Genomic DNA, 57,671 nt, shown 5'->3' with positions numbered 1-57,671 from the left:
TGTGACCCCCGAAACTCTCACCCTAGAAATGGCTGTCGGTTTATTGTCTCTACCCCGTGCTTTGGGAACTCACCCAGAAACCGGTGGTAAAGTCCAAGCTAGTTTGGGACGGTTTGGACCCTATGTAGTTCATGACCAGGGGAAGGAAGGGAAAGATTACCGTTCCCTAAAATCTACCGATGATGTCTTGACAATTTCCCTAAATCGTGCCTTAGAATTACTCGCAGAACCAAAAAAAGGACGTTCTACGACTAAGAGTAAGTCTAAAGAAGCTTTACGGGAGTTGGGGACACATCCAGAAGATGATGCACCAGTTAGTATCTATGATGGTCCCTATGGTCCTTATATTAAACATGGGAAAACTAATGCCAGTATTCCTGAAGGTGAATCAGTAGAAAATATAACGTTGTCTACGGCTGTTGAATTACTTTCAGCTAAAGCATCTACAAAATCTCCACGCAAAACCACTAAATCAACAACTACTAGAGGGAAAAAAAAAGACGCAGCAAGTTAGATTTAGCAGCAGTTAGGCGGAATAAATTCTTGATCATGACTAATGATCAATAACTATTCCCTATCACCAATTACCCCATGACTAATTAAGGATGTGATAATCTAATAAGTAAGGCAAAACACAAAATTGAAATCTCGTGGTAGTAAATACCATACTTATGGGAATTTGTCAACCATAAGCAAGGCTAAAGTGCGATCATACGCCGGTTTCTGCCACCCTGTTAAATAAAATTGAGGTAGTATCTCAGGAGCGGTCAGTTTAATGGATTATATAGAAAAGGTACTGGAAAAGCTGAAAGAATTAGCTCGGAAGTTAATTGATAGCCTGCTAGGTCCGGAGGCTGAACCGGAACCGGAACTAGTTCCGATTCCTGTCCATGAACGTTCTATGCGCCGTCGCTAAAGTCCTGTAGGTGTGAGAGTTGAATTTACCAGCTTTAAGTATTCTTGTACTGCACGGGCCAAACCTAAATTTGCTAGGACTTAGAGAACCCGGAATTTATGGTTCTTTGACTCTGGCAGAAATTAATCGTTTGTTAAATTCCAAAGCTATGGAGTTACAAACACAAATACTACCCGTGCAGTCAAATCATGAAGGGGTTTTAGTAGATGCTATTCACGGGGCATTAGGATATCATCAGGGGATTGTCATTAATGCCGGAGCTTACACTCATACTAGTGTAGCTCTACGAGATGCGATCGCTGCTGTTAATTTACCTACTGTGGAAGTACATCTGAGTAATATTTATGGTCGGGAAGATTTCCGTCATCATTCTTATATCGCACCAGTGGTAATTGGTCAAATTAGTGGCTTTGGCGCTCAAAGCTATTTGTTAGGCTTACAAGCACTGGTGTCTTATTTAAGGAAGTAAGAGGTCATGGGGAATGGGGAATAGGTAACAGGTAACAGGTAACAGGTAACAGGTAACAGGTAACAGGTAACAGGTAATAGGTAACAGGTAATAGGTAACAGGTAACAGGTAATAGGTAACAGGTAATAGGTAACAGGTAACAGGTAATAGGTAATAGGTAATAGGTAATAGGTAATAGGTAATAGGAAACAAGGGACAACGGACAACGGACTAATTGCCTGATCAAAATTATGCGTTATTCTTTGGTAAATCGGGTTAAGGGTAGTTTTTTGGGAGCTTTTTTAGGTGAGAGTTTAGCTAACCCGAACTGTTGTAATTTGGGTAAAATCGCCGTTTTGGGTACGGAAAGTTTAATTAGTTTGGGGAGGTTGGATGTAGATGATTGGTTAAAGCGTCAAGAACAAGCAGGGATTGAATTAGAAACAAATATTCACTCCTGGGGACAAATAATCTTCGCTACATTACCAGTGGTGATGTTTTTTCATGAAAATCTTATGAAAATGCGAGAAAATATCCTAGAAGTACAAAGAATATTCATATTGAACCAACAACATAGTCCACTGATCACAGATGCTAGTTTAATCATAGGATATGCGATCGCTAAATCCCTGAACGAAAAAATTGACCCTCTCAACCTGATTTCGGAAATAGTTAATTTTTTAGATCAAACATCAAGTTCTTTACCACAACAATTAATAAAAGTCAATGATTTATTAAAAAAAGGAGTGGGACTAGAAACAGCAAGAAAGGAACTGAACAGTCCAGAAACATTAATTAACAATATTGGTTTAGCTTTTTACTGTTTTCTGAGTACCCTAGAAGATTTTTCCTTGACCGTATTCCGCGCTACGAAAAATCATGATTTTGCTCATGACTATATTACGGGTGCAATGGCAGGAGCATTATCAGGGGCATATAACAGTATAGTTGGTATACCAGTAAATTGGCAAATTTCCCCTCCATTCACTAACTCCTCACCATGGGGACTTGATAATTTTTCCCAAATGTTAGAATTAGCCGATAGAATGATGGCGGTGTGGTCTGGAGCATATAACTTTGGTGGTGATTTTGGCGAATTTACAAAGAAAGGATATACTATCTTTGCTGCTCCTAAGATTATACGTAGGCGTGGAAATGATATAGGATTACTATTTGATTTTTGAACAAAATTATGATTTAACCCCATTCAGGCCTTGGTTGAGAGACAATCTCAACTTATGTATTTGTTAGTATTAGTTAGCAAAAAAGTATCGGTTAAATGTAAACTGCTATCCCTCCCTAAGTTAAGCTGTTACGCAGCTAAACTGTATAATCAGAATATGGCTAGATATTGTGGTGGGGGCATACAACGGCCAAGCTCAGTACAAGTCCTGTCCGCTATAATTATACAAATTAAATGCAGTACAGCTGATGATCTAGCTTGGGAAAGGAGGATATATCTGGGGTATTTTGCGGAAGGAAAGATGAAAACGCAGCGATTTTTGCAGTCTTTGAGACAGCAATTAAGGCAATGGCAGGGACAGTATAAAGCGCTATTTCGTAAGGGAAAGTACCACCAGAAACTGCATAAGCATTTTTTCAAGAATATACTTCTGTATTTATCAGCAAATAATCATCAAGGAAAACAGGGAAAACACAGACAGACACAAAGATTAACTGCTAAATTAGTTACTAGAGAGAGTGGCATTGATACAGTTATTTTCAGGTGGGTACATCAAAAACGCTCCTCAACAATTTTGGTATTAGCAATATTCTTACTCACAAGTGTGATAGGAAGTGATTTTTATAACCAACCAAGAATGAAAGTTGGTAGTATTGCCTTACAAACATTTATTGCTCCCTATACGGATAATATTGAAGATAAAGAAGAAACTGAACTGCAACGGAAAGCAGCTATAGATAATTCTGCGCCAGTTTTAATGATTGATAATCAGATCAATCAGCAAATTCATGCACGGTTGGAAAAGATATTAGGCATAAGTAATGAAATTCGGTCAATAGTTGGTATTTTCCCTTTTTTAAATAGTTCAATTTTATCGCCTTATGTTCAAAGTTATCTGAGGTCTTTTCCTGAATTAGAATGGCAAAAGTTAATAGGAATTTTGGATAGTAACAGACAACAAAACACAAAAAAACAAAACTCCAAGCCGCAATTATCATTGTCCAATGGCGTGAGTGACGAGGCTGCTTTCTTGCAAGCATTATCAGAACTAGAAGCTTATCAATTTATGACAACAGAAAGTAATTTTTCTGCCCTGATTACCCAAATATCGCAAGTTAGAAAAAGATATAATCAAGGAATTGAGAAAGCATCACAAATAGAAACTGGTGAGGAAGTAAAACAAGTTTATACAGCACCTGTGCTTTTAGCCTTATCTGATAATGATTGGGCAAAAACACAGACGGGAATTCGTAAAAGTGCAGAACGAATTATTACCCAAGGTATAGCCGCTGGCTTGCCCAAAAGTATTTTACATAATGCAGTTAGTTTACAGGTACAATTATCTGTGCCTAGTGAGGCTGAATCCTTGGCAAAAAAAGTATTATTGGCGGTACTGCAACCAAATCTTAAACAAGATATAGAGCAAACTAAAAAACAAGCTCAAATCCTAGCCAGAGAAATACCATCTGTAATGTTTCCTGTAAAAAAAGGCGAGATAATTGTTAGGAAAGGAGAGAAAATTACACAATTAAAATTTGAGATATTAGCACATTATCGTTTGATTGGTCATCAAGTGAATTGGCTGGGTTTAACAGTTTTAGTAGCGGTTGTCACCGTAGCTATTTGGGTTTTTGTCTGGTTAGAAAGAAAAAGTCATAACTATTTGCGACAACGCGATCGCTTATTAGTTTTATTACTTACTCTCACTGTCCCCGGAGTATTGGCTCTCGGTTTACCCTATACCACCTGGAGCGCCATTGGTTTATTACTAGGCAGTTTCTACGGACCAACTATAGGTGTAATGGTAGCAGGGTTACTGGCGTTAATACTACCAATTACAGTAGATACAAATATTCTAGTGCTGCTGGCGGGGGCTGTGGGCGGAATGTTAAGTGCTTATGTAGCTCATAGATTGCGATCGCGCGAAGAACTAGCATTATTAGGTGTTGTCACGGCATTAACCCAAGGTGGTATATATTTATTATTAAAAATCTTTACAGGTGGGGTATTTGGTTCAGGTTGGTATATCATCCAAGAAGCAGGTTTATTTGCTTTATCTGGTTGGGCTTGGAGTATTGTGGCTTTGGGTTTAAGTCCTTATTTGGAAACGCTCTTTGATGTCATTACCCCTATCCGTTTGGCAGAATTGGCTAACCCCAACCGTCCATTATTAAAGCGTCTGGCTACGGAAGCCCCAGGGACTTTCCAGCATACTTTATTAGTGGCCACCCTGGCGGAAGCTGCCGCTAAACAATTGGGCTGTAATGTCGAATTGGTGAGAGCCGGGACATTGTACCATGATATTGGGAAAATGCACGACCCCTTGGGATTTATTGAAAATCAAATTGGTAGTCCCAATAAACATGAAACAGAAATAAAAGATCCTTGGAAAAGTGCGGAAATTATTAAAAAGCACGTCACAGAAGGGTTAGTAATGGCCAAAAAACACAGTTTACCCACCGCCATTCAGGCTTTTATTCCCGAACATCAAGGAACAATGGCCATTGCTTATTTTTATCACCAAGCCCAACAAATAGCCCAGGAAAATCCCCAGATTGTAGTCAATAAAGCCGATTTTTGTTACGATGGACCCATACCCCAATCACGGGAAACAGGCATCGTCATGTTAGCAGATTCTTGTGAAGCTGCATTACGTAGTCTGAAAAATGCCACTCCAGATAAAGCACTCAATATGCTAAATAATATTTTACGGGCAAAATGGCAAGATGAACAATTAATCGCTTCGGGATTAACTAGGGAAGAAATGCCAAAAATTGCCCAAATATTTGTGGATGTTTGGCAACAATTTCATCATAAACGCATTGCTTATCCTAAGTCAAAAGCTGCTGATTCGTAATTAAGATGAAACTGTCCGGGCTTGAAGTATCTGTTAAACTAAAGATCAGAAAATAACAAAAGGAAGATTATGATGAGCGATCGTGATTATACCTTGATTATTGACAAAAGTGGTAGTATGTCCACACCAGACCAAGTGGGCGGTAGAACTAGATGGGAAATAGCCCAAGAATCTACCATTGCTTTAGCTAGAAAGTGTGAACAGTTTGATCCTGATGGGATTACAGTTTACGTTTTTTCCGGCAAATTTAAACGTTATGATGATGTGACAACAGCTAAAGTCTCCCAGATATTTCAGGAAAATGATCCAGCCGGTACAACTAACTTAGCTGGTGTATTGCAAGATGCCCTGAATAATTACTTTCAACGCAAAGCAGCAGGTAACACTAAACCCAATGGAGAAACAATTTTAGTGATTACTGACGGTGAACCAGATGATCGCAAAGCTGTATTTGAGGTTATTATACAAGCTACCCGACAAATGGAAAAAGATGAAGAATTAGGAATTTCCATGATTCAAGTCGGCTCAGATGCTCAAGCCACCAAATTTCTCAAAGCCTTAGATGATCAATTACAAGGTGTGGGAGCTAAATTTGATATTTGTGATACAATAACCTTGGATGATTTAGAAGACATGAGTTTAACTGATGTTTTAATGAATGCCATCACAGATTAATTAACAAAAATTACTAATATCTAATATCTGGAGAGTTTAGTCATGCTAGAAAACCGTGATTATACCTTGATTATTGATAAAAGCGGTAGCATGGCTACCCCAGATCAAAAAGGTGGAAGAAGTAGATGGGTCGCAGCACAAGAATCAACTTTAGCATTAGCAAGTAAATGTGAACAACTAGATCCAGATGGTATTACCATTTACTTATTTTCTGGGAAATTTAAACGTTATGAGAATGTGACATCTGCCAAAGTTTCACAAATTTTCAAAGAAAATGATCCTTCAGGAACAACAGATTTAGCTGGGGTTCTCAAACACGCTACTGATGATTATTTGCAACGCAAAGCAGCAGGTCAAACTAAACTCAATGGAGAAACAATTTTAGTAGTTACTGACGGTGAACCAGATGATCGTAAAGCTGTAATGAAGGTAATTATTGAAGCTTCTCGTTGTTTGGATAAAGATGAAGAATTGGCTATTTCCTTTATTCAAGTCGGTAATGATCCTCAAGCTACTCGCTTTTTGAAAATTTTGGATGATGAACTGCAAAGTGCAGGTGCTAAATTTGATATTTGCGACACTGTCACCATGGATGATATGGAAGATATGAGTTTATCAGAAGTTTTACTAAATGCTATCACTGATTAACAATAGATTCTCCAGGAATGACAAATATGGATTCCATTGATAAGCTATTAGCTGAAGTCAAAACTGAACATACAGAACCCAAAAACACGCCGCCACAGGCTAATTTAAACCCTGTGAAAGTGGTTTTACCTACTACGAAATCAGATGTATTAATAGATAAACTATTATCAGACGTACAAGCTGATTTTTTGGCAGCTAAAACCGAATATACACAATCTAACTCTAGAAATAGCTTACCGCAAATTCAATTAAATTCACCTCCTCCTAAGTCAGATGGATTTATAGATAACTTATTATCAGACGTACAAGCTGATTTTCTGGAAAAAGACGCAGCCGAAGCACTGCGAAAACAAGAAGAATTAATACAGGAGAAAATTCGTCAAGAAAAACTTAAAGCCAAACAAAGAGAAGCTTTAGAAAAACCCGCCCAAGAATGGTTAGCTAAATTAGATCCTTTATCATCAGAAGGATTATGGTTTGAGAGATTTGCTCAAGGTTATCCTACTAAATTAGCAGCAGCAATTGATTATTTACAAACTAATTCCTGAGTAAGTAAGCCCAATAAAACCGACTTAATCACTCTAGTTCTGATAGCTGGTCTGGTGTAGCCATACGCAATGCAGGATATGGAAATAAATTTTTAAATCCAGCCAAGCGTTCTCCTAATGATTCTGGTGCAATATTCCAAAGACTTTCATAATAGAAAAAAGCTACTCCCAGATCACGTTGTTGGACAGCGCGGACTTGAGATTGAATCTGTTGAATTGAGACTGGCTTAGTTCTTAAACCTGCCATAATTCCGATTCCAGTAGGAATTATTTGTTTAACTTCTTCTATTTCTGGACGGGAAAGCTTGGAGGTAAAACTATCTAAATTCTCCCGATAAACTTGCATGACCAACTCATCTACTATGTTTAATCTTGCCCAATTCAACCAATCTTGCAGTTGAAATTTGTAGGCATAATCATAGTAATTGGGAGAGATAGAAAAAATCATTTTTGGTTTTATCTGCTTAACTGTATTGTTCAGTCTCACCATAAATTCTGTAATCTTATTTGCTCGCCAATTTACCCATTCTGGATCTTTATAATCTTTGGGTGGACTTTTCTGAGTTTCTTTAGTATACAAGTCAACTGTATATTTATCATAGCCAAATTCATGGGGTAAACTGGTATGATCATCAAATTGAATACCATCAATATCATATTTATTAGTAAGTTCTACCAGCAAATCAATAATAAACTGTTGTACTTCTGGGTGAAATGGATTTAACCATGAAACTTCACCAGCAGCACTCACAGATGTTGTACCACCATCTTGTTTTTGTGTTAACCATCCTGGTTTATTTAATGCCAATTCAGAAGTATCAGGAGTCATAAATCCAAATTCAAACCAAGGAATTACCAGTAATTTTTGACGATGAGATTTATCAATTAAATCCGCGAGAATATCATGTCCATCTAGTCCTTTAAATACAAAAGGTTGAATTTCTAAATCCTTGGCTACTTTACTAGGATACATCACATATCCAGCATTCCAAACCACGGGATAGACAGTATTAAAATTGAGTTCTCTGAGTTGGCTTACAGCTTCTTGAACTTTAGCCCGATCTTTGAGAATATTTAAATCATTATTTGTGATCCACACACCACGAATTTCTTGACGTGGTACTTGGGCGTTAACAGGTGTCAAAGTGTTTACCCAAAAAACTGTGATTAAGGAAATTAAAAACCAAGACCGAAATAACGGTTTAAGTAATTTCTGTTGGAAATAGAGGAAAAAATTGTGGTAATTGACTTTCATTTTAATTTGAGAATATGGTAAGAAAATTAACTATATTAAAATTCCTTGATTCACAAGTAGATGTAATTCATGAATTACCCTGACATTTGTTATTTATAGGCAATTATATAGCATTTTGCAGATAAATGACCTAAGAATCTTGTTTTTGTTCTGAATCTTGATTCGCTCATTGGCCAATCACTCCAGAAAAAACATCACAAACATACCACAAATAGTCTAAAAATATATAGGGCTTGCTGAAAAAGTTGTCTGTGAGGGCAGGGAACTCTTAACTCTTAACTGGGAACAGTTTTAACTGTCTGGATATCCTCAATTTTCCAAATCCGACAAAGAAAAATGCAATTCATTTTGAGACACCATTAGCCAAAACCTGGCACTTTTTTGTGGTAAAAATCCGCGAAACCCTTTGTTAATAAATGGTTTTAGGTTTATATGGCTAACGCCACGCTACGCTATCAGCAAGCCTTATATTAGGGCATTAGGGCGGGCAAGATGCCCACCCCACAAGATTTTTATCATTAATAATTAGTAAAAATAATTAAAATAATTAGTAAAAATTATCACATTTAGATATTACTGTATGCCAATTATCCGCCTGCTTTTCGTTACACTAGTAGTGGTAATTTTTAGGTTTTGTGTTATAACCCTGTTGTGCAAATGAACTCGAATGAAAGACCACTCTATGGAACCAGATAAGCTGGCGCGAATAAAAGAGTACGGTGAATTTATCCTCCGCAAAATTGACTCCGTACCCCAACATCCTTCCCAAGATGAAGATTGGGTTCCCATTAGCCTTGATGATTGTCTGCTGCGGCTGCGAGAAGCCGCTGTGAAAACGGTAGAACTGGCAACCTCACCGGTGAAAATCGGTGTCATGGGGGAATTTAGTAGTGGTAAAAGTTTGCTGCTAGGGAGTCTCATTGGTTATGCAGACGCTTTACCTGTGAGTGAAAATCCCACCACTGGTAATGTCACCGCTATTCATATTCAAGCCCAGGATGGTTTTGCAACTACTCAAGTAGATAATTACACTGTAGAATATTTATCCCATGAAGGGGTAAATGAGTGTTTACACTTCATGCTGAAAGAAGCAAACCGTCGCGCTATATCCGCTGGTGTTACACCTTTGCAGGTAGATAAAATTAAGACTGGTAAAGATATTAGTATTTGGTGTGAGGAAGTTTGGAAAAGTTCCAATAATTTAGAGTTGCGTTATTTGCTGCGGGAGTTAGTGCTATTTTTGCGGGCTTATCAGGCTTATGGTGAGGCTTTATCCGGTCGCTTTTACCAAATTGATGGTATTACAGCCCGTGAAGGTTTACAACTGGCAGAAATGCCCCTAGCGATTCAATCTCTTAAATTTGAGGATTTACCACCAGCGCATATTCGCTTATCTAGTGCGCCGCAAAAATTAACTATTCAATTACTACGGAATAGTTTTCTCTTAATTCGTCGTGTTGATATTCAAGTGAAAATATCACGGGAAATTTGGGATCTCACAGGTGCGGAAGAATTTGTGCTGTTAGATTTTCCCGGTTTGGGTGCGGCTAATTCTGGAACTAGGGATACATTTTTATCATTGCGAGAATTGGCGCAGGTACAGACAATTTTAGTCTTACTTAATGGTAAATCACCAGGGAGCGATCGCGCCAATAAAATCTTTACCATGATGCAGCAACAACGCCCTGGACAAGACCTCAAGGATTTAATTATAGTAGGAGTGGGACGTTTTGATCAATTACCTTTAGAAGGTGAGGGAGGAGAAAGGGAACTGGATTTATTAATTGCTAATCAATCTGATGATCAACCATTACAAATAAGTACAGTTTTCCAAAAATTGAAAGTTCTAAAAACTATTATTGATGGCGCGGAAGCATTTACTTCTCAAAAAGACCGAATTGTTTTATTATCGCCATTATTAGGGTTAGCTGAATTAGCCAAACGTTCTAGTCAAGTTAAAGCTGGTTCTGCGGAATTTCTAGCGAATTTAGATTATCCAGATTATTTGGAAAAATCGAGGAAATTACAAGAAAAATGGGGTAATTTAAGCGCGGGTTTACTTGCCGGAGATAGTCGTAATCAGTTAGGAAGACAATTAGGTTATTTCGCTCAAGATGGTGGTATTAGTAAATTAAGAGAATTGATTCAAAGTCATGTTGCTAATCACGGATTAAAGCAATTATATGAAGATACCCGTCGGGCTGCTGATACGATTCGTCAACAACAAGAATATCTTCAAGAAATTCTTGCCGAAATTCACGAACAAGGTATACCTACAAACGATACTCCGGCTTTAATAGAATTAAGATCAGCCATAGAAAGTTTAGATAAAACCTACAGAAACTTTCAAAAAGATTTAGGGAAAGAACAACTCAAAGATAGAAGGGGAATTGTAGTTAGTGATGTGATTAAAGATGAACTAACTTTAAGAATTTTGAATTGGAATCAGTGGACATTATTATTTAATAAAATCCAAAATGGTACAATTACCCTAGCGGAATTTAAAGGTGCAGCCGGAAAATTATTTGATCGAGGAAATCGGGTGAATACCTCCCTCCCAACTAAGAGTGATGACTTTTATCCAGCCTTTGAGAAAACAATTAAAGAACTGGAAAACTTTGCGGGCGATCGCATTCGTCAAGCTGTGATAGACTTATTAAACTCATTAGCGCATAAAATCACCTTAGAACGGGAAAAACTACAAACCATTCTTCAGCCAGAAATGGAACAAGAAATTGAAGAAAAATTTGGATCTGAAGAAGCTGATTTATTTTATAAACTGTTATTAGGATGTGATCCTCGTCAATGGAAAGAAGCCATTATTGCTGAAATCAATAACCATGATCAAACTATCAACCCAGCCAGTATTTTTCCCCTAGCCAGACAAGATGAAAAACACAGTGTAGGACAAATATTTGATTGGTCTCCTGAGAAAAATCAAACCTCATCCAGAAGTGCTAATCATCAACTTTTTGTCTTGCGACTAAGAGATGAAATTACCGCTAGTGCTAATCTCCACTTAGTACAGTATGTCAGTGAAAGTAATCAGCACGTAAATATAGAAATCAATGGAATTTTAGACCAAATAATTCCCAGTTTGCAAAACCTTTCCAAACAAGAAGCACTACTAAGATATATTGCAGCTAGAGATTCACAAGGGGAACTAGCTATTCCCACCTGGTTAGACATTTTAGCAGATATTGCTACAATTAATGAAGCTGAATTATTTATTTATAGCAATCTCCCATAAGATCGTCGACTGCTTTTTCAAATTGTGTAAATAAATGATAAATTGATGTTAGGATTCGGGGATCTGACCTCATTAATTCTGCCTTATTTAATTTATCAGCATTCAGTGATCAACCATCAACTTAAATAAGGACCATTAAAAATGCCTGTGGAAATTCAGATTCCACCTAGTTTTAAATTAGGTGTTAGAGAAAACTCACAGTTGCATCTACCTTCGATTCAAATTGTTGCTGTTAATAGCAACATTCCGTACATTTCTCGAATTAACTGTATAGTGAGGGGGACACCAAATCAATTAGCAGCAAAAATTCAAAGAACCTATAGACAATTTCACTCAGCTACACCCAAACAAATCATTAATATCTGTCAATTAGGACAAGATATATGTCAATTAGATTCACCTTTAATAACATTAGTTGACTGTAGCTTAAAGGTAATTGTTGAATATTTCGACTCTGACAGTGCAGGAAAACCAAACTTGTCTATATCTAAACATATATCCGCCGAATGTGATCTTTGGTTTATACCCAACTTACAAAAATCACCAAATTCATTTACAGGAAATCATCAAGCCATGAACAATTCGCAGTTTGACAGCTATCTGAATAATTTAAGTCAACAACTGAGTGAAAAACTCAACGAAAAACAAAAGAAAAGATTTCCTGGTTGGTTAGCTTTAGATTTTGGTACTTCTAACTCCACAGTTACACTTTTTGATCCCATTGAAGTCCCCATTGCGGAAATTTTACCCAAAGAACAAGAACTGAGATTAAGACAACGCATGACTGAATGGTTAAATTCTCCTCCAGATTTAGCCTTAGTAGATGTTAGTGCTAGTGAGTGGGAAAAGTTCCTAGTTGATATTAGCAAAAACTTACAAATACAACCAGAACAATTAAGTGAGATTTTTGAAAGTGATCACAAAGAATTATTTTTAGAAGCCATTCGACAAATTGAATTATGTTTAGGAACAAGCGATAGATTTCGTCGGGCTGTTAGTAAAAAACTTTATGCTATATATCATGAAGTTTTTCGTGTTCCTACATTAGAATCACAAAATTTAATTCCCGTAATTTTAGATATTGACCGACGCAATACAGAAATTCCCAGTGAAATGGAAGTATCGCAATTAATCCCATTAAAACTACAGATGGGTAGAGACGCAAGAGATAACAGAAAAAAAGCAATAGCCCAGGGAACAACTGTTTCAGTCAAAGAAATTATTAGCAGATTTCATCATTCACCCAAACGCTATTTTGGACAAGATCGATCTTTCCCAATTATCCTAGAAAACGAAGAAGAGAATATTCAAGTTAATCGCCTAATTCAAGCAGCTTGGGCGCAATTAATTGAGTTAACAGAAGATTATCGTCAACGGGCTAGACGCAGGTTTTCTGAAGGCGATTTTTTAACAGCAGTTGTCACTTATCCCACCGTAGCCCCGCCAATAGTTCGCAAAGAAATTAAGCAACTGGTACAAGAATTAGGTATTGATGATGTACAAACAGCTTATGATGAAGCGGTTTCTGTCGCTATCTTTTTTCTGTGGCGAGAATTTGGCGGTAATCTGAATATTGGCATTGAATCTTTCAAAACTCGTTGTCGTCAAAATGGGAATAAATGGTCACAAAATGTTCTGGTTTTAGATATTGGTGGTGGTACAACAGACTTAGCTTTAATTGAACTTACCCTAGAAGATAAAACTCCATTTTTTGCAGATAATGAAGATAGAGGTTTAGGAGGACGTTACTATAAATTAACTCCTAAATTATTAGGTTCTTCAGGACATTTACAACTAGGTGGTGAATTAATTACATTGCGAATTTTCCGCCTATTAAAAGTCGCAATTTCTGATTTTCTTCTCACCGCAGTCACTACAGGTGACATTGAAAGTGATAAATTAGAAGACTTAATTAACTCCGAATTAAACGAACGTTTTTTAGAAGACGGAAAATTTCAAACCGGTAGTTTATTAAAATGTATAGATAAAGAAAATCCCGAAGGTGACGTTGCTTTTAAAGATGCCCTAGATACAGCCGAAAAAGTATTACCAACTCGCTGGCAACAAGCACCCCAACGTCTGCAAACCTTTTACACATTGTGGGATCATGCTGAAGCTGCTAAACTCAAATTAGGACAAAAACAACCCAAGGATGGTTCTTTATTAACCTTCACTTTAAATGAACAACAAATAGGCGAACTTCTAGCCCAAAGTTCAGTTAAATTTCAAGTCAGAAGCCCTGAATCTATTTCCTTAACTTTAGATAATCAGCAATTTGAACGGGCTATCATCTCATCTATTAAAGAAGCAATTGGTATTGCTAAAGGTTTAATAGAAAGTCGTCTCAATTCAGAACCTAATCAAAAAGTAGATTGGTTAATTCTATCTGGAAAAACTTGTAATCTTGATTTAGTTCAACAACAAATTTACGAAGAATTTAGTAAATCACCATATTTTGTTTGGAACCCAGAACGGATTACTTTTGTTTTAGAATTTACAAAACTTGCCACCTCCGCAGGTGCTTGTTATGCCGAAAAATTGCGCCGTTTTCGATTTGATCCTGAAGAATCTAAAAATCTGTTACGCAAGGGCGCAAATCAATTAGAAATTGATGTTAAAAACCTGTTTTATTATCTTCCCTGTAACTTCAAACGCAAAACCCAAAGTAACGAACCATTAGCCATTTTTAGTGCTGGACAAGAACTATATCAACTTGCACCTTTAGACACTGTTGCCAAAGTGCGGACACCTTGGCAGGGTATACAATTAACTAATATTATCCATCGTCAAGATTATGAAAACGGAACTTTTCGCCTGTGGGGAAGTTTCGATGGTAAAATATTAATGGATAAATTGGGCATGGAAGAACAGGAATTTCTCAAAAAAATCAAAATCCAATTTGAGATTGATCAAGCTTTACAATTTAGTGTTTTACTATGTCGAGGTAATCCCCATTACTTAATAGATGTACCTGGTATTAACATTAATTCAGTTATATCTCCGCCGGAAAATACTTTATTTAATGATGGTAATTTAAAATGGAATATAGCCATAGAAAACCCCCAGCATAACTTAAATGATGGTGATATTGCTGTTAATGTTTTAGAAGCAGCCACAGTTGATCAACCTCATGCTTATCATTTAGTATTTGCAGTTGATAATAATAGTAAATCAATGGAAACATTTCATTATTTACAAGATGGTGTCAAAGAACCAGGAACAGGATTAATCAGTAAACCTTTACCACCATTTCCCCAAAGTGGTCAACATACCTTTTATATTTATCAAATTGATAGTCATACAAATACCAAAAAATGGCTGCGAATTGGTACACTGCATAAACCCGATATGATCACAGATTATCCTTGTCAATATCATGTAACTCTTGATCATGCAGGAATATTAAGAATACACGCTGGTGCTGTTCCTTATTGGACATCTAATCATCAACAATGTCTCGAACAAGAAGGATGTGTTTATCGGACAGAATTGGAATTACAACCCAACGAAGTTGATAAAGAACGTGATCCATTTTGCGGTATTCATTAGCTTTAATTCCGTAGGTTGGGTTGACGCAAGGAAACCCAACATTATTAATCATTTAGTTGTTTTTTTGCTGGGTTACGCTGTGGCTTAAAAAAACCTACATTTTCTATTTTCATCCTCGTCAAATTATGCAGAATTTACATAAACTACTCAATACAGAAAACTCAGAATTAGCCAAAATATTGCGGTTTAATTTATATGGATTAGTCGCAATTTTAACCCAAGCAAATCAAGAATATCCCATTGACCCGGGAATAGGATTAAGTGAAGAACTTCTACAAGAACTTGATGAATTATTACAACATACCCGACTTATTGAAGAAGTTGAGGATCTAGGGGAATTAAAAGAATCTCCATTAATAAACGACTTAAAATTATTCAAATTAAAAGCAGCTTTTAATAACGATCCAGAATTAAATTTTTATTTAGGGACTTCTCCAATTCAGAGTCAAAATGATGGGGAAATATGGAACGAAATTCAGAGAAAATTGCTGCGAGTTCCCGAAGATCTAGCGATATTTTGGAGAGAAATTGCTTTGAAAACAGCGCAAGAATTAGGTGCAATTGTAGATCATGAAAATCTTGAAGAATTACCATTTTTCCGCGATGAAATTATTTATCCGGGGTTGAATGGTACAGTTAAAGCCAAAGGACTATGTTTATCTCAAAAGGCTTTACTAAATTCAGAAATTACCCAAAATCATCTTTCTGAAAACTTATATTCAATTGCAGGATTTTTACTTTTATATGTTAAATTTATAGAAATAGATACAGACTTACATCATGCTTTAAAAAGTGTTTTTAGCTTCGATGTAGTTTCTTTAAATTCCAAATTAGAACAACGTCATCAATATATTGACGCTTTAAAAGATCGCTTTTACCGTATCCAAAAATATAGTGAAAATATTGATATAATTGTAGAATTATGTGCCTGGATTGACATAGATGAAGCTATTAATTCTCTAGTATTTATCCCTCCTGCTGAAAGTTATTCCTGGTGGGGAAAATTACAAAAAGAATCCCGTCGTATCCTGAGAAAAGCCGCTGATAAAGCGATAAAAGCAGGTAATGAAGTGAGAATCAAACAATTATCAGGACTGTATGCTGATGTTTGTGAGTTTTCTAAAGATGACTTGCAATTAGATTGTGGTGGTACTCCGGGAGAGGTATTAACTTGTTTGCGAGTCTATGCCAAAATCAATCAACAAGAGTATCCAGGAAGGGTGATATTTCGGACTTTACGCTAGGATGACTAAACAATTAAACAAAATTTACTTCCATTTATTAATGTATAATCCAGATATTGACCTCCTCTTTGTGCCTCTGCTTGAGCCATATTCACTCTAAAATACAAAAAAAATAAAAAATAAATAAACTTTAAGCGATCGCTCCCAAGTTCCCACATCACGCTATCATCAAAGACAGTGGAAATCAACTCTCAGCATCTACCATGACGAATCCGACACCAGAACCAAATTCACCAAACACACCACTTACTGATACAAATCTGGTAGAAGACCGCAGTAAGCTGAGTAAAATGTATCAGCATTACGTAGACATGAAGGATAAATACCCTCATGCTTTGCTGTTATATAGAGTCGGTGATTTTTTTGAAACCTTTTTTCAAGACGCTGTAACCGTCTCCAGAGAATTAGAACTAGTTTTAACCAGTAAGCACGGTGGTGATGTTGGTCGCGTTGCCATGACAGGTGTACCACATCACGCTTGGGAACGCTACACAACCCAACTGGTAGAAAAAGGTTACGCTGTGGTGATTTGTGACCAGGTAGAAGACTCCGCTGATGCTATTGGTTTGGTAAAGCGAGAAGTAACGCGCATTCTCACACCTGGGACATTGTTGGAAGAGGGAATGCTAAAGGCAAGTCGTAATAACTACATAGCTGCTGTAGTAATTGCTGTCAATCATTGGGGTTTAGCCTATGCAGATATATCAACTGGGGAATTTCTCACATCTCAAGGCAGTAATTTAGAACACCTAACCCAAGAATTAATGCGGTTACAACCCGCTGAGGTGCTATTTCCCACTAATGCCCCGGATTTAGGTAGTTTACTGCGTCCAGGAGAAACTTCCCCATCCCTTCCTCAGTGTTTACCACCATCATTTTGTTACAGTTTACGTTCTCAAGTTCCCTTTTCCCAAGCAGAAGCTAGGAGTAAATTATTACAGAAATTCAAAATGCGATCGCTCGAAGGTTTGGGTTGTGAACATCTTCCCCTCGCTGTTCGCGCCGCTGGTGGTCTTATAGACTACATTGAAGATACACAAAAAGCCAATCCTGTATCTCTGCAATTATTACGCACCTATACACTCACGGATTATTTGATTGTAGACCATCAAACACGCCGTAACTTGGAAATTACTCAAACTGTCCGCGATGGCACATTTCATGGTTCTCTATTATGGGCTTTAGACAGAACTAGCACCGCTATGGGTAGCAGGGCTTTAAGGAGATGGTTGTTACAACCGCTACTGGAAATTAAAGGGATTAAATCACGCCAAGATACCATTCAGGAATTAATAGAAAATACCCCTTTACGTCAAGATATCCGGCAATTATTAAAGCAAATTTACGATTTAGAACGTTTAACAGTTAGAGCCGCTTCTGGTAGAGCAAATGCACGGGATTTAGTCGCTTTAGCTGATTCTTTCTCACGATTACCTGAATTATCTCGCTTAGTTGCCAATGCAAAATCCCCTTTCTTGAAGGCCTTGCAAAAAGTTCCTCCGGTGCTAGAAGAACTAGCAGAAAAAATACGGGCCCATATCGTAGAATCACCACCTATACATCTCAAAGAAGGTGGTTTAATTCGCGCAGGTATTAATACGCTTTTGGACGAAAGAAAGGCTACTGTAGAAAGTGATCAACAATGGATTGCAAATTTAGAAGTTGACGAAAGAGCCAGAACAGGAATACCCACATTAAAGGTAGGATTTAATAAAACTTTTGGCTATTATATCAGTATTTCCCGCAGTAAATCTGACCAAGTTCCCGATAATTACATCCGCAAACAAACGCTGACAAATGAGGAACGTTACATTACTCCCGATTTGAAAGAACGAGAAGCACGCATTCTCACAGCGCGAGATGATTTGAATCAACTGGAATATCAGATTTTTAACGCCTTACGAGATGAAGTGGGTAATCAAGCCGAAATTATTCGCAACGTTTCCCGCGCAGTGGCCGCCGCTGATGTATTATCTGGTTTGGCACAATTGGCTGCACATCAGGGTTATTGTCGCCCGGAAATGCTGACAGGTAGAGAGATTGAGGTGATTGATGGTCGTCACCCGGTGGTGGAACAGTCTTTACCTTCTGGGTTTTTTGTCCCTAATTCTACTCGGTTAGGGGATAAGGAAACGAACTACAGAGCCACGGAGGATACGGAGGGTTTGTCTTTATATCCTGATTTGGTGATTTTGACAGGTCCCAATGCAAGTGGGAAAAGTTGTTATTTGCGTCAAGTTGGGTTAATTCAATTAATGGCGCAGGTGGGGAGTTTTGTCCCGGCTCGTTCTGCTAGATTGGGAATATGCGATCGCATTTTTACCCGTGTTGGTGCGGTGGATGATTTGGCTACCGGTCAATCTACTTTTATGGTGGAAATGAATGAAACTGCTAATATCCTCAATCATGCAACTTTGAAATCTTTGGTTTTGTTAGATGAAATTGGTCGCGGCACAGCAACTTTTGACGGGTTATCAATCGCTTGGGCTGTGGCTGAATATTTGGCTGTTGATATTAAATCCCGGACGATTTTTGCTACTCATTATCATGAGTTGAATGAATTGGCTACTATTATTTCTAATGTCGCCAATTATCAAGTTACGGTTAAGGAGTTACCAGACCAAATTATCTTTTTACATCAAGTTCAACCCGGTGGCGCTGATAAGTCTTATGGTATTGAAGCCGGAAGATTAGCCGGTTTACCCCCGGTAGTGATTCAACGCGCAAAACAGGTAATGACACAAATCGAAAAACACAGTAAAATAGCGATGGGGTTGCAAAATTTAGAGTAGTTATTTGTTATCAGGTAAAAACTCTCAACAATAGCAGTTTTATAGTTTTGTAGGTTGGGTTGAGGAACGTTCACGAAGTGTGGCGAAGCCATAACCCAACACTTACAGCATATTACCCTAATGGTGAGGTAAAATTTTGGCGGGCAAGAAGCCCGCACCACAGGATTTTTATCATGAATATCTGTACCTCATCAGATCGGAAACTGCTGTAATTCTTGGGTCAAGGCTCTAGGCATCTTCTGGTTCAAATTGTGCTACAGTTACAGCATTAAACGCAAAAGATAACACCAGAGGAATCGGACATTTAAACCAAAAAGTATAAATCACTGCTAAAATTGTGGTGGATATAGCAGCACAAGCCCAGTACATTTCTTGATTAGTGAAGCCATTTTCCTCTTTAATTATTCTTAACACATTCATTGGTATTGGTTCTGGCATCACCCCCCCCGGAGGAAACGCCCAATAATTCCCACGTCTCTCCATAAATAAATCTGTCCAGCCATTTTCTAAGCACCACGCTTCAATCCATTGAATAGAGTAACGATCCATCATAAAAATACCAATTTCACCTTGTGAATATGTGTCTTAGGTCAATTTCAATAACTCGAAAATTTGCATAAAACTAAATACCAACTCACCGCTGCGGTTAATTATTCTTTAAACCTGATTCTATGCAGCTTCATCTTGATTTGGTATTAGTCAGATAACTGTTAGCAATAACATTAAATTTAAGTCCATCATTCTACATATCTATTAAACATTATGTACATATTGGCAACTTCGCTCCTACAGCTATGACCATGATTAACAGACTAACACTTGTTCGACCTGTGATAATTGAAAAGATAATAAACTTTACTTATCATCGAACTTTATGAACAATTGTAAATACTCAAGTCCTAATCGCCTAATTATCCAATCTTCACCAATTTAGAGAATATAGTAATCGCTCAAAAATTTATGACAAAATATTAAGCCCTGCCCAAAATTCACCCAATTAGCCATTACCAATTACCCAGGAGCAGATTAAACTAGATCATAGTAACTTGGACTGATAAAATATGTTTTGGCAAAAATGCTTAGGATTGATTTTGGTACTTATGATTTGGTGCTTTTCACAGCCCGCATTAGCAGACTGGACTCATCCTCTGTCTTTTAGTAATGCAGAATTGTCAAGACAAGACTTTTCTAGACAAAGTTTACAAGCAGCGGAATTTTCTAACGCTAACTTGGAAATGGCTAACTTTACGAGCGCTGACTTGCGAGGAGCAGTTTTAAGTGCTTCAGTAATGACAAAAGCAAATTTACATGGGGCAGATTTGACAAATGCCATGGTTGATGGGGTAAAATTAATAGGTGCTGATTTAACTGATGCTGTTTTAAAGGAAACTCTTTTACTCCGTACTATATTTACGGATGTTAACATCACAGGTGCGGATTTTACAGACGCAATTCTAGATAAAGCGCAAATTAAAGAGCTATGTCAAAAAGCCAGTGGTGTAAATTCCCAGACTGGTGTAGAAACTCGTGATTCCTTAGGATGTCAATGAAACTTGGTATAATCGGTGGTGGACAACTGGCTTGGATGATGGGAGATGCAGCAAATAAGCTGGGAGTAGAATTAATAGTCCAAACTCCTAGTCAAAATGATCCAGCTGTATCCATTGCCCAAGATAGCATTTTGGCCGCAGTTGATGAAGCCGCCGCCACAGAAATTTTAGCTACAAAGTGTGATATTATTACCTTTGAAAATGAGTTTGTTAACCTCACCGCTTTATCACTTTTAGAAAAAAATGGTGTTTGCTTTCGCCCTAATTTAGCAGCTTTAGCACCTTTATTAGATAAATATGAGCAACGTTGCTATTTACAAGATTTAGGTTTACCAGTTCCCCAGTTTTTTGCCTTGTCAAGGGAAAAAGAGGTAGAATCACAAGTAGAAAACTTGGGTTTTCCCCTGGTTCTCAAAACCCGCAGACATGGATATGATGGTCAAGGAACTTTTATCATTCCCGATTTTGTAACTTTATCAAAAATAATTAATCACAGCAACGCCCAGTTTTTGGTTGAAGAATTTATACCTTTTACAAAAGAACTGGCTATCATTGCAGCACGTTCTGTAAATGGGGAAATTGTCATCTATCCAACGGTAGAGACTCTCCAAAAAGAACAGGTTTGTAGATGGGTAATTGCACCTGCTACAATTACTAAAGAACAAAATTTACAAATTGAAGCGATCGCCCATAAACTATTAAATAGCCTGGAATATGTAGGAGTTTTCGGTATAGAACTATTTCTCACCGCTGAGGGGAAAATCCTAGTCAATGAAATAGCACCACGCACCCACAACTCTGGACATTTTTCCCTTGACGCTTGTGAAACCTCTCAATTTGAACAACACCTCAGAGCCGTGTGTGGTTTACAACTAACCAATACTACATTAAATTGTGCTAGTGCTGTGATGGTTAACTTACTAGGATATGAAACCAGCCATTGCGACTACCAAAAACAACGTCAACAACTAGCAGAGATTCCCCAAGCTACCGTTCACTGGTACGGTAAAACAGAAGCTCGTCCGGGACGTAAACTAGGACATATCACCGTTTTATTAGCGCGAAACAATCGCAGTGCAATCAACGACATTATACACAAAATTGAATCCATCTGGTATCCGATCCAAAAAAGCTAACTAATGCTAACAAAAGTCGGCTTTTTCTTCCTGCTTCACCCTAGTAGTGTCGGCACTATCTAATCCACAGGCTAACTTTGTCAAAATTTTCTAGAATAAACACACAAACTATTTTTCAAGGCTATAATGAGTTAGTTCCACTACGACGATTGGTGACTGCCATCAAGTTTTTTGATCTATGTCTTTAACAACAAGGGAGCTAAATACTTCTCATGGCAGTATACCGGGCTTGTACCCGGAAACTTTAAATGAGAAACCTCGGTTCCCACCTGGTTTAACCAGGTCATAAACTTAGGTAAAACGGCGTTGTGGTGAACTACAAAATTTTAGCCCCCCAGTTGAAAAAACCGGGGAGCTTTTTCATTTTTCATAATTACTCCCTACTCTCTTCCAGAAAGTAAGGATGTAAAAAAATTACCATTTTTTTAGTCTAAAAAGAACTGATCACAAAAAAAAGCCCCGTATAAATTCTTTATATTGACAACTAATAGAACCTGACTATGCCATTAGGTAGAGAATTACCACAGTTGCTGAAGCAGCGCTTGTTTTATAAAGGGCGCAAATTTAACTTTGAAGTTAATCGTTTGCGTTTACCCAACAAATCAGAAGGGGAATGGGAATGTATTCGTCATCCCGGCGGCGCTTTGGCTATACCTATGACCGCAGATGGTAAGCTTGTACTTGTGCGTCAATATCGCTTTGCAGTCCAGGGAAGATTGTTAGAGTTTCCTGCTGGTACTGTAGAACCCAATGAAAGTCCTTTAGAGACTGTGAAACGGGAAATTGAAGAAGAAACCGGCTATCATGCTCGTCAGTGGGATAAACTAGGGGAGTTTTTTCTTGCTCCTGGTTATTCCGATGAAGTCATCTATGCTTTTATCGCTAGAGATTTACAAAAGCTGGAAATACCACCAGCAAAAGATGAAGATGAAGATATCGAAACGGTATTACTCACTCCTCAAGAATTAGAAACAGCCATTTTGACAGGAGAATTTGTAGATGCTAAATCTATTGCCAGTTTTTTCTTGTTGCGTTCATTTTTAGCTTCTGAGATCACAATCCAATAGAATCGGGAATTTTGAAGTCTTAACTTAATTTTACAGCGGATTTTATCTGATAGCCCGCGTGGTGTAGTCATCCAAGGTACACTTTTAGCGGGCAAGATGCCCGCACCACAAGATTTTTATCATTAATATCTGCAAGTTATAATATTGGAAACTGCTGTAAATTTCTCAAAAATTGACTTAATATCTTGAATAACTGCCAACATAATCACGGACTCGATAATCTATATATTGAGTCAAGATTTTTTTGGTGGGTGCAAATTCTCTTAATTGGCCAATATGATTTTCATTATATTCAAACAGGGCTGTAAAATCTGCAAGTCGAGAGACTTGCTGCATATTGTGAGAGATAAATATAATTGTCAGTTCAGAACGCAAACACTCAATTAGTTCTTGAATTTTCATGGTGTTCATGGTATCAAGTCCACAACAAAGTTCATCCATGAGCATAACTTGGGGTTTGACGGCTAAAGCGCGAGCAATACAAAGACGCTGTTGTTGTCCACAACCTAGTTCTAAAGCAGATTTATGCAGCTTATTTTTGACCTCTTCCCAAATATCAGCAGCTTTTAGAGCTAACTCAACAATATCATCTAATTCTGATTTTGGTCGCCATCCTGTTAATTTTACACCATAAGCAATATTATCATAAATGCTAATAGGGAAGAGATTAGGTGTAGAGTAGATTGTACTAATTTGACGACGCAGACGATTAACATTAATTCGTCGTTCATAAATATTTTGTCCAAAAAATTCTATTCTTCCTTCCGTTTTAACTTCTCCCTCTAAGTCACTCATGCGATTAAGAGATTTTAAAAAGGTAGACTTACCACAACCACTAGGTCCAATAATGGCAATGATTTTATTTTGCGGAATATCCATGGATACATTGTCAAGAATTTTTTTCTTGTCGTAGTAAAAACTAAAGTTTTTGACACTAATGGCAGGAATTATTTTACTCATGTGCATGAAAAAAGGAATCAGTAGTCGAGAGTTACCGAGTCAGAATACTTGTAAAACTTTATATTTGATTATAACCTAAGTTGTATTCTTTATTTATCGGCTATATCATCAGTACCACGCTTAAATTAATCCAATAAAGGCAAACTTATCATGTTACAACGTTTTATTTTAATCATTACTACTGTTATTTTCTGGCATTTGTCTATTTTTGGCACCCTAGCAAAGGATAAAAAATTTGAAAATTTGGATAAATTTCCTCCCAGTCCTTTGGAAATAACTACTCCAGACCCACTATTACCAAATTTAGCAAATAAACGGGAATTAACACCAGTAGAATTACAAAAATTAAAGACGGATTTAGATGAGTTAAATCAAGAAGCACAGAAGATATTACAAGGAGAAGATAATAAGAAAGCTTTTGAGATGTGGAACCGTGAATTAAGATTAAGACGGTTTTTAGGTCCATTGGCTGAAGTGGAAGCTTTATCACGGGTAGGAGAAATTTCTGTCAATGAAAATGAACGGGAAGAGGTGCAATATATTAGTCAGCGATTGCAAGTGATTCAAAGCGATATGCTCAAACAAAAAAGCACTGATTTACAATTATGGAAATCCCTAGCTAATGCTTATCAAAAACTTCGTCTTTATAAATTAGCAATATCAGCTTATGAACAAATTCTGATTTTAGGAAAACAGCAACAAGATTCATTTGCAGAAATAGAAACTTTAAAGAATATTGGCGAATTACATTTAAGTTGGTTTGATTATAATCAAGCTGCTAATGTTTACCAAAAGTTGTTAAATTTGGCAATTAATCAAGGTAATAAAACTAATGAATTAGCATATTTACAACAGTTAGCTTATATCTACACTCAAGGAAAACAACACCAACCAGCAATAGATATATTGAATAAATTAGTGGAAATTTCCACTAATGAACAGAATTTGACTCAAATTCCAACTTTGAAATTAGCGATAGCTGCAAATTATGAATTTTTAGCTAAAGAAAACCCGAATTTCAGACAACAGGCTTTTGATAATTATCAAGAAGCTTATACTATTGCATGGAAATTAGAACAGTACGCTAGGGCTGGAGAAGCATTAAATAAATTAATTGCTCTTTACCGTTCCCAAAAACAAATCACCGCAGCTTTAGAAACTAGCAAAATTCTTATTGAAACAGAAACATTAGCTAACAATTTTTATGGTTTAATGTCGGCTTATGATCAAATTGGTAATTTGTATTTAGAACAGCGAGAATACGCAAAAGCATTAACAGCATTTGAGAAAGGATTAGAAATAGCCCAAGAGCTTAAATACCAAGAATCATACTTTACTAAACAAATTGAAAGGTTAAAAACTCAGATAAAAATCTCAAGGATATCAGGATAAATAAAAAAGTCCGCTCACGCGGACTCTGGACATTGGATAAGGTTAAGTTGTCACCAAGAGAGCCTACAAGATGTTAGACTTATTTATATTTTTACTAATTAATTTTAGATAATCAAGTGGTTTGATCTAAGAGTTAGGACATAATTACTGTATTTATGTCTGAAAAAAATGTATTTATTAATGATGATTATTATAGGTAAATAGCTCTCAAGGCTTAATTCATAATCAAAAATTGAAGAAATTGTGGACATAATGCGGACATAATGCGGACATAATTAAGAGAGTTTTGTCTGAGATTTTTTCAAGCATATTTTAGGTCTATTGGGTGCTGTAATAACAGGTTATAAACCAGTTTTTAAATGGTTGGATTCATCAAATTAAGAACAATTGTCACTTCAAATATCCGTACTTAAACTCTGGGCGTAAATCACCTCAATATTACTACCAAACTCCAACTTATCCAAGGACTCTGTAAAAAATACAAACCCCTTGTACGCTGTCACATACTTATATATTTTTGTGAAATAACCTTCATTTGTGACAATGACAAGCGGCTCTTCACCTTTGGCAAGAATATTCAAAAAAGTATCTAGTTTTATACATATACCCGTTCCTCGATAGGTGAAAATACTCCCACCAATGGCAGCAGGTTGAGCAGCCGCGTCACCACTGTAATAGCTCATTTAGTGCTAACTTTGACATAATATTATTGACTTGCTAATTTTAAACTTTTGTCTCCATGACGTGCTGTGTAGTTTGTAACGTTTGGGGTAAACTCCAATCTGGACGTAGTTTAGCCGCTTGACGTAAATAAATATGGTGAATTGGCTGAGAAACTGGTAAATTGGCGTGAATGAGAAAGCGAATACAACGCGGTAAACTTCCCTCCACGTGCATTTGTTGCACATCTAACATGACTACATTATCCCACAAAGGCCGACTGCGAGCGATCGCTGCTGGGAAAATAGCATCTAAATCCTTGGTCACGGAAAAAGTCACACTAATCATATCCTCCGGTTGCAATTTATTTCTTTGTTCTAATTCATCTAATAATTCTGTCACTGAGTCTCTAATTGCTTCGATGCTGTTTTCTGCAACAGTTGTTGCACCACGAATTGCTCGCATTTGCCATTTCACTACCAAAATCCTCCTTATTTGTCAGTTGTCAGTTGTCAATTGACCACTGACTATTAAATTGACTATGGGCGGTATAACCACATGGGTAAACCACTTGTAGACATTTCAAATTCTAACCAATCAATTCCCGCACCAATAACCGATTTAGCTTGACTGTTTCCCGATAATACACGACTCAATAATGGTTTTCGCTCCTCTAGCGTATAGCAAAGAGTTTTTTCCGGATCAAGTCCTATTAATTCCGCTGTCCAACGTCTTGCATCTTCTTCTGTCCCTAAACGGTCTACCACACCCAATTCTAAGGCCTGCTGTCCGGTGAAAATTCGACCGTCAGCAAAGCTTTTAACTTTTTCTACAGACAGTGAACGCGCCTCTGCTACCGTTTCTACAAATTGTTGATAGCTATAATCAATCAATTCTTGCAAAATAGTTTGCTCCGGTTCTGTTAGTTCCCGATCAAAAGCTAATATATCTTTATATGGTCCTGATTTAATCACTTTAAAGGAAACACCAATTTTTTCCAGTAACACCTCCAGGTTATTACCCCGCAAAATCACGCCAATACTCCCTGTAATCGTCCCTGGGTTCGCCATAATATGTTCTGCACCCATACCAATATAAACACCACCAGAGGCGGAAATGTTGCCAAAACTGGCGACAATTTTGGTTTTTTTACTCAATCTCTTCAAAGCACTATAGATTTCTTGAGAGTCCCCTACTGTACCCCCAGGACTATCAATGCGTAGGAGTAAGGCCGGAAATTTACTTTCTTCTACAGTTTTTAATGCTTCTAGTACGTGTCTACGGGTTGTACCAGCGATCGCACCGCTAACTTCAATCCGTGCAATTTGTTTCCGAAAGTTGGGCTTAAATGGCCAAATCATGAGCAATCAAATAAGTTTCTAATTTTCTGAATATCTTTAATATAGAACCAAAAAGCCTTAACCTCACGGGCTTGACTTACTCAAACAATCGAAAACCAGGAGGCAAAACTAACAATAAATATTCTTTTTACAAATATTCTTTTTACCGATACTTTTTTGCTAACTAATGCTAACAAATACATAAGTTGAGATTGTCTCTCAACCAAGGCGTATCAACCAATACACGAAGATAAATTCCTCGCGCACCATTCAAATCTCGGTTCATAGTTCTATTATCCATCCGAGATTTGATGATTTTAGATCCTTCTAGATTACTGATAATTTCGCCAGTCCAACTTACTGTTTTTGAAGTATATGCTTCATTAACATCAATTACTATTTTGTTGAACTCATTAGCTTTATGCTTAATGAATTGCTTGAATTTGTAATGACTTAAAGTCAGCATCTGTCGAACTGATTTAGACCTGATTCTTCTTTTGGCTTTTTTGGACATAATAGATGTCTCAAAAGTAGGAAGTAAAATCACATCGAAATTATTAACTAAAAATCTAGCTGTTTTTTTGTGCAACTCATCTACTAGATATTTGATTTTTCCCCGTAGTCGAGTTGCTGCATTCTTTAATCTTTTCTTCTGTTGGCTCTTTGCTTTGGATATTTTACTAATTAATTTATCCAATTTAAAACAAAGTTTTTGAATTTTCAGGTTAGCATTTTCTCCCAACCATCCAAAACAATATCATACAATCTTTGTCCTGCCGGGTTTTTAATGCTTTTGATTTTCCCTTCATCTGCATATCGCCTCAAGGTGTTTGGATGCAATCCCAGAAATTCGACCGCTTTTGGGAGTGGTATGTATGCCATCAAAGAAGTATAGCATAAGTTGGGGAAAGTTAGCAAATAATTAACTAGTTAACTAGTTAACTAGTTCTGATAAAAGTCGCCAAATAAACCACTCTGGAAAAGCTTAAGGAAATTTTTAGATTTTGTGTGTAGTTTTATTTGGTATCGTAAAGGTACGAAAAGCAAAGTTTAACGAAAATTTGCTAATTGTCAATATTATTGACATTAAAAATACCAGTTCTCGGCACAAGGCTAATAACTTTTAACAAAAATAGAAATATTTAGCCACATTTCACCAGTCATATTACTGATTTTGTGATTGTGTCATTTTTAGACTTAACTCAATGCTGTCTTGAGTTTTAAGAGTCAGTACGGAGAATTTGAGAACGATAATAAACGTAAGTATCAAACAACGCTCCGACAAAACCACAAGTTAAACTAATTATCAATAGACCGTTGAGGGAACTACCACTACCAAAAGTATCCAGAAAATGTATTACTTGTACTGAGATATCGGTAATCATCCCCTGTAGACCAGGAATGTAACTAAAAACTGATAAAACCAAAAGTATACCACCAAATAGGAATATGGGGGCAATAAAACTAAAAATGGTGGTTAAGACCAGGGAACGGAAAAAGTTCATTGTCAGACCAGGTTAGTGTGTAACTGGAGTCAGCGGCGAAAATTGGCTTTGTGTAATGGTAATAGCCGCATGAATTATGTTTCACGCAGAATCGCAAACAGCAAAGCCCCAAAGTTGGAGATTGCAAATTTTTCAATTTCGTACTCCAATTGAGCAATGCCCACAATTTTATCCGCTACTTTCTACAATACTGGCGATCGCTCTTAAATCTTCATTTCGTCAAGAATCTTAAGTTTTCATTAAATTACACGGGTAATAGTTATCCCAAGTGCATTGGCTATTTTTTGATGTTGAAAATCTGTAAAACCCTGAAATCACAAGGAAATACATCTCAGTGTGCAGTTGACTAGAAGTAAAAACGCTGTAAAAACCTGCTTAATTTTATGAGAAAAGCTGTAAACTAAGTTAATAATCTCATGACTTACGTACTACAAGTTACCTGAAACCAAAACCAAAACCAAAACCAAAACCAGTTTCAAACCCTTGTAGAGACGTTCCATGGAACATCTCTACTATGCTGCGATTAATTTAGAAAAAGAAGCGGTCAGGTTGACCGTGTTAGCCTGTGGACTAGATAGTGCCGACACTTCTAGAATGAAGCAGGAAGAAAAAACTGACTATTGTTAGCATTAGTTAGCTTTTTTGTACCGGTGCGTGATTGATGAAATCCGTAACGCACAGAATCCTTGACAAGGATGCGTTACACTATATCAGGATTTACTATTTTAGATATATATGGCTAAATCCAGTTTAGAATCATGGAGTCAGCGATTGCTGGCCGCGATTTTTTTAGGTGGACAAGTCTTGGTTCACCTCCTCCGAGGCAAAATTCACCGTCGCAATACCTTAGAACAATTAGCAATAGTTGGGCCAGACTCTTTCTTTATTGCCTTATTAACAGCTATATTTGTGGGTGCTGTATTTACAATTCAAGTAGCAAGGGAGTTTATTAATTTTGGCGCGGGAAACCTCGTTGGTGGCGTTTTAGCGGTAGCATTGACTAGGGAACTGACTCCGGTATTAACAGCAGTAATTTTAGCAGGACGAGTGGGTTCGGCTTTTGCGGCTGAGATTGGAACTATGAAAGTTACAGAACAAATAGACGCGCTGTTAATGTTAAAAACAGATCCTATTGATTATCTCGTCATTCCCCGTCTTTTGGCTTGCTTCATTATGCTGCCTATTTTAACTTTACTATCCTTGGTGACAGGAATGTCTGGAGGTTTGTTAATAGCTACCCGTATTTACAACCTTTCAGATACGGTATTCCTAGACTCAGCCCGTGACTTTCTCGATATGTGGGATATTGGCAATGCTATGATTAAAGCCTCTTGTTTTGGGGTCTTAATTGCTGTTATCGGCTGTAGTTGGGGTCTAACAACCACCGGAGGCGCTAAAGGTGTGGGACAATCAACTACAACTGCTGTTGTCACTGCTTTATTAGTTATATTTATTAGTAACTTCTTTCTCTCTTGGATTATGTTTCAGGGTTCAGCATAATTTGCAGGGAGCAGGGTTAACGTCAATAAGGAGAACAGATTTTGACCAGTTCATTCACGCCTAACGCCACTTCAACGGTAGAATTACAACCAAGTTACAATATTCCTCTTGTCTTGGTCATTGTTGCTATTCCTATGCTGTTAATACAACCCTGGATAGGGGCTATATTAACGCTATTGGGTTTGTTTTTGATGTTGCAAGCTGTAACACTCAAGTTTAAATTTACTGCTACTGATTTCGATCTGTATAGAGGAGAAAAGTTAATTCGTCGTTTTCCTTACCAAGAATGGCAAAATTGGCGGATATTTTGGCATCCTGTGCCTATTTTGTTATATTTTAAGGAAATTAATAGTATTCACTTTTTACCAATTTTATTTGACCCTAAAACCTTAAAATCTTGCTTGGAACAACGTTGTCCACGAATTGATTAATCTAATCAATTTAATTATATTTTAATTATATTAATTTTTTTTCGCGCCAAGGCGCAAAGGAGCAAAGACACAAAGGTAATACTTTTTTGACGGAATTATATGTTTCCATTTGCCAAGACTGAAAATTTAGATTATTATTTATTTTATGAACTTAGAGGAATCCCAAACTCCAGAGCCAATAGACGAGTGGTTGGAACAAATACCAGTTCAACCTCCTGGAAATGAACCACCAGAAACCCTACTGGCTGATTTAGAATTAGAAGCTCAAGTATCAACACAGGAAATTGTTTTTAATTCAGATACTATTGACTCAACAACATTAACAGCGGAAAACTTAAATTTATTAAATACACAAGCGGCGGCACAAGTAAACCAATTGCAGCAAGTTAAATCGGACTTAAAAGCAGAAATTGGTCAATTGGAAGTTACATATAAAACTCTTCAGACGCAAATAAGTGTAACTCAAACCGCACTTTCCCAGGTTGTCCAAGAATCTTTATCACAGTTGGAACAACGCAAACAAGTTTTACAGATTTCTGTAGAACAATTAGAACGTCGTCAAGAACGAATTCGCAAGGAAATGCGGACTAGTTTTGCTGGTACATCTCAAGATATAGCAATTCGGGTACAGGGTTTTAAGGACTATCTTACAGGTAGTTTACAAGATTTGGCGGCAGCAGCGGAACAAATGCAGCTTTTGCCACCTGTGAAGGAACGGGAAAAGCCGGCACCCAAGGAAGTAAAATCTATGAAGGAACAGTTAGAAGTTCCACAACTGGGACAACAGCAGTTTCAGGATAGTACGAAAAAAATCCGCCGCTTACTTGACCAATATCGCAACCAACCAGACTATTATGGACCACCTTGGCAGTTACGCCGCACTTTTGAACCAATTCACGCGGAAAAACTGTCAAATTGGCTGTTTACCCTGGGGGGACGGGGTGCTTTGCGGACAATGGGTAGCCGCTTACAAAATATTTTAATTGCTTCTTCGGCAATTTCCATATTACATGAACTATATGGCGATCGCTTACGAACTTTGATTTTAGCTAATACACCGGAACGCTTAGGCGAATGGCGAAGGGGTTTACAAGATTGTTTGGGTATTGGTCGTTCTGATTTTGGACCGGATAGAGGTGTGGTATTATTTGAAGCACCGAATGCCTTAGCTCAGAAAGCTGATAGATTAGTTAAAGCCAATGAAATGCCTTTAATTATTATTGATGATTCTGAGGAACAAATTAGTTTAGGTCTGCTACAATTTCCCTTGTGGTTGGCTTTTGCTCCTGACCCGAAAACTATGAAAAATAGGGATCTTGATGATGATTTTTAGTTAGTTATTGGTCAGTGGTCAGTGGTAAGAGGTTGTTTTAAAAGTCTAAATTCATACTAACTCTGGCGATTCTAAATCGTGGTTCACCTTGCACACAGGCAAAACCCACCTGCGTAGGTTTGAAAAGCTTGATTTTCTGTTAGTCTGCGCAGGAGGATTTTGTTTGTGTAGTAGCGTATCCATGACGGTAAGCGAAGCCATATTATATTCGCCAAAAAGTTTTCAAACATCCTGATAACTGATACCAAATTAAGATGAAGCTGTTATAGAATAAGATTTTAATAATTATTGACCGTAGATAAACGCAGATAAATATGGATGAATTAATAGATTTTATAATTCTTTGTAGCCTCTCATAAAATTGTCTGTCAACTGTCCCCGTGGCGTAGCACCTGTTCCCTGTCACCTGTTCCCTGTCACCTGTTCCCTGTCCCCGTGGCGTAGCACCTGTCAACTGTCAACTGTCAACTGTCAACTGTCAACGGACAAATTTATTTTATGTTTATGTGGTTAACTTTGTGTGGTGTAGTGGTTTTATTAGCTTACTTATTTGGTTCTTTTCCAACTGGATATTTAGCGGGTAAGCTATTAAAAGGTATTGATATTCGAGAAGTTGGTTCTGGTTCAACTGGTGCAACTAATGTTTTACGCACTTTGGGTAAAGGTCCAGGGGCATTTGTCTTATTAATTGATGCTTTGAAGGGAGTATTAGCAATAAATCTAGTTTACGCTTTATTTAATATTGCTTCTGTTCGTAATTTAATACCAATACCACCAACTATAAATATCGAAATTTGGCAACCTTACTTAGTCACTTTGGCTGGGTTAGCTGCCCTTTTAGGACATAGTAAATCAGTCTTTCTCGGCTTTACGGGTGGTAAATCTGTGGCTACTGGTGTGGGAATTTTATTAGCGATAAATTGGCAAGTAGGATTATCAACATTGGGAGTTTTTGCTCTCGTCATTGCTATTTCTAGAATTGTTTCTTTAAGTTCTATTTCTGGGGCTGTGGCTGTTTCTATTTTTATGGTAATTTTTCATCAACCTTTAGCCTACATTATTCTCGGTCTTGCTGGAGGTTTATATATAATTATCCGTCATCGCAGTAATATTGAGCGATTAATTGCGGGTACAGAACCGAAAATTGGACAGAAAGTAGAAACACAAACTCAACAAACTAGTTAGAGTCTGCTGAAAAAGTTGTCATGGTTTTGCAATCCTCAATTACCATAACATTTCCAAAAGAGACATTTTTATAGTGTTTATAGTAACCACTCCAAAATTGCCAGAACGTATTTCCGTATTTAGGGTGATCACCTCCATCACAAGGATAAACATCACAGGGATAAATGAGGTGTCCTTTATCAATAAAACAGGCTTCAGCTATAAACAAGTTGTTCTTGTTTGTGTTTTTTTGTCCCCAACTACGAAATACACTCCAACCATGATGATTAACTAGAGGACTACTGTTATGCCAAATATAGTGTCTGTAGGTTGTTCCTGCGATAATTCCCCAAGCGTTGGGATCTAGATCCATGTCTTTAGCCATTTGTCGAACAATAGCAGGATCCATGTAATTATCTTTACAGGTTTGGTCGAGGGATTGGTAAGCAGTATTTAGTATTTGCTGTATCTCTTCGTCGTTCATATCCCGAATCAAAGCCTCAATGATGTCCCTTTCGATGCCAAAAACATTGGATACTACATCAGCTAGATCATCAATTTTTGGTTCAGGTACGGTGAACAATATTCCTAAATCTAAATTTAGCTTCAGCCCGTCTTTGATTATATCCCACCAGTCACGAAAGTTTCTCACCCATTTACCGGGTCTAAATACTCCTTCAAGGCTACCTGTGGGAGAATAGGGTAAATTATATTCCCAACAACCAGGACGGCCATCATGCCAGGGATCTTTTGTACCACAGTCATGATGCACTCGCACGTGCAGATTATGTTCGTTAAAGTTATGAAAATGGAATTGCCATTCAAATTGGTCAGCCATAATTTTAGTTGTCTTTGTGATAAAAAAATCTATGACTTACGTTACGCACTACCCAAATTAACCATCATCTGTATCAACTATAAGTAGGTGAACGGAAAAAAACCGACATAAGTAACGAAAAGTCAAGTTGCCCAAAACCTCTTCCCTGCTCCCTGTTCCCAGTTAAGAGTTCCCTTGTCATAACGACAATTTTTAACGCCAACCTACTTAAATAGTCCTTATATTATTAGTCCAATTCTGCACAGTATGTGTGTATTTAACAAAGTTAAGTCAAGTTCATCAAGAATAATTCTGGAAATCATGCTATGAACTGGTTGTAGCCATTTGTGAAAAAAAAAATTAACTTGGCATAAATGTCATTAACTTCCTTAAATTCGTAATTTTTTGCAAGTGCCATGAAAATCCACCAAAATATGCTTACTTATGTACATACTAGCTTGGGTGAGAATAGAATAATTGATACTTTTACTAAAGAAGGTATTAATCATCGTCATAGGATATGGATTAGTTTTTTTGTCAATGCGTAACTCCTAAAATCTATTGTTTGCTAAGTATCTAGAAGTATATAGTTATGTACTTTCAATGAATATTCCAAAATTCCCACTTTTTCGTAGGTAAAAAAACGCTATTATTGGTGGGATAATTAGATTTATCTGCTCGATACTCACTCAAACTACATCTCACGTTAAATTACTCGGCTTTAATCCCCTAATCTATGCCTTGCTATCAGTCTTGCTATAAGTCTGGCTATAAATATTTCTTAAAATATTTCCTCATCAGTAGGACTTACGCAAGTGTCACACCAAAAATCTATTGCCGGGTACATCAGATACAGCAAGTTGAGCTTGAGTGAAGTACACTTTGTGCAGGCAAGATGCCCGCACCACAAGAGTTTTATTGTTAATATCTGTACTTCATAAGATCGGGAACTGCTGTATCAACAAATAGATCCCCGACATCTTCAATAAGTTGGGGATCTGAGGATGATTTTTACTAAAATTGAAAAACCAAGATCTCGCTTTTTGTATTAGCCAGATCTTGGGTTTTTGGTGACAATGGTTTTAAAGTCATTTGTGGCGCGTTTTGTTGTAAAACCACAGCTTGATAAGCTACGACTCCAGTATGTTCACTATCGAGACAACGAGCCGCTGTTTGAGATAAATCTAGGCTTCTGGGTGCAATGTAGGGGCCACGGTCATTAACACGCACAATTACGGATTTATTATTTTCTAAGTTTGTGACTTTTAAGTATGTATTAAAAGGTAGGGTACGATGGGCAACTGTGAAATCATCTTGATTATATATTTCACCATTTGCTGTTAAGCGACCATGAAAATAGCCGCCATACCAAGAAGCTAATCCAGAAAGTTTTGTGGTTGAAGACTCTAATCCATACATTGCCATTTGTCCTTGTATCAGCGTCAAGGGTTCGGTATGCAGGGCTATGCGGAGATTGTTAGTCCATTCCAGGGCTAATATGTCACCACTGCGACCAAGTTGAGCGGACAGTTTTCGTTCAATTGCAAATAGTAAGCGAGTACCTACCATGAGGGACGGAGTTTTATCCACTAAACCGGGTTGTATTTCTGTAGGTTCTACTTTTGGTGATTTCACTAATTGCTGTAAGCGGTTTTGTAAAGCATTAGCTGTAATGCGATCAGGGAGTCTAGCAACAAAGTTGTTATTAACCCATACTTCATAATTGGATACACTACGCTTGACAATTAATACTGGTGCATAATCGTAACTGCCATTTTGCTCTACTGGATTGTTAATGACATTAAAGAAGCTTTGGAGCGATCGCACAAGGGTAGGAGGTGAAAAATCGAGTTTGGGAACACTAAACTGGGTGAATTTAACTAGTACAGAGTTAGTAATATTTTTCCAGGGAGTTTGTGCAGCTATATTTTCTGGCACAGGGGAACAAAATTTTGTTTCTTTGGCCTTGAATGTTGTCAAATCTGGGATAGTGGCGGTATCTCGATGTGATGATAATTGTTTATTTATCCAATCAAAAGTGAAGCGAGTTTTGGATATAAAGATTTTTTGCCAAGCATTTTTATGTTGTTGAGCATTGGTAAAAAATTGATGCTGATCCTTGACTAAATTAGCTGTAAATTGTGTTGGGGATGCCAACCCCATGGGTAAAGCTGTCAACATGACGGTACCACCCGTAAAGGATGTTAACCATAGTATTCCGTTTGATATCATAGTTTAGTTATTGTGAAATTAGATGCCAAATTTATGGGTAAATATGCCCAGATTAAACTAGGACTTACGCAAGTGTCACACCAAAAATCTATTGTAGGGTGCATCAGATATCAATAATCCGTTTATTTACCAGATTTTTGCCCTTTGATACACTTTACCAATGTGCTAGTTGTGTAAGTTCTGGTATTGTTTACTCAGCAATAACAACTATATAGTTATTTATTGTTAATGAATATTCCAAAATTCCCACTTTTTTGTATGTAAAAAAAACGCCATTACTGGTGGTATAATTAAATTTATCTGCTTGATACTCACTCAAACTACATTTCACGTTAAATTACTCAGCGTTAATCCCTTAATCTATGTCTGAAGAAAATTCCCATGGCAATTCTGTGGTAGTGACTCACCAGTTTAATGACCTAGATAGGTTTGCACAAGCCATAAAACCTCTGAATATCAAAGAAGGTAATCAATTAAGCCCAGGAGGCTTTCTAGGAACTATTAATTTTGCGGACTTTGGAGATTTGAAGTTTACTCACCTGCATCAAAATCAAGTTGCTAAAGCCACTGGCATGAAATCTACTGATGATATCTCCTTTGTGTTGGCATTTCACCCCAAGTTGATACAAATAAGCTCTCATGGTTGTGCTGTTGGAAAATATGATATATTTGGTTTCGATTCCACTAGGGAAGTAGATATAGTTGTTAGCAAAGACGTTCATCTGATCATGGCCAGTGTGAATGGACTGGCTTTCCGTACCCTATGTGAACAAATGGGATACGAAATGGAACAAAAGGTTTTCCAACATAATGCTCTGAGTTTACACCCTGCATCATTGCGACCTCTCAAGGCTTACTATCAAGAAATTACTCATATATTGAGTACCCAACCATCATTATTGATGCAATCACAGATGCAATCAATAATAAGGAAAGATTTTTTACCATTACTAATTAATACTTTCGGTAGGAACGCCCAAAAAAAACAACGCATATTAAGACCATTCCGTCGTTATTCCCAGGTCAGGAAAGCGGAAGAAATTTCTAGATCCTATAAAGATAAACCTTTAACACTACAAAAACTATGTGAGGAATTAGAAACTAGCAGTAGTGCCTTATCTTGTGGGTTTCAGGAAGTTTTTGGTATCAGTCCCATGGCTTATATCAAAATTCAACGGCTGAATGGGGTACGCCGGGCTTTAATGAGTGATCATCCGAACACAATAACGGTGATGAATGTGGCTCAGGAGTGGGGATTTTGGAATGCTTCACATTTTGCTAAGGATTATAAGGATATGTTTGGTGAGTTACCATCAAAAACGTTGCGAGGTAATTTGCAATAATCAAATCGTTTCCAACCCGACTTCTCTAAAAAATCGGGGATCTGGGAGTTATAGTATTATGGGAGGTGTAAGAGATGTAAATCTATGTCTGAACAGAATCTTCATGGTAATTCGCTGGTTTTTACTCGCCAGTTTGATGATGGATATAAATTTGCACAAGCCATAAAACCGCTGAGTATCAAAGAAGGTAGTCAATTAAGCTCAGGAGGTTTTCTAGGAACTATTAATTTTGCGGATTTTGGAGATTTGAAGTTTACTCACCTGCATCAAAATCAATCTACTCAAGCTACTGGTACGAAATCTGTTGATGATATCGGCTTTTCGTTGGCATTTCAACCCAAGTTGACACAAGTAAGCGCTCACGGTTGCGTTATTCAAAACCATGATATATTTGGTTTTGACCCTACTAGGGAAGTAGATGTAGTTGTTAGCAAAGATGTTCATCTGGTCATAGCTAGTGTGAATGCGCGGGCTTTTCATGCCTTATACGAACAAATGGGATACCAACAGGGGGAAAAAGCTCTCAAACAAAATGCTATGCGTCTACACCCTGCATCATTGCGACCTCTCAAGGCTTTCTATCAAGAAATTACTCATGTATTCAATAATCAACCAGCATTATTAATGCAATCACAGATGCAATCATTAATAAGGGAGGATTTCTTGCCATTGCTAATTAATACCTTCGGTAGGAATGCCCAAAAAAAACCACGCATATTAAAACCCTTTCGTCGTTATTCTCTGGTTAAGAAAGCGGAAGAAATTTCTAAGTCCTATAAAGATAAACCTTTAACACTACAAAAACTATGTAACGAATTAGAAACTAGCAGTACTGCCTTATCTTGTGGGTTTCAGGAAGTTTTTGGTATCAGTCCCATGGCCTATATCAAAATTCAACGGCTGAATGGGGTACGCCACGCTTTAATGAATCCTAACACGAATACAAAAACAGTGATGGAGGTGGCTCAGGAGTGGGGATTTGGGAATGCTGCATATTTTGCTAAAGATTATAAGGAAATGTTTGGTGAGTCACCATTAAACACATTACAGCGATTTTGCCGGTAAATGAAGGACGGTTTTTGTTTCGCGCAATTTCTCTTATAGATACCTAAGGTTAGGCGCCAGGCAGGAAAAGCAGGAAAGTCCTTTACCTATGACGACGGTTACTTATTAATTCCTTTGGCTCAATCATTGTAATTGCGTCTTTCCATGGTAGAGTTCGTACTGCGTGACTAAATACATTAGCCTGATACACTAATTTATTTGTAATATCCAGTCCAGTTAACCAACCACTACGAGGATGATAAGCACCAGTATCAATATCTATCCAACCCTGTCCCTGGGCTAAATTACCGGGAACAACACCAGGTAAGGTAAAAGTTATAGTATGACCGGCTATAATCATTTTATCTGGGAAATATGGTTTATTCATACTGTGAAACTCTCCTCTGATCCAACACAGTTCGTTAAGTGTTTGTTCTGCTACAGTTTTGTTAGGATTAACACCTGCATGAGTTAACCAAAAATCTCCCAAATCCAGATATGTGGGTAAACTTTCAAACCAATCTAAATCCCCTTGGGGAATTTTCCCAGACCGATAACTAGCAACCGTAGCCTGTCCTCCATTATATAACCATCCTTGCATACTGGTTGACTGAGTATTTTTACCTGTCATGATCTCTAATAACATCTGCTCATGATTACCTAGTAAACAAGGGTAGTTATTTTCTTTAACAAAATCTACTACCTCCGCGCTTTGCGGACCACGATCAATTAAATCTCCTAAAAAATATATTTGATCTGCTGATGCGGGTTCTATTTGCTTTAGCAATAACATCAAACCTTGATAGTGTCCATGTACATCACCGATAATAACCCTACGCTGACTAATTTCGCTCATCTGTTTCTAGCCTAAATAAATTAAATAAATTAACTGGTTATTTTGACTACATTCTTGTTGGTCTAGTTTCCCAGAGAAAACAGTTTTAACTGTTTACTCCTCTTGCTGCAATAACCACAAACCAGTGTAAGTCATTCCCGAATCATCTGGTTGCACTAGCAAAAAATGTAAGCCCTGACTTAGCTGTTTACGTTCTTCATACAACTTCCCCCCAGCACTAGCCTCCTCATCTGCAAAAGTCGCTAAAATCCATCTATCTACTAAACTAGCTTCTAAAATCAAACCATCAGGTGTACCATTCATGTAGTTTAATGAGACAGGGTTGCTTTTGTGCAACCACCGTGCTAAACTCATGGAGTGTCTTCCACCATAGATAATTACACCAGGTATAGGAACTGTAGAAGCCAAACCTAGATTTATCGGTTTGATAAATTCTGGTATTTGGAAAATAGGAATTGGCCGTTCTATAAACTCATCTACAATATCACCAGCTAGAATGGTCGCAAAACGCCATTTTTCCCCCCAGAGATTTTCTGGTAATGGTACTGGAGGTGGTTTATCTACAATTATAGGATATTGCTTGAATGCTAACCACTGTTTTAACGCCAAAGTTCTCCGAGTAGCTTCAACCTTGATACCTAAATTATTGCCCGCAGTTTCTATTAAACTTAAAGACTGAGGACGAAATACTTGAATGATATCTGGTACATTTTCCTTAGCTGCTAATTGTAATTGTTGAGTAACCCAAGTAGAATTAGCTTGTGATTGGGGACAACTCGCTATATACTCAAAACTGCGAGTTTGATCACAAACTAATAATTCCCATAGTATCTGCCCTTCAGCATTTTTCAGCGGACTACGATAAAAATCAGCCTGCCAAATCAAACCCATTTTTTACCCCATCGAACTTAAACAAATCAAATTTAAACCTGAACTAAACTAAATTAAACTAAATTTTTGGCTAATTCTATAGCTGCTTCTACTGTAGAAATTTTCCCTTGAGCTTGAGCAACACCAATTTCCATTAATAATTCCCCTACCAATGGTGAAGCGGGAATTTTTAATTCTGTCATAATTTCTTTACCAGTGAGTAAAGGAATAGGATGTGCAACTGCGTCATTCGGGTTAAGATAACGTTTGATTAAAGGTTCATAAGTAAGAAACATACTTTCGGAAAACGTACCTTTGTCTATAATATCATTTGCCAAAGCTAATACTAACACCGCCGGAAATAAAATTCCCATTTCCCGAAAGAGAAAATACTGTTTCCGCAAAGACATATTTTCTGCTTTTATTTCTGGAAATAATCTTAATGCGGTTGTTACCGCGCGAATTTCTGCGCGACTGTAGGTAAGTTTTTGTAGTTCTATTTCAGCGGTTTCTGGGTGGGAATGAACAAGACAAGCAAGTTTAGCAATACTTAACCAAGAAGTTTTGACTGTATTACGGACATATTTAGTTAATTCTTGGCCTAGTTTCTGCCATTTTTGACTAATTAAAGCAAATGCTGTATCAATCGCATTTAATTTAATAAAACTTTTATCAGTAGCATTTTTGAATAAATTAGTTAAAACACCATCTTTCCAAGCCGTATTTAACCAAAATGTGCTTTGACCACTGGCTAATAAATAACCAATTTCTACCCGTACTCTTTCCGCTGCTACTTGACTAATACTTGTTGCTAAACTGCGAATAGTATCTTGAGTAACTGGTTCAATAGTAAAATCCAGTTGAGCAGCTTGACGATAAGCCCGCATTAACCGCAAAGGATCATTTTGCAGATTGACAGGTGATATCATGCGTAAAATACCAGATTCTATGTCTTTATAACCTGTAAGAGGATCAATAATTTCTTGTGTATGGGGATTAAAAGCGATCGCATTAATAGTAAAATCTCGCCTATATAAATCATTAATGAGACTTTCCCCCTCCTGTTGAGCAAAATCAACGGTAGCTTCGGGAAACACGACACGCGCAATTTGTCTTTCAGCGTCAAGTAACACAAAACCAGCTTGATAACGTTGAGCAATCTTTTTTGCCACCTGTACCGCATTTAATGGGATAATGAAATCCAAATCCATATATTCCCGCATTCTACCCAAAATCCCATCACGAACCGCACCACCAACCATATAAACGGGTTGTGGCAAATATTCCCAACTAAAAGGCCAATTTTCAGGAGATAGACGAGAAGCAACTAATTCGGATATTGTCATCAAAATCAACCTTATAACTAATGCTGATTATTTTGGACTGAGCTATATTAACTATATATATTAACTATAAAGGTTTTGAGAGTTGGTTCTAATATGTGTATTTGTGTGAATTGCCACTATGTAGACCGCTGTGTTACCTACAACGCCGTAGAAACCCAGCACCAACAGTTACACTTGACGGAGACACCAGATTTTGATCCTCACGAACCCACCATTAATGTTAATATTCGCACACAGGGAGAGATAATTGAAATGGAATGGGATGTTGTTGGTTGTCTTAGTTTCCAACCCGAAATAGGTAAATGGTCTAAATTGCGTCCTGGTGAATTAGTCCCGACTTAGGTATTTGGGACTTTGGACTTTGGTAAATTAAAGTATGATTTTTTCTCACGCAGAGGCGCCCAGGGTAAGATTTTGATCAAGTTTGATCAAGTTTGATCAAGGAGGAAACAATTTAAAATGTCCCTCCCTATTTATCACGCAAATACTACTATTTTAAACTTCTTTAGACTTCAACAGCTAGTTTTGCTTCTTTAGCTGTTAAGCGTTCATAAGCAGCACGCATTTTCAAGCCTGTCAATACTTGGAATAAACCAGTACCATTGTTAGAACCGGGGTATTCGCGGTGTTGCAGTAATAAATGAGTCATCTCACCTTGATACTTGGTAGAAGTTTTACTTAAATGGGTTTCGATGTAAATTACTTCATCGAGGTTGTCAAATTGACCGTCTACTTCTAGAACTGAGACGTAACGACCATAGTAAACATCAAAACCATAGTACAGTTGCATACCTGGGTAAGAACAGGTTAGTTTGCGTCCGCAAGGAGTCCACTGAATTGTTGAACCTTCGTCAAATAGGTAACTTGGTTCAAAGCCTTCTTTTCCTTCCCGTTGTAACATCCGTACCCGTAAAACTTTACGTTCTGTATCGTTTTTAATCAAGTTGGTGGGTAATACTTGTAGAACCACGTCTGCAAATTCTCTTTGTGGTTCGATAAATTTCTCAAAATCAGGTTTCCGAGAATTGATTTGTGCGAGAACATCTTCATAGCGGTGGCCTCTTTCGGCCATATCCCGTTGAATTTTCCAGGCGATTTTGACTTCATCACTGATATCAAAGTAAACACTGAAGTCCAGGAGTTCTCTAACTCTTTCATCATATAAAGGATGCAGCCCTTCCACTACGATAATATGGTTTGGCTTGACTATTTCTGGTGGGTCGATATTGCCAGTTTCGTGATTATAAATCGGTTTATTAATTGTTTGACCTTCTTTGAGAGCTTTAATTTGCTCATACATCAAGTCAAAATTGTTTGCTCTTGGGTCAAGGGCGGTTATGCCTGTTTGTTTACGCTGTTTCCGATCTAGGCAATGATAGTCATCTAAACAGATAACTGTCATAAATTCTTCACCAAATAAATCAATCAAGCGACGTAAAAACGTAGATTTACCGCACCCAGAGTCTCCTGCTACTCCAATTAGTACCACACGTTCCGGCTTACTTGTCATAAATCCTCTCTAAATACTAAATGTCAATCAATAATTTTTCTCACAACAGATTTTGAATCCAGGGGCTTACACTTATGGTACACCCTTAGGTTCTGGCTATCCAGGATAACGATGACTTTCTTTCAACGGATAACGTGTAAGCTAATGGCAGTTACTCGTCCGAATGAGCCTAGTTTTATCGCTGGTAAGTATTTAATCTTAGTGTTGCACTAGATTTTAACAGAAGGGAGTGTACTTTCACAAGATTTACCCTGAGAAAGAATCTAGTTCCCTTAGCAGTTGTCTGCTTAACATTCTGCCATAGATGATACAATTTTTTCGAGACTTAATCAGAAATCAAAAGATCTCTAGAAAAAATCTCTAGAAATTTATAATCATGAAGTATGTTAACACTGTCATGGTAGGATAGGATAAGTGGTTTTAGGGGAATATCCAGACAAAGTTATAATGTACGCCATAGGGACATTTTAACAAATGCAGGGGCTTGTCCTCATGTTCAGGGTTTTTGCAGTATCAAGATGCTGTAAAATGTTTTTTCATCAACCTAAAACTATATAGTTCGAGAAAAAAAGATTAAAGTGATTCACTATTAACATTCTCGCCCGGACTTATCCTCTAACTTAGAAGGTGAACAGGTGTGTTTTTTGCCATGCCTACTGGTCTTGGGCGAGTGTGAGCCGGCATCACAATTAATTAAAATTAATAATGATGTCGTTTTCCCAGATGGCCAGTTTTGTGATCCGAAAATCCGGTAAACTAAAGCTCGCATCAGGATGGGAATGATTTTTTGATAAACGGTTAAGTAAATATCGGAGTGGTAGAAGGAATGTACAATCAAGGTGCTGTTGAGGGTGCTGCCAATATAGAATCAGGTAGCCGCGTCTTCGTTTACGAAGTGATAGGTCTGCGTCAGAGTCAAGAAACTGATCAAACCAACTACCAAATTCGTGAAAGTGGCAGTGTATTCATCAGAGTACCTTACAACCGCATGAATCAAGAAATGCGACGGATCACTCGCTTAGGTGGTAAAATTGTTAGTATTCAACCTGTTACAGCTTTACAGCAAGTCAATCGCCAAGTTAAATTGGTAACAGATGATGTTGCAGTTAGTACGGCTGATGTAGCGGTTAGTATAACTGATGTTGCAGTTAGTACAGATTCAGAGACAGTCAATGACAAAGCTGAATTGGTAACTGCCGAAACTAAAGTTAGTACAGAAGTGAAAGCTGAGGTGAATGCTAATAACGAGGAACATGGTAAAGCCACACCTGTGATTAATCCTAGTGAGGCGAAAGGCTTTGCTAAATCATCGGCCAAGGAGAAAAAAAGCAACACCATGACTCAAGCAAAAGCAAAAAAAGATGCCCATGCTGACGTTCCTGTGAACATTTATCGTCCTAACGCTCCGTTTATTGGTAAGTGTATCTCTAATGAAACATTAGTTAAAGAGGGCGGAATCGGTATTGTTCAGCACCTCAAATTTGATATATCTACTGGTGACTTAAGATATCTAGAAGGTCAAAGTATCGGGATTATCCCTCCTGGTCTGGATAAAAACGGTAAGCCTGAAAAACTAAGACTTTACTCGATTGCTTCGACTCGTCACGGAGATAATCTAGATGACAAAACAATATCCTTGTGTGTTCGTCAGCTAGAGTACAAGCATCCCGAAACTGGTGAAACAGTTTATGGTGTTTGTTCTACCTATCTGACTAAAATCAAACCAGGTGATGATGTCAAAATCACAGGTCCTGTTGGTAAAGAAATGTTGTTGCCTGAAGATCCAGAAGCTAATATAATTATGTTAGCAACAGGTACAGGTATTGCGCCTATGCGGACTTACTTGTGGCGGATGTTTAAGGACGCAGAAAGAAAAGCTAACCCAGAATATCAATTTAAAGGATTTTCCTGGTTGTTGTTTGGTGTACCAACATCTCCCAATATTCTTTATAAAGAAGAATTGGAAGCAATGCAGGAGAAATATCCTCAAAACTTCCGTCTTACTTATGCTATCAGCCGGGAACAAAATAACCCCCAAGGTGGTAGAATGTACATCCAAGACCGTGTAGCGGAACACGCTGATGAATTGTGGCAATTGATTAAAAATCCCAAAACCCACACTTATATCTGTGGTTTGCGCGGTATGGAAGATGGCATTGATGCCGCTTTAAGCGCTGCGGCGGCCAAAGAAGGTGTAAGCTGGAGTGATTACCAAAAAGACATGAAAAAAGCTCACCGCTGGCACGTGGAAACATACTAATTTAGTCATTGGTCATTGGTCATTGGTTATTAGTCATTGGTCATTGGACAATTAAAAGAAGATAATTAGTAGGTAGGGCTTATGCTCTGCCTACAATTGTTTTATTCTATATTTCTATATAAGTTCATTGTGGGTGCAAAATCTGTGGTTGTTAAATTAGGAATACTCGGATTAGGTACAGTAGGAACGGGTACAGTACAACTGTTACAAGACAAGGTAGGCCGTCACCCACTGTTACAGGAAATTGAAATATATCGGGTGGGGGTGCGATCGCTAACTAAACCTCGTGTTGTAGAATTATCTCCAGGTGTAATCACGACGGATTTAGAGGCCATTGTTAATGATCCAGCGGTGGATATAGTTGTAGAGTTAATGGGAGGATTAGAACCAGCCAGAACATTAATTCTCGCAGCTATTAACAATGGTAAGCACGTTGTCACCGCTAATAAAGCTGTAATTTCTCGATTTGGTGCGGAAATATTTACGGCTGCGAATCAAGCTGGTGTCTATGTCATGCTAGAAGCGGCTGTTGGTGGTGGTATTCCAGTGGTTCAACCTTTAAAACAGTCTTTAAGCGTTAACCGGATTAATGCTATTATGGGTATTGTCAATGGCACAACCAATTACATCCTCACCAGGATGCAAACAGAAGGTAGTGATTTTGATGATGTCTTGGCAGATGCTCAAAGATTGGGTTATGCTGAAGCTGACCCCACTGCTGATGTTGATGGTTTGGATGCGGGAGATAAAATTGCCATTTTAGCATCTTTAGGGTTTGACGGGCGAATTAATCGAGAAGATGTCCATTGTGAAGGAATTCGCCAAGTCACAAAAACAGATATTACTTATGCTGCTAAGTTAGGATTTGTGATTAAGTTATTAGGGATAGCCCAACACTTAGATACAGATAATTCCCAACTTTCAGTTAGGGTTCATCCTACTTTAGTACCGCAAAACCATCCTTTAGCTAGTATTAATGGTGTTTATAACGCCATTCTTGTGGAAGGAGAACCCATTGGCCAGGTGATGTTATTCGGTCCTGGTGCTGGTGCTGGTGCTACCGCGAGTGCTGTATCATCAGATATATTAAGTCTGGTGGCTACTCTCAAAACTAATACCAATAAACCAAATCCTCTCCTAGCTTGTAGACATCAACATTACTCTCAAATTACGCCAATTTCTGAGTTAGTGACGCGGTTTTATACCCGCTTTTTGAGTAAAGACCAAGCGGGAGTTATTGGGAAATTAGGGACTTGTTTTGGCAATTATGGGGTAAGTTTGGAGTCAGTTGTCCAAACTGGTTTTCAGGGAGAACTAGCGGAAATTGTGGTTGTCACCCATGATGTCCGGGAAGGGGACTTTAGACAAGCTTTAGCAGAAATTCAAGCTATGGAGTCTATAGACAGTATTCCTAGTGTATTACGAGTGCTGTGAAAAAGAAAACACACACCCATATAACCCCGACTTCTTAAAGAAGTTGGGGGTTTTTAAGCAAAGCCAGAAGTATTATAATTGCTCTTACGGGTGCAAAAATGATCTAATTTTAGATTGATAGGCCAAATTATCCAAACCGTTATTTTGATTACTTGGTTGATTATTAATCTGACGCTGAAGAGAAATAACACGATCGCTTGCACCTGGATGGGTACTTAAAAATGCAGGTACTGAACTACTACCCTGGAGCTTTTTCATAAAAGAAACCATAGCTGATTGAGCATAACCGGTGCGGGTAATGTTTGCTAGTCCTCTTTTATCGGCATCAAATTCGTCTTTGCGACTTCGGGGAAGATTTAGTGCCAGTTGTACACCAATACCTACGGCTTTATTTTTATCTAAACCCGCTAGGGTAGCAACACCACTGGTAATCGCTTGTTGTCGGATTTGTTTAATTAAATGTTTACCCTCAATGTGACCCATTTCATGTGCTAATACACTAGCAACCTCGGCTTCATTATCTGCGACTTTTAATAAACCTGTATTCACATAAATAAAACCACCAGTAGTCGCAAAAGCATTAACAGCAGAGTCTTCGACTACTTGAAAAGTATAAGGGATATTTGGGCGATCGCTATTAGCCGCTAACCGTCTACCTACTTCGTTAATATAGTCATTTAATTCTGAGTTATCAGAGATTTTGACTTCTTGCTGTAATTGCTGATTCATCTGTTGACCAAGATTAACTTCCTGACGATCGGATATATTAGATAAGTTAAATATCTGTACCCCTTGAAATAAAAGCGGTAATAAATCTATAGCTTTACTTGGTAAGGGTGTACTCAAACAGACAGATAGAAAAACAATTACAGAAATTAACGGATATAAACAGCGTCGTTGCCATAAACGGTAGTTTGTCCGAAACCCTTGGTAGTTAATCATAATCTAGTCAAATGAGATTTGTACGAGAACTTAAAATCAGAGGACGGATTTTCAGATTAGTAAGTTGCATTTTCCACTTTAAGCAGGGGTTGGGGGTAAAATCCTTATTTGGGATGGATTTGTGGAAAAATTTTGGATCTGATACAGATGTAAGATGCTGTAATATCAGGTGGAAATAACTTACTACAATCATGTTAAACTATCATGTTAGACTATTTCATGACCATAACCCTTACCTGCTGTCAATTTCGATTCAGTGATCAAGATTGTGGATCATTTGCAAAAAACTTCTTAGTACAATCAATTACTTAGCTGAAAACTTAACTGAAATTTACCCAAAACTTATCCAAAACTTATCCAAAACTGGTTATGGCTATTTTAGATTCCAAAGGTCGCTTGTTTGGTAAAATCAATCTCTTAGACTTAGGCGCTGCACTAGTAATTTTGCTGGTAGTAGTAGGTATTTTTATTTTTCCTGGTACTTCCGGTTCTGTGGCTCAAGTGGGTGCGAAAACAGTACCAATTGAGGTAGATTTAGTGGTACGTGGCCTTAATGTTCGTGACCCTGAACAATTATTTAAACAAGGATTCACAAATGGTGGTAAAACTAATGTGATTATCCGCAATCAACCCTATGGTCAAATTGGGATTAAATCTATTAAAGAGTTAGATAGAATGCTTACCATTCCTCAACCAGATGGTTCTGTGAAGGAATTACCAGATCCTAGAAAGAATAATTTTAGCACGGATTTTATCTTAACTTTACAAGATAAGGCTACAGTCACTAAGGATGGACCTGTTTTAGGTAATAACAAGGTGAAAATCGGTATGACTTTTGAATTAGAAGGTTTTAACTATAATTTCAATGCGTCTGTAATTGATATTCGGTTACAAGATAAATAAAAAAGATTATAGTTAGAGGTGAAATTTCCCCGATTTCATCCTCAATAATTAGTATTAATTAGTAATAATTAGTAAAAAATTAGTAAAAAACGGCTTTGCAAAATGGCGGATTTAGCAAGGTATAAAAGCGAGAATTTGACAATTTCGACAATTTTGTAATCAAGTGGGTAAATACTGTGATACAGGCTTCGTCTTCTTGGAGACAATTCATTAATCAAATTTCGGAAATCAAGACAGGAAGCAGAGAAGGGCGCATTTTTAAACATTTCTCTGAACCGGGTTTTTTCCTGGGTTTATTAACAATAATTGTGGCTATGTTGTTATGGAATTGGCAATTATTGTTAGCGCTGATTGTTGGTATTGGTATGATGGTATTTACTTACTTAATACCGAAATTTAATTGGCAATTACACTGGTTAGAAATACGAAGGTTAATTAGTAGTCCTAACATTCGTTTAGCTTATTCTATCGCTAGTGGTGGTGTTGCGACTGTGATCACTTACATGGCTTCAGCAATTTGGGTTGATTCCCCTAGTCCTTGGTTGGCTGCTGGTGCTATTATTCAGGGTATAGGTACATTATTGACTTTAATTTTGTTGGTGTGGCAAATATTCAATTTTCAGGGAAGTCAACAGCAAGATTATTTTGATAAGTTGTTAAGCGATTTAACAGAAACAGATCCTTTAAAACGGTTAATTGCTGTAGGTAAACTCAATAAGTTTATTGCTCGTCAGCGATTTGACACAGCATTGCAAGAAGATGTTATAAAATGCTTGCAAATTTTCCTCAGTCAAGAACAAGAGGTAATAATTCGGGAAGCAGCTTTAGACTGTTTACAGAATTTAAATAGGTTACAATTGCTAAAACCAATTAATGCCAAAGTTTTTACACCCATATCAGTAAAAGCGAAAAGCAAAGTTCTTATAGATTAATTTAATGTTTTGAGTAAAAAGGCACAAAAACCTTGACCAAAAATCTGGGATACAAGCCCCGTCCTTTTAGGACGGCTTTATGTTAAAATTTGGTTATAGTCGCCATAGGGCATTGGGAGACTTTAAACGGACATGGAGGGACGATAAGACCACTTGTGGCGTGTTCCAGTGAAGTGTCAAGAATCATCGCACCTTCAGGTCGGTGAGTATGTCAATTTTCCTTTACTCAATTTCGCTGTAATTCTTCTTTTAAGACTTGCTGATATATCTTAGGTAGAGAACGACTAACAGAATTAGTTTCTATACCATATCCTAAACTTGTCCAAGTCGGGGAAAGTTTTCGGAAAACGTCATTTATTTTTTGCTGACGTAATAGTGCAGGAATATTCACACCCCAAACTCGTGAGTCATTTAACCAACGGTAAACTACCGTATCTTGATACTCTGCTTCAAAACTATAGTTAGTCCAAAATATCTTATGTTGAGGTTTTGGGTGATAGCGGGGGGCAATTTGATGCCAAGTTGTGTTAATAATTTGATAGCGACCAGCAGCAGTGGAACAGTTACCTGTATTTGGTCCAGTAACGATAGTCACACATTTTTCTGGGTGACGACTCAGATCATGGACTTGTTCACCACCATATAGAATAGAGTAGGGACGGTTACTATTGGCTTCACTGGCAGAAATAGTTCGCATTAATGCCCGGATATAAGGATCTCCACCCCGCATAACTAGAGGAGGCTGTTTTCTAGTAAATACAGGTTCGGGGGATGATTGGATATCCCCATAAATATACCATTGAAACAGGTACACAAATCCCAAAAGTGAGGCTATGGGAGCAATGAGTTTTTCTACACCTTTTAGTTCAAAGCTTTTCAGAATTTAACTCCTTTGAATTAATGATATTTGAGAAACTTTCAGTAGGCTAAGATAGCATTAGCCATATTGAAAATCATTAATATAGAAAAATAAACAAACTTCAAAATATACAAAAAACAAATTTATGGTGACAAACAACAGGAAATATCAATCTTTGGAAGTACAAGAGGCTATTTCAAGTATGAATGGAAACTTATCAGCTAATGATAATGTATTAATACAAGAGAACATAAGTCAAACTAGATTCTATGGGAGTTATCAAAATTGCATGGAAGTATATGCAAGCATGGAGCAGGTAGAGGCGTATTTTAACAATCATGCTTCATGGTTTAGCCGTTGTGCGGAACCTATGAAGGTAAACCCTTTGAGTGAAAATAGTTATGCTTTAGTTGTGGGTAAATTCGGTGCTTTTGGTTATGATGTAGAACCTAAGATTGGTTTGGAGTTATCAACCCTTCAAGATCGAAAATACCACATTCGGACTATTCCTTTACCTGATTATCAAGATCCTGGTTATGAGGTAGATTATAAATCATTAACACGGTTAATAGATGGTGTGGATGGAATTACACGGGTGGAATGGGAATTAGATTTGGTAGTTGAGTTACACTTTCCCAAATTTATTCAGCGATTACCTCATGCTTTAATTCAGTCTACAGGCGATCGCATCCTAAATCAAATTGTTCATCAAATTTCCCGTCGTCTCACACACCAGGTAAAAAAAGACTTTTATAAATCTTTAAATATTCCGTTTCCACCAAGGAAATAAAGGAAATGCAAGTAATATACCATTTCCCATCTCAGTCAGATACAGGAATCGGGAAGTTGACCGCAGTGGAATAGGAAATGGTGCATGGTGCAATGAAAATCAGTCAATTACCCATTACCCATTACCCATTACCCATTACCCATTACCCATTACCCATTACCCATGACTAATGATAATCTAAGCATTAGTTAAAATTCTCTGGATGATTTCGATACCAGAGAAAGCTTGCCAGGCAAAAAGTCCTAAAATAGCGAAATTTAACAATATATGCGTCATCCTGGCCCAATTTGCTCCTTTTTGCATAAAAGGAGACAGAGATGCAGAAAAAGCAATTAAACCTGTCATACTTAATCCAGCTAGGAGATGAGGTCCGACAAATAATTTACCATTATTAATGTAAGTAACAGCCATACCACCAATAGAACCTGCTACCATCAAAGCTAAGATGATAGAACCTATTTGGTGGTGTTTGATAGTATATCGTCCTTTAACTAGCTCTTTCTTTTCTTCACCTTGAGCATTTCTGGTACGCTGTACTTGCAACCCTAAATATGCAGCATAGAGGGAAAGCGCTAATAGTACCCACATGGTAGCTGGGTGAGCAAAATTCAGCCAAAATTTTATTGTTGGAGTCAATTCAAGAGCCATATTTTTTACTTCCCTTTATTAAATCTTCATAAAACTTAGCATATTTAGCAGATATTTATTTTCTTGACTCAGCAATTTTCCCGCCTTACTGAATTAGGATATGAAAGTGAAACATTCTAGCTAATAAGCTCTTACTCTCTGCGATTGTACGTCTAGACTGTGAAACATAATTCATATACATCTGATCAAATAGGATATAACCAATGACAGAAAATACAGGAAATAAAGATACCACATTGCTCAAGGCTGTGAAAAGTGGGGATATCAAAAATGTGTCCGCGCTGCTGGCTTATGGGGCTAATGTGGATACAACCGATAACCATGGAAATACGGTATTGATGTTAGCTGCGAATTTAGGTTATACGGAAATTGTGCGATCGCTCTTAGATGCTGGTGCTAATATTAACTTATTTAGAAAAACCTATCACTTAACAGCATTAATGCTGGCTGCTAGTGCTAATCAGATAGATGTTGTCAAGCTATTAATCTCTAGAGGAGCAAATGTTAATGCTATTAATGAAGATGGTAGTACAGCATTAATGATAGCATCACTGAAGGGTTATATTGAAATTGGACAAATCTTATTAGGTGCGGGTGCTGATGTAAAGATTACTGACAAAGATAATGACACCGCGTTAAAGCTTGCAGTCAAACACAAACATCCGGTCATGGTCAAAGCATTAACACAAAATAACAATATTGTCAATAGTCAAGATCGGGGAGGTGAGACAGTATTAATGATGTCCGCAGATTTAGGCTACTTAGAAATAGTACAAGCATTGATATCATCTGGGGCTGATGTTAATATCAAAAATGTTGATCATCAAACAGCATTATTAGCAGCTACAGCAACAGGAAATACCGATATTATAACTGCTTTATTAGATGCAGGTGCAGAAATTAATCACCAAGATCAAGAAGGGGAAACAGCGTTACATTTAGCCGTTGTGGAAGAATATATTGATGTAGTCAAAATCTTACTACAAAGAGGGGCAGATGTGCAAATTAGAAATCATTTGGGAGATACACCTTTACTAATAGCAGCATTCCAGGGGTATAGTGATATAGTAGCAGTTTTGCTGGCTGCCGGTGCAGATATGGAAAAGAAAAATTTTGGAGAAGTTGCGCTGACATTAGCAGTGTCTCAAGGACATTTCCCAACAGTAAAATTATTACTTGATTATGGTGCAGATATAAATAAATTAGCAGATGATGGTAAAACTGCTTTAGTTAAAGCCATAACTGCAAATTATCCCGAAATATTTCAGTTATTACTAGCAAAAGCAGCAAATGTAAACTTACAAAACTCTTCAGGAGCAACGGCTTTAATGTGGGCTGTAGCGGAAGGTTATAGTCAAGCTGTGGAGATGTTACTACAATTTGGGGCGGATGTCAATTTAAAAAACCAGGGTGGTTATACAGCTTTAATGATTGCAGAATTTAATAATTATCGGGGTATTAGCAAAATATTAAGAGAAGCTGGAGCGCGGGAATAATTTATTTAGAGTAATTTATTTAATTTATGTTTAATTTAGAAATGGGAAATTGAAAAAAAGAGAAACATCAAGATGAAATATTTAGAGGGTGAAAAGAAGTAAATTTACCTTTTACCTTTACCTTCTTTCTACCTTGATGTTTCCTACTGTGCTAGATATGAATAATATATATTTTTTGATTTTGATTTGTAGTATTAAAATTAGCATTTTCTAGGTAAAAAAAACTACTTTTACCACCAATACATCCATCCTAAGTCTGATTTTATCCATATTTTCAATAGTTAGGAGTAACTATAAAGAAAAAATTAAAATTATTATTTTCAATATCCCGAATCAGAGGATTTTAAAAAAGTCGCAAAGTTGACAAAAGAACCTTTATGTAGACGTTCCTGATGTAGGGATTTTCGGCTCTACATTCTTTTTTACCAGATGTCTAATACTGTACAAATATCCTCTAATTTAGGAATTTTCATCTTTCTAAATTTAACGTTATCACGCCTATAAATACTGGCATATACATGAAGTTAATGTATAAAAAAGTTCTGAGTATTAACTTTTGTGAAAATTGTGGGGCTAGGAAGAGAAAATACTTCCTATGTTACTAAACAATAGCCTTAACTGTGATAAAATAAACAAGAACTATTGCTGCTAACTACAGCAGATGAAAACTTACTACTGAAAATGCAGGTGAAGGCAAAGCAATTATTAAACCAGGTGAGAACCCTATCATCTAGAATCTTGAGTAGCGATAAACCATTTTATCGTCGTTTTTGGTTTTGGGCGGGTTTAGGTGTAGGTGGTGGAATGATTGCTTTCCATTACATAATCTTAGAAATAGATAAAAACTTACCAAATCATTCGGCACTCAAAGCAGTAGTGCGAGAGCAAACACTGACTATTAAAGCTGCTGATGGTACTGTGTTACAACAGCAAGGTGAAGCAACTAGAGAGCAGTTGCAACTAGAACAAATACCAGATCATCTCAAAAAGGCCTTTATTTCTTCAGAAGACCGAAGATTTAATCAACACAATGGAGTTGATATCCAAGGGATTATGAGAGCGGTGATTAATAATTTGCGATCGCAAGATGTGGTAGAAGGTGGTAGTACCATTACCCAACAGGTAGCCCGCATTCTCTTCCTCAAACAAGAAAAAACCTTCTGGCGTAAACTGAAAGAAATCCGGTTAGCCCAAAAAATAGAGCAGCAATTAACAAAAGATCAGATTCTCGAACGTTATCTAAATCTTGTCTATTTAGGCTCTGGTGCTTATGGTGTGGGCGATGCAGCTTGGGTATACTTTAGTAAGTCCGTAGATAAACTTACCTTATCAGAAATGGCCACTTTGGCTGGTTTAGCTCCCGCACCTAACGTCTATGCACCAGACAAAAACCTAAAAGCAGCCACAGAACGGCGAAATCTGGTGTTGCAGCGGATGGAAGAAGATGGCATAATTACACCAGTACAAAAACAAGCCGCTATTCAAGAACCATTAATAGTTAACAGCAACTTACCCAAACGGTGGCAGGTAGATTCTCCCTACTTTACTACTTATATTCAAAAGGAATTACCAAAGCACCTTTCTCCTGATATCTTGGCTAGTGGTGGTTTAGTGGTAGAAACTAGTTTAAACCCAACTTGGCAAAAAGCCGCAGAAGCAGCAGTCACAAAAATCTTGAAAAATGAAGGACGGTGGCAAAACTTTAAAGAAGCGGCTCTGGTGGCCATAGATCCTCGAAATGGGGAAATTCAGGCCATGGTGGGAGGAAAAGACTTTGGTAAAAACCAATTTAATCGCGTTACTCAGGCACAAAGACAACCAGGATCAACTTTTAAAGGATTTGTCTATGCTACAGCGATCGCAACAGGTAAAAACCCTTACGATAGCTATTTAGATGAACCTTTATCAATAGATGGTTATGAGCCAAAAAACTACCATGACAACTTCTCCGGCTGGTTAAATATGAGGGATGCTCTCACCAAATCCGTAAATACAATTGCTGTGAAAGTATTAATAGATGCGGGTTTTCAACCAACCATTAAATTGGCCCATGAGATGGGAATTAAATCAGAACTAAAACCTACCTATTCTTTAGCTCTTGGTTCTAATGAAGTCAACTTATTAGAACTAACTAATGCTTATGGTACATTTGCTACCCAAGGAAATTATATAGAAGCCCACGGGATTCGTCGCATCCTCAACCGCGAAGGGAATGTCATTTGGTCTGCTAAATATGAACCTAAGCAAGTTTTAGATGCTGATAGTAGTACCATCATGACTTGGATGTTAAAAAATGTTGTTACAGACGGAACTGGGGCTGCGGCTGAATTAAATGATAGACAAGTGGCCGGAAAAACAGGAACTTCTGATGAAGCCCGTGATTTATGGTTTATTGGTTATATTCCCCAAGTTGTCACTGGAGTATGGTTAGGAAATGATGATAATACCCCAACCTATGGTAGTAGTGGTAGTGCTGCTTATGCTTGGCATGAATTTATGGAGAAAGCAGTAGAGGGAATGTCTGTAGAAAAATTTCCCAGCTTGCCCAAACTAGAAAACCGCAAAGGTAGTATTAAAGCTGAACCTATCAAACCTAAAAAAGTTATCCGTAGAGTGATTAATGATAATGATCAAAAATCAGATCGGGATAATACTGAAAATTCTGATTCATCGAGTAGAAGTAGACGCAGACGACGCTATTACCAGTCGGAAGATACAACAGAAAACACCCCCAGACGCAGACGACGCTATTCTCAGTCGGAAGATACAACAGAAAACACCCCCAGACGCAGACGACGTTATTCTCAGTCGGAAGATACAACAGATAGTACATCCAGACGCAGACGACGTTATTCTCAGTCGGAAGATACAACAGATAGTACATCCAGACGCAGACGACGTTATTCTCAGTCGGAAGATACAACAGATAGTAGAAGTAGACGCAGACGACGCTATTCTCAGGAAGAAAATAACACATCTGCCTCCTCTCGTAGAGAAAGACGATATCGCAGCGAGGAATCACGCTCTGAAAATTTATCTTCTTCAACAGAGAATAATTCTGGAGCATCTTCACCACCACAACCTTCCTGGAGAGAAAGACTTAAACCCAATTCTTCACCAGGATTATAAATTAATATTACAGCAAGTAGCTTTGAGTGAGGTACACTTTGTGCGGGCAAGATGCCCGCACCACAAGAGTTTTATCATTAATATCTGTACTTCATAAACGGATAACTGCTGTATGTCTTTGAATAGGAAAGATTTTTCCTAGGACAGATGTAGGTGATCCGCTTAGTTTATACTTTATGAAGAAGTGTAACCTACATTAAGCGAATATCCTCATGAGTTATTTATTGCTCCAAGTTCAAGCCGAAGCGACGGGAAATCACTTTCCCTTAGCTTTTACTTTGGTGTATGTAGTCGGTTTTATCGCTGCTGTTACCATTGGTTCAATTGCCTGGTACAATTCCAAACGTCCCCCAGGTTGGGAGAGTAAAGAACGTCCTAACATTGTCCCCAAGGTCGAGAAGGAATCATAGGACTGACGCAAATCTCACCAAAAATTCTAGTTTTTTGATACAGCAAGTTCAGATTGAGTGAGGTACACCTTATGCGGGCAAGATGCCCGCACCACAAGAGTTTTATCATTAATATCTGTACTTTATAATGCTGGGAACTGCTGTAATTTTTTGTTGGTTTGTAGTCAGGGCTAAAGGTCAGGTCGGTAAGCTCTACTGCGGGCAAGATGCCCGCACTACAAGAGTTTTATCATTAATATCTGTACTTTATAATGCTGGGAACTGCTGTAATTTTTTGTTGGTTTGTAGTCAGGGCTAAAGGTCAGGTCGGTAAGCTCTACTGCGGGCAAGATGCCCGCACCACAAGAGTTTTATCATTAATATCTGTACTTTATAATGCTGGGAACTGCTGTAATTTTTTGTTGGTTTGTAGTCAGGGCTAAAGGTCAGGTCGGTAAGCTCTACTGC

General features: G+C 37.6%; 51 protein-coding genes and 1 other RNA gene (1 of these 52 running past the window's edge). 34 read left to right on the top strand and 18 right to left on the bottom strand.

The features are described from left to right. From topA to FFO06_RS12190, 8 genes are all read left to right on the top strand, one after another. Positions 1-514 carry the end of a type I DNA topoisomerase gene (topA, locus tag FFO06_RS12225; protein WP_137908285.1) on the top strand. Its footprint begins 2,102 nt before the window's first position, so 514 of the gene's 2,616 nt are visible here — the last part of the coding sequence; the start codon falls outside the window, past its left edge; its stop codon occupies positions 512-514. A 261-nt stretch (positions 515-775) separates the two neighbouring features. Further along, a complete protein-coding gene (locus FFO06_RS21540; protein WP_028089486.1) occupies positions 776-916 on the top strand; it encodes a hypothetical protein in 141 nt (46 codons plus the stop codon). 19 nt (positions 917-935) lie between these two features. Next, positions 936-1,385 (top strand): type II 3-dehydroquinate dehydratase, encoded by a 450-nt coding sequence (aroQ, locus tag FFO06_RS12220; protein ID WP_137908284.1) that lies wholly within the window; start codon positions 936-938, stop codon positions 1,383-1,385. A 230-nt stretch (positions 1,386-1,615) separates the two neighbouring features. After that, positions 1,616-2,548, top strand: coding sequence for an ADP-ribosylglycohydrolase family protein (locus FFO06_RS12210; RefSeq protein ID WP_137908282.1), 933 nt, complete (start codon positions 1,616-1,618; stop codon positions 2,546-2,548). Between the two features lie 300 nt (positions 2,549-2,848). Beyond that, positions 2,849-5,404 carry an HD family phosphohydrolase gene (locus FFO06_RS12205; protein ID WP_137908281.1) on the top strand — a complete coding sequence of 852 codons (2,556 nt, stop codon included), beginning with the start codon at positions 2,849-2,851 and terminating at the stop codon, positions 5,402-5,404. 69 nt (positions 5,405-5,473) lie between these two features. After that, complete coding sequence (locus FFO06_RS12200; protein ID WP_028083158.1) at positions 5,474-6,079, top strand: vWA domain-containing protein; 606 nt, start codon at positions 5,474-5,476, stop codon at positions 6,077-6,079. A 42-nt stretch (positions 6,080-6,121) separates the two neighbouring features. Continuing rightward, the gene (locus FFO06_RS12195) at positions 6,122-6,727 is read left to right on the top strand and encodes a vWA domain-containing protein (protein ID WP_137908280.1); all 606 of its coding nucleotides are present in this window, start codon (positions 6,122-6,124) and stop codon (positions 6,725-6,727) included. A gap of 17 nt (positions 6,728-6,744) precedes the next feature. Then, on the top strand, positions 6,745-7,275 hold the full coding sequence (locus FFO06_RS12190) for a salt stress protein, Slr1339 family (protein ID WP_370743727.1): 531 nt from the start codon (positions 6,745-6,747) through the stop codon (positions 7,273-7,275). 28 nt (positions 7,276-7,303) lie between these two features. Here the strand turns inward: FFO06_RS12190 and FFO06_RS12185 are convergent, their stop codons facing one another. Further along, positions 7,304-8,530, bottom strand: a complete 1,227-nt coding sequence (locus FFO06_RS12185) for a glycoside hydrolase family 10-like protein (protein WP_137908279.1) — start codon at positions 8,528-8,530, stop codon at positions 7,304-7,306. Between the two features lie 682 nt (positions 8,531-9,212). Between FFO06_RS12185 and FFO06_RS12180 the strand changes: the two genes are divergently transcribed. The 4 genes from FFO06_RS12180 to mutS all read left to right on the top strand — a co-directional run bounded on the left by FFO06_RS12180 (position 9,213) and on the right by mutS (position 19,365). Beyond that, positions 9,213-11,780, top strand: coding sequence for a dynamin family protein (locus FFO06_RS12180; RefSeq protein ID WP_137908289.1), 2,568 nt, complete (start codon positions 9,213-9,215; stop codon positions 11,778-11,780). Between the two features lie 141 nt (positions 11,781-11,921). Further along, the gene (locus FFO06_RS12175; RefSeq protein ID WP_137908278.1) at positions 11,922-15,329 is read left to right on the top strand and encodes an acetate and sugar kinases/Hsc70/actin family protein; all 3,408 of its coding nucleotides are present in this window, start codon (positions 11,922-11,924) and stop codon (positions 15,327-15,329) included. A 125-nt stretch (positions 15,330-15,454) separates the two neighbouring features. Further along, positions 15,455-16,573: a hypothetical protein gene (locus tag FFO06_RS12170; RefSeq protein ID WP_137908277.1), complete on the top strand. Its 1,119-nt coding sequence runs from the start codon at positions 15,455-15,457 to the stop codon at positions 16,571-16,573. Between the two features lie 203 nt (positions 16,574-16,776). Further along, positions 16,777-19,365 (top strand): DNA mismatch repair protein MutS, encoded by a 2,589-nt coding sequence (mutS, locus tag FFO06_RS12165; protein WP_137908276.1) that lies wholly within the window; start codon positions 16,777-16,779, stop codon positions 19,363-19,365. Positions 19,366-19,593: 228 nt separating this feature from the next. Here mutS and FFO06_RS12160 read toward each other — a convergent pair whose 3' ends face one another. After that, complete coding sequence (locus FFO06_RS12160) at positions 19,594-19,917, bottom strand: slr1957 family protein (RefSeq protein ID WP_028091097.1); 324 nt, start codon at positions 19,915-19,917, stop codon at positions 19,594-19,596. Between the two features lie 509 nt (positions 19,918-20,426). On the opposite strand from FFO06_RS12160, the gene FFO06_RS12155 reads away from it, so the two are divergent. The 4 genes from FFO06_RS12155 to FFO06_RS12140 all read left to right on the top strand — a co-directional run bounded on the left by FFO06_RS12155 (position 20,427) and on the right by FFO06_RS12140 (position 23,118). Next, on the top strand, positions 20,427-20,915 hold the full coding sequence (locus FFO06_RS12155) for a pentapeptide repeat-containing protein (protein WP_137908275.1): 489 nt from the start codon (positions 20,427-20,429) through the stop codon (positions 20,913-20,915). Continuing rightward, a complete protein-coding gene (locus FFO06_RS12150; protein ID WP_190372208.1) occupies positions 20,906-22,051 on the top strand; it encodes a 5-(carboxyamino)imidazole ribonucleotide synthase in 1,146 nt (381 codons plus the stop codon). Before FFO06_RS12155 ends, FFO06_RS12150 begins: the two co-directional genes overlap by 10 nt. A gap of 134 nt (positions 22,052-22,185) precedes the next feature. Continuing rightward, positions 22,186-22,370: non-coding RNA, 6S RNA (gene ssrS / locus FFO06_RS12145), on the top strand. 181 nt (positions 22,371-22,551) lie between these two features. Then, positions 22,552-23,118 carry an NUDIX hydrolase gene (locus FFO06_RS12140; RefSeq protein WP_137908273.1) on the top strand — a complete coding sequence of 189 codons (567 nt, stop codon included), beginning with the start codon at positions 22,552-22,554 and terminating at the stop codon, positions 23,116-23,118. A 177-nt stretch (positions 23,119-23,295) separates the two neighbouring features. Here FFO06_RS12140 and FFO06_RS12135 read toward each other — a convergent pair whose 3' ends face one another. Further along, positions 23,296-24,078: a phosphate ABC transporter ATP-binding protein gene (locus tag FFO06_RS12135; protein WP_137908272.1), complete on the bottom strand. Its 783-nt coding sequence runs from the start codon at positions 24,076-24,078 to the stop codon at positions 23,296-23,298. A gap of 150 nt (positions 24,079-24,228) precedes the next feature. On the opposite strand from FFO06_RS12135, the gene FFO06_RS12130 reads away from it, so the two are divergent. Beyond that, a complete protein-coding gene (locus tag FFO06_RS12130; protein ID WP_137908271.1) occupies positions 24,229-25,470 on the top strand; it encodes a tetratricopeptide repeat protein in 1,242 nt (413 codons plus the stop codon). Positions 25,471-25,865: 395 nt separating this feature from the next. On the opposite strand, the gene FFO06_RS12125 is transcribed toward FFO06_RS12130, so the two are convergent. The 6 genes from FFO06_RS12125 to FFO06_RS12100 form a co-directional block, all read right to left on the bottom strand. Further along, entirely contained in the window at positions 25,866-26,153 is a 288-nt protein-coding gene (locus tag FFO06_RS12125; protein ID WP_137908270.1) for a hypothetical protein, read from the bottom strand. Between the two features lie 40 nt (positions 26,154-26,193). Further along, complete coding sequence (gene aroH / locus FFO06_RS12120; protein ID WP_137908269.1) at positions 26,194-26,607, bottom strand: chorismate mutase; 414 nt, start codon at positions 26,605-26,607, stop codon at positions 26,194-26,196. A 62-nt stretch (positions 26,608-26,669) separates the two neighbouring features. Beyond that, on the bottom strand, positions 26,670-27,491 hold the full coding sequence (sppA, locus tag FFO06_RS12115; RefSeq protein ID WP_137908268.1) for a signal peptide peptidase SppA: 822 nt from the start codon (positions 27,489-27,491) through the stop codon (positions 26,670-26,672). A gap of 169 nt (positions 27,492-27,660) precedes the next feature. Then, positions 27,661-28,212 (bottom strand): zinc ribbon domain-containing protein, encoded by a 552-nt coding sequence (locus FFO06_RS12110; protein ID WP_236097135.1) that lies wholly within the window; start codon positions 28,210-28,212, stop codon positions 27,661-27,663. Next, entirely contained in the window at positions 28,191-28,352 is a 162-nt protein-coding gene (locus FFO06_RS12105) for a MerR family DNA-binding transcriptional regulator (RefSeq protein ID WP_236097134.1), read from the bottom strand. The genes FFO06_RS12110 and FFO06_RS12105 overlap by 22 nt, the downstream gene beginning before the upstream one ends. Positions 28,353-28,690: 338 nt before the next feature. Beyond that, positions 28,691-28,975, bottom strand: coding sequence for a hypothetical protein (locus tag FFO06_RS12100; RefSeq protein WP_137908267.1), 285 nt, complete (start codon positions 28,973-28,975; stop codon positions 28,691-28,693). 76 nt (positions 28,976-29,051) lie between these two features. On the opposite strand from FFO06_RS12100, the gene FFO06_RS21190 reads away from it, so the two are divergent. The 6 genes from FFO06_RS21190 (at position 29,052) to plsY (ending at position 33,424) form a co-directional block, all read left to right on the top strand. Beyond that, entirely contained in the window at positions 29,052-29,207 is a 156-nt protein-coding gene (locus FFO06_RS21190) for a hypothetical protein (RefSeq protein ID WP_162501194.1), read from the top strand. Positions 29,208-29,473: 266 nt separating this feature from the next. Then, complete coding sequence (locus FFO06_RS22320; RefSeq protein ID WP_255501572.1) at positions 29,474-29,602, top strand: hypothetical protein; 129 nt, start codon at positions 29,474-29,476, stop codon at positions 29,600-29,602. Between the two features lie 108 nt (positions 29,603-29,710). Beyond that, on the top strand, positions 29,711-30,475 hold the full coding sequence (locus FFO06_RS12095) for an MlaE family lipid ABC transporter permease subunit (RefSeq protein ID WP_137908266.1): 765 nt from the start codon (positions 29,711-29,713) through the stop codon (positions 30,473-30,475). Between the two features lie 41 nt (positions 30,476-30,516). Beyond that, positions 30,517-30,906 carry a DUF3119 family protein gene (locus FFO06_RS12090; RefSeq protein ID WP_137908265.1) on the top strand — a complete coding sequence of 130 codons (390 nt, stop codon included), beginning with the start codon at positions 30,517-30,519 and terminating at the stop codon, positions 30,904-30,906. Between the two features lie 145 nt (positions 30,907-31,051). Beyond that, complete coding sequence (locus tag FFO06_RS12085; protein ID WP_137908264.1) at positions 31,052-32,239, top strand: DUF3086 domain-containing protein; 1,188 nt, start codon at positions 31,052-31,054, stop codon at positions 32,237-32,239. A gap of 498 nt (positions 32,240-32,737) precedes the next feature. After that, complete coding sequence (plsY, locus tag FFO06_RS12080; RefSeq protein ID WP_137908263.1) at positions 32,738-33,424, top strand: glycerol-3-phosphate 1-O-acyltransferase PlsY; 687 nt, start codon at positions 32,738-32,740, stop codon at positions 33,422-33,424. On the opposite strand, the gene FFO06_RS12075 is transcribed toward plsY, so the two are convergent. Continuing rightward, on the bottom strand, positions 33,417-34,241 hold the full coding sequence (locus tag FFO06_RS12075; protein WP_137908262.1) for a hypothetical protein: 825 nt from the start codon (positions 34,239-34,241) through the stop codon (positions 33,417-33,419). The genes plsY and FFO06_RS12075 overlap by 8 nt on opposite strands. Positions 34,242-35,234: 993 nt before the next feature. Further along, positions 35,235-36,452: a septal ring lytic transglycosylase RlpA family protein gene (locus FFO06_RS22460; RefSeq protein ID WP_137908261.1), complete on the bottom strand. Its 1,218-nt coding sequence runs from the start codon at positions 36,450-36,452 to the stop codon at positions 35,235-35,237. A gap of 362 nt (positions 36,453-36,814) precedes the next feature. On the opposite strand from FFO06_RS22460, the gene FFO06_RS12065 reads away from it, so the two are divergent. Next, entirely contained in the window at positions 36,815-37,795 is a 981-nt protein-coding gene (locus FFO06_RS12065) for a helix-turn-helix domain-containing protein (RefSeq protein ID WP_137908260.1), read from the top strand. An 84-nt stretch (positions 37,796-37,879) separates the two neighbouring features. Next, a complete protein-coding gene (locus tag FFO06_RS12060; RefSeq protein ID WP_137908259.1) occupies positions 37,880-38,860 on the top strand; it encodes a helix-turn-helix domain-containing protein in 981 nt (326 codons plus the stop codon). 82 nt (positions 38,861-38,942) lie between these two features. On the opposite strand, the gene FFO06_RS12055 is transcribed toward FFO06_RS12060, so the two are convergent. The 3 genes from FFO06_RS12055 to FFO06_RS12045 form a co-directional block, all read right to left on the bottom strand. Next, complete coding sequence (locus FFO06_RS12055) at positions 38,943-39,695, bottom strand: metallophosphoesterase family protein (RefSeq protein WP_137908258.1); 753 nt, start codon at positions 39,693-39,695, stop codon at positions 38,943-38,945. Between the two features lie 93 nt (positions 39,696-39,788). Then, a complete protein-coding gene (locus FFO06_RS12050) occupies positions 39,789-40,586 on the bottom strand; it encodes a Tab2/Atab2 family RNA-binding protein (protein ID WP_137908257.1) in 798 nt (265 codons plus the stop codon). Positions 40,587-40,639: 53 nt separating this feature from the next. Continuing rightward, positions 40,640-41,911 carry a tRNA nucleotidyltransferase/poly(A) polymerase-related protein gene (locus FFO06_RS12045; protein WP_137908256.1) on the bottom strand — a complete coding sequence of 424 codons (1,272 nt, stop codon included), beginning with the start codon at positions 41,909-41,911 and terminating at the stop codon, positions 40,640-40,642. Positions 41,912-42,004: 93 nt separating this feature from the next. On the opposite strand from FFO06_RS12045, the gene FFO06_RS12040 reads away from it, so the two are divergent. Further along, positions 42,005-42,253 (top strand): Ycf34 family protein, encoded by a 249-nt coding sequence (locus FFO06_RS12040; RefSeq protein ID WP_028083119.1) that lies wholly within the window; start codon positions 42,005-42,007, stop codon positions 42,251-42,253. A 163-nt stretch (positions 42,254-42,416) separates the two neighbouring features. On the opposite strand, the gene FFO06_RS12035 is transcribed toward FFO06_RS12040, so the two are convergent. Continuing rightward, entirely contained in the window at positions 42,417-43,421 is a 1,005-nt protein-coding gene (locus tag FFO06_RS12035) for a phosphoribulokinase (protein WP_137908255.1), read from the bottom strand. 826 nt (positions 43,422-44,247) lie between these two features. Here FFO06_RS12035 and cpcD/petH point away from each other — a divergent pair. After that, entirely contained in the window at positions 44,248-45,681 is a 1,434-nt protein-coding gene (gene cpcD/petH, locus FFO06_RS12030; RefSeq protein ID WP_137908254.1) for a bifunctional rod-capping linker CpcD/ferredoxin--NADP reductase PetH, read from the top strand. A 144-nt stretch (positions 45,682-45,825) separates the two neighbouring features. Continuing rightward, on the top strand, positions 45,826-47,115 hold the full coding sequence (locus tag FFO06_RS12025) for a homoserine dehydrogenase (RefSeq protein WP_137908288.1): 1,290 nt from the start codon (positions 45,826-45,828) through the stop codon (positions 47,113-47,115). Between the two features lie 84 nt (positions 47,116-47,199). Here FFO06_RS12025 and FFO06_RS12020 read toward each other — a convergent pair whose 3' ends face one another. After that, a complete protein-coding gene (locus FFO06_RS12020; protein ID WP_137908253.1) occupies positions 47,200-48,057 on the bottom strand; it encodes a M48 family metallopeptidase in 858 nt (285 codons plus the stop codon). 369 nt (positions 48,058-48,426) lie between these two features. Between FFO06_RS12020 and FFO06_RS12015 the strand changes: the two genes are divergently transcribed. After that, positions 48,427-48,960 carry a DUF4330 domain-containing protein gene (locus FFO06_RS12015; protein WP_028089687.1) on the top strand — a complete coding sequence of 178 codons (534 nt, stop codon included), beginning with the start codon at positions 48,427-48,429 and terminating at the stop codon, positions 48,958-48,960. 176 nt (positions 48,961-49,136) lie between these two features. Continuing rightward, entirely contained in the window at positions 49,137-49,892 is a 756-nt protein-coding gene (locus tag FFO06_RS12010; RefSeq protein WP_137908252.1) for an armadillo-type fold-containing protein, read from the top strand. Positions 49,893-50,118: 226 nt separating this feature from the next. Here the strand turns inward: FFO06_RS12010 and FFO06_RS12005 are convergent, their stop codons facing one another. Continuing rightward, positions 50,119-50,775 carry a glycoside hydrolase family 24 protein gene (locus tag FFO06_RS12005; RefSeq protein WP_137908251.1) on the bottom strand — a complete coding sequence of 219 codons (657 nt, stop codon included), beginning with the start codon at positions 50,773-50,775 and terminating at the stop codon, positions 50,119-50,121. A gap of 121 nt (positions 50,776-50,896) precedes the next feature. Between FFO06_RS12005 and FFO06_RS12000 the strand changes: the two genes are divergently transcribed. Further along, complete coding sequence (locus FFO06_RS12000; protein ID WP_137908250.1) at positions 50,897-51,541, top strand: DUF1997 domain-containing protein; 645 nt, start codon at positions 50,897-50,899, stop codon at positions 51,539-51,541. 177 nt (positions 51,542-51,718) lie between these two features. Here the strand turns inward: FFO06_RS12000 and FFO06_RS11995 are convergent, their stop codons facing one another. Continuing rightward, entirely contained in the window at positions 51,719-52,189 is a 471-nt protein-coding gene (locus FFO06_RS11995; protein ID WP_137908249.1) for a DUF4079 domain-containing protein, read from the bottom strand. A gap of 203 nt (positions 52,190-52,392) precedes the next feature. Here FFO06_RS11995 and FFO06_RS11990 point away from each other — a divergent pair, with 203 nt between their 5' ends. The 3 genes from FFO06_RS11990 to psb35 all read left to right on the top strand — a co-directional run bounded on the left by FFO06_RS11990 (position 52,393) and on the right by psb35 (position 57,224). Beyond that, a complete protein-coding gene (locus tag FFO06_RS11990; protein WP_137908248.1) occupies positions 52,393-53,685 on the top strand; it encodes an ankyrin repeat domain-containing protein in 1,293 nt (430 codons plus the stop codon). Between the two features lie 681 nt (positions 53,686-54,366). Beyond that, a complete protein-coding gene (locus FFO06_RS11985; protein WP_137908287.1) occupies positions 54,367-56,814 on the top strand; it encodes a transglycosylase domain-containing protein in 2,448 nt (815 codons plus the stop codon). 212 nt (positions 56,815-57,026) lie between these two features. Further along, a complete protein-coding gene (psb35, locus tag FFO06_RS11980) occupies positions 57,027-57,224 on the top strand; it encodes a photosystem II assembly protein Psb35 (RefSeq protein ID WP_137908247.1) in 198 nt (65 codons plus the stop codon). Positions 57,225-57,671: the final 447 nt, after the last annotated feature.

Origin of the sequence: Dolichospermum planctonicum, from assembly GCF_005402965.1 — a bacterium.
GTDB lineage: Bacteria > Cyanobacteriota > Cyanobacteriia > Cyanobacteriales > Nostocaceae > Dolichospermum > Dolichospermum planctonicum.
This window is presented reverse-complemented; position numbering and strand designations above follow the sequence as displayed.

What these genes read in the sequence shown, in the direction of transcription:
- FFO06_RS21540 (WP_028089486.1), top strand. Translation starts at nt 776, where the DNA reads ATGGATTATATAGAAAAGGTACTGGAAAAGCTGAAAGAATTAGCTCGG.
- FFO06_RS12210 (WP_137908282.1), top strand. Translation starts at nt 1,616, where the DNA reads ATGCGTTATTCTTTGGTAAATCGGGTTAAGGGTAGTTTTTTGGGAGCT.
- FFO06_RS12205 (WP_137908281.1), top strand. Translation starts at nt 2,849, where the DNA reads ATGAAAACGCAGCGATTTTTGCAGTCTTTGAGACAGCAATTAAGGCAA.
- FFO06_RS12200 (WP_028083158.1), top strand. Translation starts at nt 5,474, where the DNA reads ATGATGAGCGATCGTGATTATACCTTGATTATTGACAAAAGTGGTAGT.
- FFO06_RS12195 (WP_137908280.1), top strand. Translation starts at nt 6,122, where the DNA reads ATGCTAGAAAACCGTGATTATACCTTGATTATTGATAAAAGCGGTAGC.
- FFO06_RS12190 (WP_370743727.1), top strand. Translation starts at nt 6,745, where the DNA reads ATGACAAATATGGATTCCATTGATAAGCTATTAGCTGAAGTCAAAACT.
- FFO06_RS12185 (WP_137908279.1), bottom strand. Translation starts at nt 8,530, where the DNA reads ATGAAAGTCAATTACCACAATTTTTTCCTCTATTTCCAACAGAAATTA.
- FFO06_RS12180 (WP_137908289.1), top strand. Translation starts at nt 9,213, where the DNA reads ATGGAACCAGATAAGCTGGCGCGAATAAAAGAGTACGGTGAATTTATC.
- FFO06_RS12175 (WP_137908278.1), top strand. Translation starts at nt 11,922, where the DNA reads ATGCCTGTGGAAATTCAGATTCCACCTAGTTTTAAATTAGGTGTTAGA.
- FFO06_RS12170 (WP_137908277.1), top strand. Translation starts at nt 15,455, where the DNA reads ATGCAGAATTTACATAAACTACTCAATACAGAAAACTCAGAATTAGCC.
- mutS (WP_137908276.1), top strand. Translation starts at nt 16,777, where the DNA reads ATGACGAATCCGACACCAGAACCAAATTCACCAAACACACCACTTACT.
- FFO06_RS12160 (WP_028091097.1), bottom strand. Translation starts at nt 19,917, where the DNA reads ATGATGGATCGTTACTCTATTCAATGGATTGAAGCGTGGTGCTTAGAA.
- FFO06_RS12155 (WP_137908275.1), top strand. Translation starts at nt 20,427, where the DNA reads ATGTTTTGGCAAAAATGCTTAGGATTGATTTTGGTACTTATGATTTGG.
- FFO06_RS12150 (WP_190372208.1), top strand. Translation starts at nt 20,906, where the DNA reads ATGTCAATGAAACTTGGTATAATCGGTGGTGGACAACTGGCTTGGATG.
- FFO06_RS12140 (WP_137908273.1), top strand. Translation starts at nt 22,552, where the DNA reads ATGCCATTAGGTAGAGAATTACCACAGTTGCTGAAGCAGCGCTTGTTT.
- FFO06_RS12135 (WP_137908272.1), bottom strand. Translation starts at nt 24,078, where the DNA reads ATGAGTAAAATAATTCCTGCCATTAGTGTCAAAAACTTTAGTTTTTAC.
- FFO06_RS12130 (WP_137908271.1), top strand. Translation starts at nt 24,229, where the DNA reads ATGTTACAACGTTTTATTTTAATCATTACTACTGTTATTTTCTGGCAT.
- FFO06_RS12125 (WP_137908270.1), bottom strand. Translation starts at nt 26,153, where the DNA reads ATGAGCTATTACAGTGGTGACGCGGCTGCTCAACCTGCTGCCATTGGT.
- sppA (WP_137908268.1), bottom strand. Translation starts at nt 27,491, where the DNA reads ATGATTTGGCCATTTAAGCCCAACTTTCGGAAACAAATTGCACGGATT.
- FFO06_RS12105 (WP_236097134.1), bottom strand. Translation starts at nt 28,352, where the DNA reads ATGGCATACATACCACTCCCAAAAGCGGTCGAATTTCTGGGATTGCAT.
- FFO06_RS12100 (WP_137908267.1), bottom strand. Translation starts at nt 28,975, where the DNA reads ATGAACTTTTTCCGTTCCCTGGTCTTAACCACCATTTTTAGTTTTATT.
- FFO06_RS21190 (WP_162501194.1), top strand. Translation starts at nt 29,052, where the DNA reads ATGTTTCACGCAGAATCGCAAACAGCAAAGCCCCAAAGTTGGAGATTG.
- FFO06_RS22320 (WP_255501572.1), top strand. Translation starts at nt 29,474, where the DNA reads ATGGAACATCTCTACTATGCTGCGATTAATTTAGAAAAAGAAGCGGTC.
- FFO06_RS12095 (WP_137908266.1), top strand. Translation starts at nt 29,711, where the DNA reads ATGGCTAAATCCAGTTTAGAATCATGGAGTCAGCGATTGCTGGCCGCG.
- FFO06_RS12085 (WP_137908264.1), top strand. Translation starts at nt 31,052, where the DNA reads ATGAACTTAGAGGAATCCCAAACTCCAGAGCCAATAGACGAGTGGTTG.
- plsY (WP_137908263.1), top strand. Translation starts at nt 32,738, where the DNA reads ATGTTTATGTGGTTAACTTTGTGTGGTGTAGTGGTTTTATTAGCTTAC.
- FFO06_RS12075 (WP_137908262.1), bottom strand. Translation starts at nt 34,241, where the DNA reads ATGGCTGACCAATTTGAATGGCAATTCCATTTTCATAACTTTAACGAA.
- FFO06_RS22460 (WP_137908261.1), bottom strand. Translation starts at nt 36,452, where the DNA reads ATGATATCAAACGGAATACTATGGTTAACATCCTTTACGGGTGGTACC.
- FFO06_RS12065 (WP_137908260.1), top strand. Translation starts at nt 36,815, where the DNA reads ATGTCTGAAGAAAATTCCCATGGCAATTCTGTGGTAGTGACTCACCAG.
- FFO06_RS12060 (WP_137908259.1), top strand. Translation starts at nt 37,880, where the DNA reads ATGTCTGAACAGAATCTTCATGGTAATTCGCTGGTTTTTACTCGCCAG.
- FFO06_RS12055 (WP_137908258.1), bottom strand. Translation starts at nt 39,695, where the DNA reads ATGAGCGAAATTAGTCAGCGTAGGGTTATTATCGGTGATGTACATGGA.
- FFO06_RS12050 (WP_137908257.1), bottom strand. Translation starts at nt 40,586, where the DNA reads ATGGGTTTGATTTGGCAGGCTGATTTTTATCGTAGTCCGCTGAAAAAT.
- FFO06_RS12045 (WP_137908256.1), bottom strand. Translation starts at nt 41,911, where the DNA reads ATGACAATATCCGAATTAGTTGCTTCTCGTCTATCTCCTGAAAATTGG.
- FFO06_RS12040 (WP_028083119.1), top strand. Translation starts at nt 42,005, where the DNA reads ATGTGTATTTGTGTGAATTGCCACTATGTAGACCGCTGTGTTACCTAC.
- FFO06_RS12035 (WP_137908255.1), bottom strand. Translation starts at nt 43,421, where the DNA reads ATGACAAGTAAGCCGGAACGTGTGGTACTAATTGGAGTAGCAGGAGAC.
- cpcD/petH (WP_137908254.1), top strand. Translation starts at nt 44,248, where the DNA reads ATGTACAATCAAGGTGCTGTTGAGGGTGCTGCCAATATAGAATCAGGT.
- FFO06_RS12020 (WP_137908253.1), bottom strand. Translation starts at nt 48,057, where the DNA reads ATGATTAACTACCAAGGGTTTCGGACAAACTACCGTTTATGGCAACGA.
- FFO06_RS12015 (WP_028089687.1), top strand. Translation starts at nt 48,427, where the DNA reads ATGGCTATTTTAGATTCCAAAGGTCGCTTGTTTGGTAAAATCAATCTC.
- FFO06_RS12000 (WP_137908250.1), top strand. Translation starts at nt 50,897, where the DNA reads ATGGTGACAAACAACAGGAAATATCAATCTTTGGAAGTACAAGAGGCT.
- FFO06_RS11995 (WP_137908249.1), bottom strand. Translation starts at nt 52,189, where the DNA reads ATGGCTCTTGAATTGACTCCAACAATAAAATTTTGGCTGAATTTTGCT.
- FFO06_RS11990 (WP_137908248.1), top strand. Translation starts at nt 52,393, where the DNA reads ATGACAGAAAATACAGGAAATAAAGATACCACATTGCTCAAGGCTGTG.
- FFO06_RS11985 (WP_137908287.1), top strand. Translation starts at nt 54,367, where the DNA reads ATGCAGGTGAAGGCAAAGCAATTATTAAACCAGGTGAGAACCCTATCA.
- psb35 (WP_137908247.1), top strand. Translation starts at nt 57,027, where the DNA reads ATGAGTTATTTATTGCTCCAAGTTCAAGCCGAAGCGACGGGAAATCAC.